Origin of the sequence: Methylophaga sp. OBS4 (assembly GCF_026319305.1) — a bacterium.
Classification (GTDB): domain Bacteria; phylum Pseudomonadota; class Gammaproteobacteria; order Nitrosococcales; family Methylophagaceae; genus Methylophaga.
Window position 1 is genome coordinate 1 of sequence record NZ_JAPDMV010000021.1, and the last position, 55309, is coordinate 55309.

General features: G+C 49.9%; 50 protein-coding genes and 1 tRNA gene. 19 read left to right on the forward strand and 32 right to left on the reverse strand.

Translation table 11 applies throughout. The annotated features are described in order from the left end of the window. Nucleotides 1-99: 99 nt before the first annotated feature. The 3 genes from OMP95_RS07905 to lptF form a co-directional block, all read right to left on the reverse strand. Nucleotides 100-175: transfer RNA gene (locus tag OMP95_RS07905), tRNA-Glu, on the reverse strand. Between the two features lie 170 nt (nt 176-345). Then, a complete protein-coding gene (gene lptG, locus OMP95_RS07910) occupies nt 346-1410 on the reverse strand; it encodes an LPS export ABC transporter permease LptG (RefSeq protein ID WP_266327644.1) in 1065 nt (354 codons plus the stop codon). Then, complete coding sequence (gene lptF, locus OMP95_RS07915; RefSeq protein WP_266327646.1) at nt 1407-2540, reverse strand: LPS export ABC transporter permease LptF; 1134 nt, start codon at nt 2538-2540, stop codon at nt 1407-1409. The genes lptG and lptF overlap by 4 nt, the downstream gene beginning before the upstream one ends. A gap of 153 nt (nt 2541-2693) precedes the next feature. Here lptF and OMP95_RS07920 point away from each other — a divergent pair, with 153 nt between their 5' ends. The 4 genes from OMP95_RS07920 to bfr all read left to right on the forward strand — a co-directional run bounded on the left by OMP95_RS07920 (nt 2694) and on the right by bfr (nt 8014). Beyond that, on the forward strand, nt 2694-4181 hold the full coding sequence (locus OMP95_RS07920; protein ID WP_266327648.1) for a leucyl aminopeptidase: 1488 nt from the start codon (nt 2694-2696) through the stop codon (nt 4179-4181). An 11-nt stretch (nt 4182-4192) separates the two neighbouring features. Then, nucleotides 4193-4618, forward strand: coding sequence for a DNA polymerase III subunit chi (locus tag OMP95_RS07925; RefSeq protein ID WP_266327650.1), 426 nt, complete (start codon nt 4193-4195; stop codon nt 4616-4618). 133 nt (nt 4619-4751) lie between these two features. Beyond that, on the forward strand, nt 4752-7505 hold the full coding sequence (locus OMP95_RS07930; RefSeq protein WP_266327652.1) for a valine--tRNA ligase: 2754 nt from the start codon (nt 4752-4754) through the stop codon (nt 7503-7505). A 29-nt stretch (nt 7506-7534) separates the two neighbouring features. Next, nucleotides 7535-8014: a bacterioferritin gene (gene bfr / locus OMP95_RS07935; protein ID WP_266327654.1), complete on the forward strand. Its 480-nt coding sequence runs from the start codon at nt 7535-7537 to the stop codon at nt 8012-8014. A 119-nt stretch (nt 8015-8133) separates the two neighbouring features. Here bfr and OMP95_RS07940 read toward each other — a convergent pair whose 3' ends face one another. The 5 genes from OMP95_RS07940 to OMP95_RS07960 form a co-directional block, all read right to left on the reverse strand. Further along, entirely contained in the window at nt 8134-8685 is a 552-nt protein-coding gene (locus tag OMP95_RS07940) for a PepSY domain-containing protein (RefSeq protein WP_266327656.1), read from the reverse strand. A gap of 156 nt (nt 8686-8841) precedes the next feature. Continuing rightward, nucleotides 8842-10536, reverse strand: a complete 1695-nt coding sequence (locus OMP95_RS07945; RefSeq protein ID WP_266327658.1) for an NAD-dependent malic enzyme — start codon at nt 10534-10536, stop codon at nt 8842-8844. A gap of 125 nt (nt 10537-10661) precedes the next feature. Next, nucleotides 10662-11099 carry an Hsp20/alpha crystallin family protein gene (locus OMP95_RS07950; RefSeq protein ID WP_266327660.1) on the reverse strand — a complete coding sequence of 146 codons (438 nt, stop codon included), beginning with the start codon at nt 11097-11099 and terminating at the stop codon, nt 10662-10664. A gap of 283 nt (nt 11100-11382) precedes the next feature. After that, entirely contained in the window at nt 11383-12036 is a 654-nt protein-coding gene (locus OMP95_RS07955; RefSeq protein ID WP_266327662.1) for a response regulator, read from the reverse strand. Beyond that, nucleotides 12017-13357, reverse strand: coding sequence for a sensor histidine kinase (locus OMP95_RS07960; protein WP_266327664.1), 1341 nt, complete (start codon nt 13355-13357; stop codon nt 12017-12019). Before OMP95_RS07960 ends, OMP95_RS07955 begins: the two co-directional genes overlap by 20 nt. A 284-nt stretch (nt 13358-13641) precedes the next feature. Here OMP95_RS07960 and OMP95_RS07965 point away from each other — a divergent pair, with 284 nt between their 5' ends. The 13 genes from OMP95_RS07965 to OMP95_RS08025 all read left to right on the forward strand — a co-directional run bounded on the left by OMP95_RS07965 (nt 13642) and on the right by OMP95_RS08025 (nt 28358). Beyond that, nucleotides 13642-13896, forward strand: coding sequence for a hypothetical protein (locus OMP95_RS07965; RefSeq protein WP_266327666.1), 255 nt, complete (start codon nt 13642-13644; stop codon nt 13894-13896). 108 nt (nt 13897-14004) lie between these two features. After that, nucleotides 14005-15051 (forward strand): type II secretion system protein, encoded by a 1047-nt coding sequence (locus OMP95_RS07970; protein ID WP_266327668.1) that lies wholly within the window; start codon nt 14005-14007, stop codon nt 15049-15051. Between the two features lie 161 nt (nt 15052-15212). Continuing rightward, nucleotides 15213-16001 (forward strand): type II secretion system protein, encoded by a 789-nt coding sequence (locus tag OMP95_RS07975; protein WP_266327670.1) that lies wholly within the window; start codon nt 15213-15215, stop codon nt 15999-16001. Nucleotides 16002-16092: 91 nt separating this feature from the next. Further along, the gene (locus OMP95_RS07980; protein ID WP_266327672.1) at nt 16093-17298 is read left to right on the forward strand and encodes a type II secretion system protein; all 1206 of its coding nucleotides are present in this window, start codon (nt 16093-16095) and stop codon (nt 17296-17298) included. Next, complete coding sequence (locus OMP95_RS07985) at nt 17295-19061, forward strand: hypothetical protein (RefSeq protein WP_266327674.1); 1767 nt, start codon at nt 17295-17297, stop codon at nt 19059-19061. The genes OMP95_RS07980 and OMP95_RS07985 overlap by 4 nt, the downstream gene beginning before the upstream one ends. Then, nucleotides 19058-19744 carry a hypothetical protein gene (locus tag OMP95_RS07990; RefSeq protein ID WP_266327676.1) on the forward strand — a complete coding sequence of 229 codons (687 nt, stop codon included), beginning with the start codon at nt 19058-19060 and terminating at the stop codon, nt 19742-19744. Before OMP95_RS07985 ends, OMP95_RS07990 begins: the two co-directional genes overlap by 4 nt. An 18-nt stretch (nt 19745-19762) precedes the next feature. After that, complete coding sequence (locus tag OMP95_RS07995; RefSeq protein ID WP_266327678.1) at nt 19763-21421, forward strand: GspE/PulE family protein; 1659 nt, start codon at nt 19763-19765, stop codon at nt 21419-21421. Continuing rightward, nucleotides 21422-22645 carry a type II secretion system F family protein gene (locus OMP95_RS08000; protein WP_266327680.1) on the forward strand — a complete coding sequence of 408 codons (1224 nt, stop codon included), beginning with the start codon at nt 21422-21424 and terminating at the stop codon, nt 22643-22645. Between the two features lie 9 nt (nt 22646-22654). Further along, a complete protein-coding gene (locus tag OMP95_RS08005) occupies nt 22655-23104 on the forward strand; it encodes a hypothetical protein (protein WP_266327682.1) in 450 nt (149 codons plus the stop codon). Nucleotides 23105-23123: 19 nt separating this feature from the next. Continuing rightward, nucleotides 23124-25226, forward strand: coding sequence for a DUF3438 family protein (locus tag OMP95_RS08010; RefSeq protein ID WP_266327684.1), 2103 nt, complete (start codon nt 23124-23126; stop codon nt 25224-25226). Between the two features lie 16 nt (nt 25227-25242). After that, entirely contained in the window at nt 25243-26637 is a 1395-nt protein-coding gene (locus tag OMP95_RS08015) for a TonB-dependent receptor (RefSeq protein WP_266327686.1), read from the forward strand. Continuing rightward, complete coding sequence (locus OMP95_RS08020; protein WP_266327688.1) at nt 26627-27994, forward strand: O-antigen ligase family protein; 1368 nt, start codon at nt 26627-26629, stop codon at nt 27992-27994. Before OMP95_RS08015 ends, OMP95_RS08020 begins: the two co-directional genes overlap by 11 nt. Before the next feature lies 1 nt (nt 27995). Further along, nucleotides 27996-28358, forward strand: a complete 363-nt coding sequence (locus OMP95_RS08025; RefSeq protein ID WP_266327690.1) for a hypothetical protein — start codon at nt 27996-27998, stop codon at nt 28356-28358. Between the two features lie 226 nt (nt 28359-28584). Here OMP95_RS08025 and OMP95_RS08030 read toward each other — a convergent pair whose 3' ends face one another. From OMP95_RS08030 to OMP95_RS08060, 7 genes are all read right to left on the reverse strand, one after another. Next, nucleotides 28585-28914, reverse strand: a complete 330-nt coding sequence (locus OMP95_RS08030; RefSeq protein ID WP_266327692.1) for an SUF system Fe-S cluster assembly protein — start codon at nt 28912-28914, stop codon at nt 28585-28587. Between the two features lie 7 nt (nt 28915-28921). Next, nucleotides 28922-29368: a Fe-S cluster assembly sulfur transfer protein SufU gene (gene sufU / locus OMP95_RS08035; protein WP_266327694.1), complete on the reverse strand. Its 447-nt coding sequence runs from the start codon at nt 29366-29368 to the stop codon at nt 28922-28924. After that, a complete protein-coding gene (locus tag OMP95_RS08040; RefSeq protein WP_266327696.1) occupies nt 29368-30627 on the reverse strand; it encodes a cysteine desulfurase in 1260 nt (419 codons plus the stop codon). Before OMP95_RS08040 ends, sufU begins: the two co-directional genes overlap by 1 nt. 3 nt (nt 30628-30630) lie before the next feature. Beyond that, the gene (gene sufD, locus OMP95_RS08045; protein WP_266327698.1) at nt 30631-31932 is read right to left on the reverse strand and encodes a Fe-S cluster assembly protein SufD; all 1302 of its coding nucleotides are present in this window, start codon (nt 31930-31932) and stop codon (nt 30631-30633) included. Continuing rightward, complete coding sequence (sufC, locus tag OMP95_RS08050) at nt 31929-32690, reverse strand: Fe-S cluster assembly ATPase SufC (protein ID WP_266327700.1); 762 nt, start codon at nt 32688-32690, stop codon at nt 31929-31931. Before sufC ends, sufD begins: the two co-directional genes overlap by 4 nt. 61 nt (nt 32691-32751) lie before the next feature. After that, a complete protein-coding gene (sufB, locus tag OMP95_RS08055; RefSeq protein WP_266327702.1) occupies nt 32752-34200 on the reverse strand; it encodes a Fe-S cluster assembly protein SufB in 1449 nt (482 codons plus the stop codon). Continuing rightward, on the reverse strand, nt 34193-34687 hold the full coding sequence (locus tag OMP95_RS08060) for an SUF system Fe-S cluster assembly regulator (RefSeq protein ID WP_266327704.1): 495 nt from the start codon (nt 34685-34687) through the stop codon (nt 34193-34195). The genes sufB and OMP95_RS08060 overlap by 8 nt, the downstream gene beginning before the upstream one ends. Nucleotides 34688-34877: 190 nt before the next feature. On the opposite strand from OMP95_RS08060, the gene OMP95_RS08065 reads away from it, so the two are divergent. Next, a complete protein-coding gene (locus OMP95_RS08065; RefSeq protein WP_266327706.1) occupies nt 34878-35558 on the forward strand; it encodes an FKBP-type peptidyl-prolyl cis-trans isomerase in 681 nt (226 codons plus the stop codon). Nucleotides 35559-35626: 68 nt separating this feature from the next. Here OMP95_RS08065 and ampD read toward each other — a convergent pair whose 3' ends face one another. Next, a complete protein-coding gene (gene ampD, locus OMP95_RS08070; RefSeq protein WP_266327708.1) occupies nt 35627-36175 on the reverse strand; it encodes a 1,6-anhydro-N-acetylmuramyl-L-alanine amidase AmpD in 549 nt (182 codons plus the stop codon). A 219-nt stretch (nt 36176-36394) separates the two neighbouring features. Here ampD and nadC point away from each other — a divergent pair, with 219 nt between their 5' ends. Further along, on the forward strand, nt 36395-37237 hold the full coding sequence (gene nadC / locus OMP95_RS08075; protein WP_266327710.1) for a carboxylating nicotinate-nucleotide diphosphorylase: 843 nt from the start codon (nt 36395-36397) through the stop codon (nt 37235-37237). 50 nt (nt 37238-37287) lie between these two features. Here nadC and OMP95_RS08080 read toward each other — a convergent pair whose 3' ends face one another. The 16 genes from OMP95_RS08080 to OMP95_RS08155 all read right to left on the reverse strand — a co-directional run. Beyond that, nucleotides 37288-37791 carry a PepSY domain-containing protein gene (locus tag OMP95_RS08080; protein WP_266327712.1) on the reverse strand — a complete coding sequence of 168 codons (504 nt, stop codon included), beginning with the start codon at nt 37789-37791 and terminating at the stop codon, nt 37288-37290. Between the two features lie 54 nt (nt 37792-37845). Then, nucleotides 37846-40158, reverse strand: a complete 2313-nt coding sequence (locus OMP95_RS08085; protein WP_266327714.1) for a TonB-dependent receptor — start codon at nt 40156-40158, stop codon at nt 37846-37848. 171 nt (nt 40159-40329) lie between these two features. Next, nucleotides 40330-41718: a siroheme synthase CysG gene (gene cysG, locus OMP95_RS08090; RefSeq protein ID WP_266327716.1), complete on the reverse strand. Its 1389-nt coding sequence runs from the start codon at nt 41716-41718 to the stop codon at nt 40330-40332. A gap of 9 nt (nt 41719-41727) precedes the next feature. After that, nucleotides 41728-42510, reverse strand: a complete 783-nt coding sequence (locus tag OMP95_RS08095; RefSeq protein ID WP_266327718.1) for a DUF1223 domain-containing protein — start codon at nt 42508-42510, stop codon at nt 41728-41730. A gap of 3 nt (nt 42511-42513) precedes the next feature. Next, nucleotides 42514-43614, reverse strand: coding sequence for a tRNA pseudouridine(13) synthase TruD (gene truD, locus OMP95_RS08100; RefSeq protein ID WP_266327720.1), 1101 nt, complete (start codon nt 43612-43614; stop codon nt 42514-42516). Between the two features lie 2 nt (nt 43615-43616). Further along, on the reverse strand, nt 43617-44093 hold the full coding sequence (ispF, locus tag OMP95_RS08105) for a 2-C-methyl-D-erythritol 2,4-cyclodiphosphate synthase (protein WP_266327722.1): 477 nt from the start codon (nt 44091-44093) through the stop codon (nt 43617-43619). After that, nucleotides 44093-44803 (reverse strand): 2-C-methyl-D-erythritol 4-phosphate cytidylyltransferase, encoded by a 711-nt coding sequence (gene ispD / locus OMP95_RS08110; protein WP_266327724.1) that lies wholly within the window; start codon nt 44801-44803, stop codon nt 44093-44095. The genes ispF and ispD overlap by 1 nt, the downstream gene beginning before the upstream one ends. Further along, complete coding sequence (gene ftsB, locus OMP95_RS08115; protein ID WP_266327726.1) at nt 44790-45065, reverse strand: cell division protein FtsB; 276 nt, start codon at nt 45063-45065, stop codon at nt 44790-44792. Before ftsB ends, ispD begins: the two co-directional genes overlap by 14 nt. A 28-nt stretch (nt 45066-45093) precedes the next feature. Further along, complete coding sequence (eno, locus tag OMP95_RS08120) at nt 45094-46374, reverse strand: phosphopyruvate hydratase (RefSeq protein ID WP_266327728.1); 1281 nt, start codon at nt 46372-46374, stop codon at nt 45094-45096. Between the two features lie 46 nt (nt 46375-46420). Continuing rightward, nucleotides 46421-47266, reverse strand: a complete 846-nt coding sequence (gene kdsA / locus OMP95_RS08125) for a 3-deoxy-8-phosphooctulonate synthase (RefSeq protein ID WP_266327730.1) — start codon at nt 47264-47266, stop codon at nt 46421-46423. Then, nucleotides 47266-48903, reverse strand: a complete 1638-nt coding sequence (locus OMP95_RS08130; protein WP_266327732.1) for a CTP synthase — start codon at nt 48901-48903, stop codon at nt 47266-47268. Before OMP95_RS08130 ends, kdsA begins: the two co-directional genes overlap by 1 nt. 85 nt (nt 48904-48988) lie before the next feature. Beyond that, the gene (tilS, locus tag OMP95_RS08135; RefSeq protein WP_266327734.1) at nt 48989-50320 is read right to left on the reverse strand and encodes a tRNA lysidine(34) synthetase TilS; all 1332 of its coding nucleotides are present in this window, start codon (nt 50318-50320) and stop codon (nt 48989-48991) included. A 137-nt stretch (nt 50321-50457) separates the two neighbouring features. Then, nucleotides 50458-51414 (reverse strand): acetyl-CoA carboxylase carboxyl transferase subunit alpha, encoded by a 957-nt coding sequence (gene accA, locus OMP95_RS08140; protein WP_266327736.1) that lies wholly within the window; start codon nt 51412-51414, stop codon nt 50458-50460. A gap of 56 nt (nt 51415-51470) precedes the next feature. Next, entirely contained in the window at nt 51471-52571 is a 1101-nt protein-coding gene (locus OMP95_RS08145) for a PilT/PilU family type 4a pilus ATPase (protein ID WP_416234637.1), read from the reverse strand. A gap of 49 nt (nt 52572-52620) precedes the next feature. Continuing rightward, nucleotides 52621-54285: a GspE/PulE family protein gene (locus OMP95_RS08150; RefSeq protein WP_266327740.1), complete on the reverse strand. Its 1665-nt coding sequence runs from the start codon at nt 54283-54285 to the stop codon at nt 52621-52623. A gap of 15 nt (nt 54286-54300) precedes the next feature. After that, nucleotides 54301-55309, reverse strand: a 1009-nt coding sequence (locus OMP95_RS08155; RefSeq protein WP_266327742.1) for an OB-fold nucleic acid binding domain-containing protein, incomplete at its 5' end; no start/stop codon positions are given.

Here is a 55309-nt window from a genome sequence, read left to right on the forward strand (position 1 = left end):
GATCTTTGCCGGCCTGGCCTGGTTGATGAATAGCCGTGTCAGATAGGGCGATAACTCGTCCAGATAGGGAAAAATACTAGAGATATCAAGAGAAAAAGATGGCGTCCCCAGGGGGGTTCGAACCCCCGTTACCGCCGTGAAAGGGCGGTGTCCTAGGCCTCTAGACGATGGGGACCCAGTGACTTATTTACCCCGTTAAGGGTTATTTATTCTTTAAAATAAAAAGGGCCTGTAATACAGGCCCGTTTTATATGGCGTCCCCAGGGGGGTTCGAACCCCCCTGGGGACGCCATCTTTTTCTCTTGATATCTCTAGTATTTTTCCCTATCTGGACGAGTTATCGCCCTATCTGACACGGCTATTCATCAACCAGGCCAGGCCGGCAAAGATCATGGTCGGAAAGGCAGACGCCAGCCACGGTAATAAACCAAACACCAGCCCCATATGCTGGAAGCTCTGGTTGAACAGATGAAAACCAATCCCTATCAATGTGCCCGCCAGAATGCGCCCGCCTATCGGTGCTGAACGCAACGGACCGAAGACAAACGGCACCGCCAGTAATACCATCACAGCAGAACTCAACGGCATCATAATCTTGCTCCAAAATGCCAGTTCGTACTGCTCCACAGCCTGATGATTGTCTTTCAAATAATTGACATACTCCAGCAGGTCCCACACCGGCAAAAACTCCGGCGGCACAACAACAATGTTTACCATGCCTGGATTGAGTTGTGACTTCCAGCGGGCATGCGATACCGAACGAACCTGTACGCCCTGTTCGTTGATGGTACTTTGTACAACGTCCGATAATATCCAGCTATCGTCCTGATACTGTGCGTCATGAGCTTTGGTCAGAATACGCAGACGATGCTGTTCATCAAACTCGTAAATAGCGATATTGGAAAAACTACCGTCAGCCTTGATACGCTCGATATGGTTGAAATGATTACCATCACGAGTCCAGAACCCATGCTCAGAGCGCGTACCCACGGTACCGGTTTGTGCCACTGACTGTAATTCGCGGGCCGATTGTTCGGCAACAGGCCTGAAGACTTCCCCCATTAACACCGCAACCACCATCAATAAGGCCGCAACAAACATAACCGACTTGTTGATATCTTTGATCGATATGCCTGCAGCCCGCATCGCGACCAACTCACTCTGGCTGGCAAGATTACCCAACCCGATAACACTCCCCAGCAGGGCGGCCACCGGCAGTAATTCATAAACACGCTTGGGCATGGTTAAAGCGATATAGCTGAAAATTTCAGTGATCTGGTAGTTACCTTTACCCAAATCATCCAATTCCGCGATGAAGTCCATAAACGTGTACAGACCCAGTAATACCAACAGCACCAGCAGCGTGCTGAAGAGTATGTTTTTAGCGATATAACGTTGCAGAATCTTCATTTGGCTATTGCTTTTTGTCTATAGTGGCTAAACAAACGACGGATTTTCGGGCGGTTCAGTAATATCAGCAGTATCCCCACCATCAATAAATGCACCCAGATAGCGCCCAGCCATGGCGTGATTTCCCCCTTAGACACCCAGGCACGGTTAACACCCAACAGATTACTGTAAATAATATAAATCAATACCGCTGGCAGAAAACCGGCATATCGTCCTTGTCTCGGCCCCGCATTAGCCAGTGATATAGCCATCAGACACAAGATTAAGGTCATCAAAGCTGCTGAAGTCCGCCACTGTACTTCTGCAATATCCCGCGGTTCACCGCGCACCAGTAATTCGCCTGTCGGCACGGATTTATGCCGTTCTCTGACCTGCCCTTCCGCACCTTTTTCAACCAGCAAACTGTGACTGCCAAACTGAGCGATAGTGAAATCCTGGTCACCGGCTTCCCCTTCATAGCGATAACCATTTTCCAACACCAGAAATTTATCACCCGTTTGACTGTCAATTTCAAAATGTCCCGTTTCAGAACGAAAGATCAATGGCTTGGGGTCACGGTGAATTTCAATAAACACATTTTCCATAAACTGTTTATCCGGACTGAGGCTCTGGGAATAGAAAGTCCATTCACCATCACGACTTTCTTTAAAACTACCGGCCACCAGCCCGGTGGTATTGGCGGTAATTTTTGCGCGCTGTTCCAGGTCGTAACGCTGTGACAATACATCGGGCACGATAAGCAATGACAGTACCGCCACCAACAATGCCACTACGCTCGCAAACAGCAACACATTCCGCATAATGCGGGCACTGGAAATACCACAGGCTGCCATCACAGTCAGTTCATTATCAGAACTCATTCTCCCCAGCGAAAGCATCACCGCAAGAAAAGCGCCAATCGGCAACAAAAGCGACATGGCTCCCAGCGAACTGAAGCCCAGTAAACTGAAAATAACATCGGCCGGCATATTACCCACCGCCGCCTCTGCCAGATAACGGGCAAAACGGGTTGAGACGTAAATCAGCCAAAGCACCCCGGTGACGGCTAACAGATTAATCACAAATTCCCGTAGCATGTAGCGGTCAACTACAGTCAGCCAGGAACTCAACAATCGAAGAACGTTGGGCATTATTTATCGGTCTTGGTTAGAATAAGGTGTTTGTTTTTGGCACAATCTGGCCTAGGGCTGTTTATCTTTCATCTCCACCTCTGTTGTGAACTGAAGATGGAAGATAAACAGGCCCTAGCAGTCTAAACCAAATTATCTCTACAGGAGAAATCCATGCAGTATTTTGTCACAACCGATGCCCTGGCAACACAACAGACAGACTGTCTGGTCGTTGCGGTTTATGAAAAAGGCCAATTGAGTCCTTCCGCAGCGCAACTTGATAAAGACACGCAAGGTGCTGTGCAACGCGTTATCGACAGTGGCGATATCAACGGCAAAGCCGGTCAGACGCTGTTTATGCATCATGTGACAGGTATTAAAAGCCCACGTGTGCTGCTGGTCGGTTTCGGTATCCAGGGCAAGACCACCGAAAATGACTTCAACACCGCGACGGCGGCCATGGCAGCCGTACTCAATGAAAGTGGTGCCCGGACAGCTGCCTGTTGCGTAGCGGAAGTCGAACTCGGCGAGCGCAGCCCGGCCTGGAAAGTACGTCAAACCGCCTGTAACACGGAAACTAAGCTCTATCAGTACACACAAACCAAAAGCGAAGCCAAACCGGTTGAAAAACCACTGGATCAGCTCAGTTTCATAACAACCGAAGCTGATGCCGCCGAATTCGGGCAAGCCATGGCTCAAGGTGCTGCTATCGGCCAGGGTATGAACCTGGCGCGTGAGTTAGGCAATCTGCCCGGCAATATTTGTACACCGGCCTATCTGGCCGAACAGGCGATTAAACTGGGTCAGCAATACAACACTATCAAAACCACCGTACTCGAAGAATCGGATATGGAAGTACTGGGCATGGGTTCATTGCTGTCCGTCTCTCGCGGCAGCCGGCAGCCTGCCAAACTGATTACCATGGAATACAACGGAGCCGGTGATGCCCGTCCGGTAGTGCTGGTCGGCAAGGGACTGACTTTTGATGCCGGTGGTATTTCACTGAAGCCTGCGCAAGGCATGGATGAAATGAAATACGATATGTGCGGTTCGGCCAGCGTGTTAGGTACGCTACGTGCCGTAGCGGAGTTAGGCTTGCCTATCAATCTGGTCGGCGTAGTGCCTAGCTCTGAAAACATGCCTGATGGCGATGCCAATAAACCTGGCGATATCGTCACCAGCATGGCGGGTAAAACCATCGAAATTCTCAATACCGATGCCGAAGGCCGTTTGATCCTGTGTGATGCCTTGACCTACAGTGAGCGTTTTGATCCGGAAGTAGTGATTGATATTGCTACTCTTACCGGCGCCATTATTGTTGCTTTGGGCAATATAACCACCGGCCTGATGGCTAATAACCAGCAACTGGCCGACGATCTGCTTAAAGCGGGCAACGACAGTTTCGACCGCGCTTGGCAGTTACCGTTATGGGACGATTATCAAAAACAGCTCGACAGTAATTTTGCCGATATTGCTAATGTCGGCGGCAAAGAAGCTGGTAGCGTCACCGCAGCCTGCTTCCTGGCCCGCTTTACCGAGAAATTCACTTGGGCGCATCTGGATATCGCCGGCACCGCCTGGGTCAGTGGCAAAGAAAAAGGGGCCACCGGCCGGCCGGTGCCGATGCTGGTGCAATATCTGCTGAACCGTCTGCAGGGATAACGTTCGCCCCTATGACCCGAATCAGTTTCTATGTGCTGAAATCCACCAAGCTGCATGAACGGCAGGCCTTTGCCTGCCGTTTAGCTGAAAAAGCCTATCATCAAGGGCATCAGGTTTATATTCACACTGAAAATGTAGCCCACAGTGAACAAGTCGATGCTGCATTGTGGGCGATACGGCCGGACAGCTTTGTGCCTCATCAAATTCTGCACCCCAGCGAAGCAAACGACAGTCCGGTACTGATCGGGCATGAAGCTGAACCGCCGCGTTTGATGGACGTATTAATCAATCTGACTGATGAGCAACCGCTGTTTTTCAGTCAATTTGAGCGCGTTGCCGAGGTTATTGATGATAACGACACAATCAAAAAAGCCGGCCGGCAGCGCTTTCAATTCTACAAACAACGTGGCTACGAGCTGGAAACCTTCCACGTCTGATTACCTTCCGGCTCAGCCAATAACACGTTTTATCAGCTTTTCAGCGCCAATTTCGCATCGCAGCTGAACAGGATAGGTCTCAGCGGGTATAATGCCCATCTTCTTTCGATGACACATAGCCAAAAAGCACAAGATGGAAAAAACATACAGCCCAGACGCGATTGAACAACGTTGGTATCAAAAGTGGGAGCAGGATGGTGAATTCAAACCCTCCGGCTCCGGCACCCCTTATTGCATTATGTTACCGCCGCCGAATGTCACCGGCCGTCTGCATATGGGGCATGCCTTTCAGGACACTCTGATGGATACGCTGATCCGTTATCACCGTATGAAAGGTGATAATACCTTGTGGCAGGCAGGTACCGATCATGCCGGTATTGCGACGCAAATGGTTGTTGAACGTCAGCTCAATGCCGAGGGTAAAACCCGTCATGATCTGGGACGTGATGATTTCACCAAACGTGTCTGGGAGTGGAAGCAGGAATCAGGCGGTGCCATCACCAACCAGCTGCGCCGTATGGGTACCTCCATGGACTGGAGCCGCGAGCGTTTCACCATGGATGACGGTTTGTCGGAAGCGGTCAAACAGGTCTTTGTCCGTTTACACAATGAAGGTCTTATTTACCGCGGCAAACGGCTGGTGAACTGGGATCCGGTATTACATACCGCCGTGTCAGATCTGGAAGTATTATCTGAAGAAGAGTCCGGTCACCTGTGGCATTTTCGTTACCCGCTGACCGATGGCAGTGGTCACCTTGTTGTCGCCACTACCCGTCCCGAAACCATGCTGGGCGATACCGCAGTGGCGGTTCATCCTGAAGATGAACGCTATCAACACTTGATTGGCAAAACCATTACCCTGCCGCTGGTCGGTCGTGAAATCCCGATTATTGCCGACGATTATGTTGATCGGGAATTCGGCACCGGCTGCGTCAAAATCACTCCGGCACATGATTTCAATGATGCGGAAATGGGCCAGCGTCACGATCTGGAACAAATCAACATTCTGACCATTGATGCCGCTATCAACGACAATGCACCGGAAAAATACCGCGGCCTGGATCGGTATGAAGCCCGTGATGTCATAGTCCACGATCTGAAAAAACTGGGTTTGCTGGAAGGCATTCAGGATCACAAACTGATGGTGCCACGTGGTGATCGCAGCGGCGCCGTAATTGAGCCGTTTTTGACTGATCAGTGGTATGTCAAAGCCGATGTGTTGGCGGAACCTGCCGTGAAAGCGGTCAAAGAAGGCAAGGTCAAATTTGTACCCGCCAACTGGGACAAGACGTTCTATAACTGGATGGATGGCATTCAGGACTGGTGTATCTCCCGCCAAATCTGGTGGGGACATCGTATTCCCGCCTGGTACGACAACGATGGCACTGTCTATGTCGGTCACACTGAAACCGAAGTCAGAAAAAAACACAACCTGCCTGCCGATCTGCAACTGACTCAGGATGAAGACGTGCTGGATACCTGGTTTTCATCAGCCTTATGGCCGTTCTCCACTTTGGGCTGGCCGGAAAATAGCGAGGCATTGAAAACCTGGTATCCGACTAGCGTATTGGTCACCGGTTTTGACATTATCTTTTTCTGGGTCGCGCGGATGATGATGATGGGCATCAAATTTATGGACGATGTGCCGTTCAAGGAAATCTACATCCACGGTCTGGTGCGAGATGCCCATGGGCAGAAAATGTCTAAATCCAAGGGTAACGTGCTCGATCCTATCGATATTATCGACGGTATCGATCTGGAAGCGCTGGTCGCCAAACGTACTACCGGCATGATGCAGCCAAAACTGGCCGAAAAAATAGAAAAAGCCACCCGCAAGGAATTTCCGGAAGGTATCCAGGCACACGGTACCGATGCCCTGCGCTTTACTTTTGCCTCGCTGGCCTCTACCGGGCGTGATATCAACTTTGATATGAACCGCATCACCGGTTACCGCAACTTCTGTAACAAGCTGTGGAATGCCGCCCGTTACGTATTGATGAACACCGAAGGCCAGGATACCGGCATTGATAACAGCGACGTCGAACTGAGTCTGGCTGATCGCTGGATCATTTCCCGCCTGCAAATGACCGAACAGGAAGTTGTAAAAGCGATCGACGGTTATCGCTTTGACCATGCCGCTCAGGGTATTTACGAGTTTATCTGGAATAACTACTGTGACTGGTATCTGGAGCTGTCGAAGCCGGTATTGACCAGCGACTCCGCATCTGAAGCCGCCAAACGCGGCACCCGCCGCACGCTGGTGCGTGTGCTGGAAGCCACTTTGCGTCTGGCCCATCCGTTTATGCCGTTTATCACCGAAGAAATCTGGCAAACCATCGCGCCGCTGGCAGGCAAAACGGGCGATACCATTATGCGCCAGGCTTATCCCGTTGTAGATGAAAACAAGATCGACAAAACTGCTGTCAATGAAATGGAATGGGTGATGCAATTTATCACCGGCGTGCGCTCCATCCGCTCGCAAATGAATATCGCACCGAAAACACAATTGCCGGTGTTATTGAAAGACGCAATGGATGCCGATGAAATCCGGCTTGAGAATAACCGTGACTTTATCAGCCGTCTTGCCAACCTGGAATCAATCTCAACGTTGAACGGTGCAGCGCCAGCCGCCGCCACCGCTTTGGTCGGCAAGATGGAAATCCTGATTCCGCTGGAAGGTTTGATTGATAAAGATGCCGAAATCGCCCGACTCGATAAAGAAATTGCCAAGCTGGAAAAAGCCATCAAACAATCTTCAGGCAAACTGAGTAATGAAAACTATGTTGCCAAAGCGCCGGCAGAAGTAGTACAAAAAGAACGTGGCAAACTCACCGAGATGGAGCAAGCTTTATCACAACTACAACAGCAACGTACTTCGTTAGCCTGACGGTCCGAACAACAACATAAGGGAAGAGTATGAAAGGTAGTCAGAAAGTCATTGATTTGCTTAATACATTATTAGCGGGAGAACTCACCGCGATGGACCAGTATTTCATTCATTCCAGAATGTATGAGGACTGGGGCCTGAAGAGACTTTATGCTCGTATTGCTCATGAAATGCAAGATGAAACCGAACATGCTGACCAAATGATCAAGCGCATTTTATTTTTGGAAGGAACGCCAAACCTAAGTCAACGTGAGCCTTTACATGTTGGCCATAATGTTCAAGAAATGTTGCAAAACGATCTGAAACTAGAGCACTCGGTGGTTCAGGCGCTCCGGGAGGGTATCGCTTTGTGTGAAGCAGAAAACGATTTTGGAACCCGTAATATTCTGCTACAGCAACTAAAAGACACAGAGCATGATCATACCTACTGGTTAGAGCAACAGCTTGGTTTGATTGACAAAATGGGATTGAAAAACTACGTTCAAGCCATGACCATGGCTGATGCATGATGATTTATTAGTTCATTTCTCCCACGAAAGAACATGAGAACAAGGTTCTTTAAAAAAACCGCCGGTATTTTCATACCCGCGGCTTTTTTACAAAAGGCTTTAATTGTTTGAATTAAAGCTTATTCTTTTTCCATACCGATTTCATACAATTCGATATTGGCTTCTTCGATTTCACCGGTTGCCGCATCGACATCGACTTTGACTTCATAGCCGTGAATACTTTGAATATCGAACTCGTATGTCACATCACCATCGAAGCCGACTTCCAACTCTGAAGCGACCACCTCTCCGGGATGGAACATCAACGCGATTTCACGCGCTTCTTCCTGTGAAATTTTCGCATATTTTTTGAACACCGGGTCATCGGCAGCTACTTCACGTTCGATTTCAGTAATAAAGCCTTCTTCGGCATTACACTCAACGTTATAAGTCTGGCCGTCGGCTTTTGCTTCAATATCAAACTCGTAAACCGGATCATCCCCTTCCATTTTCATTTCAACTTTACGGGCGTGGCCGGGAATGGTATCCAGCGCAGCATCAAGGCAGGTTTCGATTTTAACGATATCCCAGCTCCGGATATCATCCAGATCATAGTTATCATCAGCGATAGCAACAGAAGTCAGGGAAAAAGCAATGGCTGCGGGCAGTGTTTTTAAAAGTAGAGAAGTCATAAAAAGCTCCTTTTTAAAGTAAAGAAAGATCCAAAAAAGATCACTCTCTACCCACAAGAGCAATGATCAAACTTGCAGAGTGATTATACCAGTCACAATAAGTTATAGGAATTTCTCCTATACCCAAATTTATGGTCTCGTGTTAAGGGAAATATTTCAGATACTGACCCGGCGATAATCACGATAGTGTGGCAACCATGAGTTATCGGCTATATTCTGCGTCAGTGTTGCATCGGAAGTAACAGGCGCCTTGCCCTGCTGCTGGGCCAGTTTGGCCACCTCAAATGCAATCTGTTTACTCAAGCCAATAATTTGATCCAGTTCCGGCAACAAAGCACCTTCTCCGGTATTGGCCAACGGTGAAGCGGCTGCCAGCACTTCACTGGCCACCATCATCATCTCATCGGTGATACGTTCAATGCCGGCGGCAACCACTGCAAGGCCTATGCCCGGAAAAATATAACTGTTATTACACTGGGAAATCGGATAGTCCTTGTTTTTAAACCGCACCGGCTTGAACGGACTGCCAGTGGCAATCAAGGCCTGTCCCTGTGTCCAGTGAACAAGTTGTTCAGGCATTGCTTCAACCTGGCGGGACGGGTTACTGAGCGGAAAAATAATCGGCTGTGGGCAATGCGTATGCATGGTTTTGATCAGCTTTTCAGTAAACAGCCCTGCCTGACCGGATACGCCAATCAGCACCGTAGGATGCACATGTTCGACGACATCAAGCAGCGCAGCATGTTCTGTCTGCAACTGCCAGTCACGAATAGTTGACCGGCTCTGGGCCAGACGTAATTGAAAGTCATACAGGTCCGCCATATCGGTAGTCAGCAAGCCGGGGCGATCGACCATAAAAATACGGGCTCGCGCCTGCTGTTCTGACAGCCCTTCTGCGCACATCTGCGCCACCATTTGCTCGGCAATACCACAACCGGCTGAGCCCGCACCGGCAAAAACAACCGTTTGGTCTGATAATAACGCTTGTTTGCTGCGGCAGGCGGCCAGTAAAGAACCCACCGCTACTGAAGCGGTGCCCTGGATATCATCATTAAAACAGCAGATTTTGTCGCGATATCGCTTCAACAACGGCAAGGCTTTACGCTGCTCAAAATCTTCAAATTGTAATAACGTTTTGGGCCAGCGTTTCTGGATCGCGGCCACAAACAAGGCCATAAATTCATCGTAATCGTCATCACTGATACGCGGATGCTGCCAGCCCATATACATCGGGTTTTTGAGCAATTCGGCATTATCGGTCCCGACATCAAGCATAACCGGCAAGGTATAAGCCGGGCTGATACCGGCACAGGCCGTGTACAAAGCCAGTTTGCCAATCGGAATTCCCATGCCGCCTACGCCCTGATCACCCAGCCCCAGAATTCGGCTGCCATCCGTCACCACAATGACTTTGACATGGCGTTTGGTGGCATTATGCAAAATCTCATCAATGCGATATCGATCCGGATACGAAATAAACAAGCCGCGGGTACGACGGTAGATTTCGGAAAATCTTTCGCAGGCATCACCCACCGTCGGAGTGTAGATAATCGGCATCATTTCCTGCAGGTGCTGTCGCAGCAGAAAATAGAATAACGTCTCATTGGTATCCTGCGTGGCACGCAGATAGATATGCTTGTTAATAGGTTCGTCAAAGCTGCAATATTGCAGATATGCCCTTTTAGCCTGTTGTTCGATTGTTTCAAAACGCTGCGGGATCAAGCCGGTGAGATTGAAATCCCGCCGTTCCTGTTCACTGAAAGCGGTGCCTTTGTTCAACAAAGAAACTGACAGCAAAGTCGGACCGGCATAGGGAATATAGATCGGATCGCGCGGTTTATCAGATGTCATCGGCGTAGCGTTCCTTTTTCGCAACATGAGCGGAGTTAAAGCCAGTATAAACCGCTTACTACCGATGAAATCAACCGTACGAAAAGAAAAAGCCTGACAGCGATAAACTGTCAGGCCTGAGTTTTTTATTCCGCCACTTTTACTTCAATACGTTTTGGTTTGCTTTCTGCTGTTTTGGGAATTGTCAGTTCCAATACCCCATCCCGGGTTTTGGCGGCGATATTTTCCAGATCTGCCCGCTCGGGCAGGGTGAAACGACGCATAAAGCTACCGCTGAAACGTTCAACCCGGCGGTAGTTGTCTTTATTTTCTTCCTTGTGGCTTTCTCGCTGACCCTTGATGGTTAAAACCCCATTCTCGGCCGTAACTTCAATATCATCAGATTTGACCCCGGGCAGATCAGCATGAATGGTGAATTTATCATTATCTTCACTGATATCTACAGCAGGGCTCCATTCTTCAGTACTAAAGCTGCTTTCTACATCTGGGGCATGAAACAATGAACTCATTTCCCGTTGCAATTCATCCAGCAAACTCAATGGTCTGTATCGTTGAATAGCCATAGTCATACACCTCCTAAAAATAACGATTACTACATGAACAGGCAGTGCCTATCCCTGATCTGAATAATGCGTCCCGCCAGTCAGGTTTTCAAGCGTTATTTTAAGAAATGAGAAACAATATTGACCTGGGTCAAAAGTCAGGCAACATATTGAAATATATTGTTTTTTTATTTACCCTTAAACATAGCAGAACAACAGCTTTTCCCTATCAATAAGCGTTGCGAACAAAGCCACTCTCACGGTTGTTTTTTTCTGTAGCAAACCGGCAGATTTTCAACAGAAATCAGGGTTTGATAATGCCCAGTACCACAGCAATATTAGCCAGTTCTGCAGCCGTGTTGACCCTGAGTTTGCTTTTGATTTGGGTGTTGTAATTAGCCACCGTCTTATAGCCCAGACACAAATCAGCCGCCGCTTCATGCGCCGTCATGCCACGCGCCAGCCGACAGAACACATCAAACTCTCGCGGTGACAGCAGATCCAGCACTTGCCGGTATTGCTCAATATCCAGCTGCCTTACATCATCGGCCTCGGGCAACAGTTGCTGCTCGATATACTGCTTACCTTCGGCCACCGTCATCACCGCCTCAGCCAGCACTTCCGCAGCACTGTTTTTACTGACATAGCCTCTGGCGCCAGCCTGCAATGCGCGCTCAACATAAATCGATTCATCATGAATGCTGTAAACCAGTACCACTGCAGCGGGATCCTGTTTACATAAACGACGTATCGTTTCCAAACCGCCGATACCGGGCATGGATAAATCCATCACTACCACATCCGGTTGCAGACGTTCATATTCCTGAGCAACCAGTTCGCCACGATTGACATCCCTGATGTCGCCGATAAACGGCTGCGATGACAGCAGGATTCTGAATCCGGCACGCACCACCTCATGGTCATCGACCAACAGCACACTAATCCTGTTTTGGCTCATCTTGTTGTTTCTCTATAAATGGCATTCTGGCTTTTACACTCACGCCCTGCCCCGACCTCGATTCAAAACTAAATCGCCCGCCCAGATTTTCCACCCGCTCACGCATCGCCCGTACACCAAAGCCCTCACCCTCGGCATGGCCGCCTATACCATTATCTTCAACGGAAATAACGACCTGTGAATTGTCAACAAAACGGCTGCGCCTGACGGTCACTTTCACCTTGTCAGCCTGGGCATGCCGCACCACATTGGTCAGACACTCCTGCACAATCCGGTAAACATGAATCGCCACCTCATGACTGAGCGACTCAAGTTCATTATCATAATCCAGCGTTACTACCAGATCCGCATGACGGCGCCGCCATTCATTGACCAGATCGGTCAGTGTTGCGCCCAGCCCCAAATCGGCAAGGCTCAGCGGATGCAAGGTGCGCATCATCGAACGCACCACACCGGACAAATGATTGCATATCTCGATAATCGAATCGGCAATCACCGGCACATCGGCATTGGCTTGCTTACTGGCCACCGACATCGCTTTAACCGCGGTCAACGACTGCCCCATCTCATCATGCAGTTCGCGTGACATATGTTGCCTTTCATTCTCCTGAATATGCATGGTATGCCGCGCCAAAGCCTGGTTATTCTGCCGGGCCAGATTTAACGCTTCTGACAGATTGTTGATTTCGGAAGCAATCGCATCAAACTCGCTGATTTTAAAAGCGGGCAGCTTGCCGCCGTATTCACCCGACTCGACTTGACGCAAGCCTGACAAAATAGTGCCGACCGCACGCAGCATCGAGTGGAACACCACGTTGATCGCCACAAAAATCACTACCATCATCAGCACGATCGACCAGAAATAGGCCTGCGATTCATTCCACGCCTCCAATATTTCATCCATCGGATCGGCGCTGATGCGAATCCGTTTCACGGAGCCATCCGTCATATCAACCGAATAGTCCACCTGTAGATAATCGGTCATCACCGCCGCAATAAACCAGGCGGGCGGTGTGCGTTCCTCTTCATGTTCTGAAGCAGTCAGTATTTCAGTCACTTCGCCACGATTATCGATCAACGAAATCTGTAAATGCCGGGAATGCCGTAATGCCTTGATTGACTGTAACCAGTCATCGCTGTTCTGGCTCATATCTGCTTGATTGACTTCAGACTTGACCATCTGCAAAGCCAGGTTAAAAGAGGCCTGAAGTTCTCTCTCGACTGACTGGCGCGCCTGCCAGATTGCCATTACACCGCCCAATATCAGAATCAGCAACACCGACAAGGCAATGCGTAAATTAATCAGGTTTCTTAAACTCATTTTCCGCCTTTAAACCCCCGTAGCCTTTCCCGCCACCAGATTAGTTAATTGTGTCTTGAGCCAGGAAAAGTCACCAACTTCAGCAGCCAGAACAAAAATCCCGGCTCGCATGAATAGAAAAGCACTATAACAGCAAGGAAAAAATAATAGTCATAACACACATCAAATAAACCAGTTACTTACAAGCCACTTTTTAAGTCAAATATAACTAACTTACTGATTTCCTGACTGTCCACCCTCACAAAAATGTGGAATACATCACAAAAAAAAGGAATTTTTCCTATATGGGAAATCACCCTCAGCTGCCTATGATTCCGCCCAACGAAGTTCACCAAAACGACAAGACAATGACAATAAAACCCGACCAGACAAACGATAGCGTAAAAACCAAACTCATCGAACTGTTTGACGATGTTTTGCAACATGACGGTTTTGGTGAAATTCGTGTCGAGATGAAAATTCTCAAACGGCAACAGAAAGAGGTGATTCTACACTGCGGCAAACAATACCGTTTTGTCGTCGACAATCCCTCCCAGTAAAGGAATCAACAGAGTGCGAAGCGGGTTCGCATCTGATAAACATTTTGAACCCCATGACCAAAAGACTGCGCGGGGCAGCTGCGGCATAAATAACGAGAGAAATAGCAAATGAATATCAAACAAATGAAAACTGCAATCAGCAAGTTCCGCGCTGCTGATATCTCCGCCATTAAAGACGACAAACTGCGTACCAAAGCGAAAAAACTGCAAGGCAAGCAAGGTGGTTTCACGTTGCTGGAACTGCTGGTTGTTATTACCCTGCTGGCTACTTTGGCTACTGCTGCTCTGGTTGCTTATGAAGGCATTGGCGAAAACGCCCAGGACACTGCGGCTGCAACCAATATCACCATTGCCGAGAGTTCAATCCGCAATTTCCGTGCGGTAGAAAATGCCTATCCCAACCAATGGGACAACCTGGCAAACCTGGGTGGTGAACTGACTGGCGGTGCGTTTGACCTGCTGGCTGACAATACTAAAGACTACTTTGGACAATGGGTTGTTGACGCTTCCGGTGCCGGCGCGGTATGGAGTGCAGCTGCGACCGCCCTGAATGCGGTTGGCATCAGCGAACTGCAAACACTGCAAACTACAAGTACATTCAATGCTGATGTGGTACCCAACTTGGCATTTAACGAAAGCTCGCCACACAACACAGCTGATCCGGCCGATGAACTGGAGTTTGAAGACGGTACGGTCGAATATGATGGCGCTGCAATAACCAACTTTGCCATTTCTATTGTTCCTTCCAGTACTGATACTGTCTGTACAGCCAATGGCGTTAGTCTCACCGGCACCCTGTCCGGTAATACCGTGACTGACAGTACTGCCCTGAATCTGATCAACGATGCGTTGGATGATGATGGTTGTCATCTGGTATTGGCATTAGGTTTCGGTAAGGACGTGCCCGGCACCACGATAGACAGCCGTGTTGCCATTGCTCAAGTCCCGACCGCCGGTTCAACCAATGTTAATCCGGCCAATAACTATGCTCGTTTCATCGCTTTATATCATTTAGGCAGTGCCGATGAAGATGGCTCTACACCAACTGATATTACTGCAGCTGACATTTTCTCCAAAGCGCGCTTGATCGGTATTGTTGATCCTGAGGGCCGCAACCTTGACCAAGTGATTGCCGGTGCAAATACAGGTGCTTAATAAGCCGGATTAAAGTTGGTTTAAATCACAAAAGCGGGACGGGGCGAAAGTCTCGTCCCGCTTACTTTATCAACCCTGGAATAACGGACATTCGGAATACGTTTATTGCGGTAAGCAACGTGCCAACCACGGGTTTTACCCCAATATTCGGAAACAAGTAAATGAGGTGTTTATTGTTTAACCGAAAAAAAGCGGACTTGAAGCAAAACCCTGTTTTAGCAACACGTCACCTAAATTCAGAACTGGATTGCTTAGTTGCCGCTCGCAATGACGGCGCTCAGTCTGGTTTCACATTGCTGGAACTGCTGGTAGTAATCGCCCTGCTTATTATCGTATCCGGTGTTGCTCTGATGGCTTATGAAGGCGTTCAGGATCAAGGCCGCTACGATACCGCCAAATTCGAAATGGTCGAAATCCGCAAGGCCCTGCTTCAATTCCGCCGTGACAGCGGCACTAATGATTTCCTCGGACAGGGGATATATGCCTGTGAAGATCCTGACAGCCCCGGCAACCTCAACCCTAACCTGGACAAGATTCCGGTAAGCGATCTGGATTGGTGCGAGCACCCCGCCAATTTCTGGATGTTATTCAAACAACCTGGCACAAGTTTCGACTGGAATCCCGATACCAAGCGCGGCTGGAAAGGGCCTTATCTGCAGCGAATAGATAATGTCTCCGATGTGGATGCAGACATACTTAATACAGGGGCGGTGGCATCTGAATCAGGCACTGAAATACTGGATTTGTGGACTATTCTGGACCCTGCCGGTTCTCCCTATTTTATTTTCGATCTTGATAATGCAGACGAAGTCCCCCCAGAAGACCACCCTGCCAGGCTCGTCGGCTTAAGTCAGAATGCACTCTATGATGGTGACACCACTTCGGATTGTACTGAAACCACCGGCAGCGATGGTTTCCCCGTTGATTTGATTTTGTGTTTGGTGAGATGAGTTTATGTGGATGAAAAGCTCGCCTGGTTTCAGTGGAAAATTTGGTCTGGCTCCCTTACCCCCCCATCCTGACCTTTGTTGGCGAACATCCATGTCCGCCACCCTGCAGGCAGCTACCGCTGACCAAATTCGCATCCCGGCGAATTTGTCCCCATCAAGGGGGAAGGGACGATTGTTTCCAGGATCGAGATATCATTCCCAGGCTTTCAGGTCGGGGGCATCCCCTCTCCCCTGGCGGGAGAGGGTTAGGGGGAACCAGTTTGCAACCTCATCGAGATACCTCGGCGTTGCTCGGCATGACAGATCCAGACAAATCGGCTTCACCCTGCTGGAAATGGTGCTGGTATTGTTTTTGATCGGCCTGATGGCTTCAGCCGCGCTGATGCTGACCGAAAATGTCGAAGACCAGACGAAATACGACGAAACCAAACGCCGTATGGACATCATGCGCAAAGCCATCGTCGGCGACCCGACCCGCACCGTCAACGGCAGCCCGGAAATCAGCGGTTTTGCTGCCGATATGGGCAGATTGCCAAATTGTATAGCTGAGTTATTAACTGCTGGCGATGCCAGCGATGCCGCCGCCCCCATTACCTACAAGTCCCCTTGTGACAATAGTGAAATTACCGAGTGGCATATCAATGGCGATACAAAAGTCGGTTCAGGCTGGCGTGGTCCCTATATTCAGGTCGTTCCTGAACGGGATGGTGATCCACACTTCCGTGATGGTTATGGCAATGCCGGTACTACCGAAGCAGAAGATAACAAAAATTCAGGCTGGTTCTATGATGTTTCCGGAGCAACGCTCGGATTAACCAGCAGCGGCTACGATGCGTCGGCCACCAGTGATGATGTTGGTACGGATGAACTGATCGTCAGTTCCGACTGGCAACTTGACGATATTACTGTCAATTTCATCAACCGGAATGCCAGCGAAGCCTTACCTGCTTCAGATGTTAAGCTTAATCTGAGAATCTACCCATCCTCGCTCACCGACTATAAAACAGGCGATGATGGCTCAACAGACTGGCTGACTGTTGCCAGCGGCACAATTACCGCCAATATCCCAGAAAGCTATACCTTCCGCTTTGATGCCTCCAATGCTGTGCCTATCGGACATCACGGCTATGTCATAGTTTGCTATGAGGTGCCATCCGGATCACCTGAGGGTTATGTGATTTTCGATGGTGATTGTAGTAATGACGCCTCTAGCGCGACACCATCATCGGACAATATACGGCTGTTCAAAGCGGCCCCACGCCAAAATATCACTATAGATTGGATCATTCCCCAATGAACCTGAACAACCTGCTGCCTTTTGCCAAGCCTTCCCAACTGCTGGTCTGCGAGACAAACGGTTTTTCGCTGCGCGGTACGGTGCTGGCGCGGACAGGTGATGACGTGACGGTGATGCATAACGTAACCTCACAACAGGCGGATATGGCAGCGGCGGTAACCGAGCTGATATCGCAACTCAAGGCTGAAGGCTGGCGCGGCGGTCAGGCGATCCTGTTATCACCGGCGGTGTTGTCGACTTTAGTGGAGTTACCGGTCGATCCGAAAAAGCCCCGCCCGGTCAATCAGATGCAGGAGCTGGTGCGCTGGGAGGTAGAACCTCTGCTGATGCAACATACTACGCAATGGACGGTAGGCCATATGCTGGTCGGTAAGGGCTATATGACCGAGGAACAAGCCAAGCTGGTGATGGACACCCAACAGGGACGCGCCAACCCGACCGGCGAGCTGGATCTGGCCGAGAATTTTTCCATGCGCCGTTTCGGCGATCTGGCCATTCAACTCGGTTATATCGACAAATCCCAACTTGATACTTGCCTGGCCGGCCAGGAATGGCTGAAATCTGATGACGAGGTCATCGAATGCGGCTGGTCGCCGCAGGCCGAAATCGCGGACTCCCCGGGCGTATTCAACTGGCTGGTGTCCTGTGTCAACCAGTCCCTGCTGCAACGCTGGGTTGCGGCATTCCAGTCTCAGAATGTGACATTAAAAGCGATGTATCCGCTGACCGGCTGCAGTGGCGCCTTGCTGACGGACGATAATGCCTCACAAGTTATGCTGGAGTCGCATGCCGATATGGCTTTCGTGATGCAGGTCAGCAACGGCCACATAACCGCACAGCATCAATATATCAACCCCACCAAACAGGCCATTCAATCGTGTCTGGAAAGTTATCACGCGCTGAACCCGCCGGCATCCGATCCGGTCTGGCTGGCAAGCTGGCATGAAGACAGCGAGCTGCTGGCCGACGAGTTGTTGCATGTATTGCACGTTGACTTGAAGCTGTTGAACCCGCCTCCCGTCGACAAGCAACTCAGCCCGGGCATGCTGGGCGCCGCCTGGCAGGCTTTCGGCATCAGCGATGCGGATCGGCGCTGTGCCCAGGTTCGGGTCGGCGGTCCGTTGCCGCCGCCGCTGCAGCGGCTGGAAGTGCGTGCCGCCGTATTGGCTGCGGCCTTGCTGCTGGTCATAGCCGGCACGGAAACGGTCATGATGATTCAAAAACACAGCGCCGAATCTTATAAAGCAAAAATCGATGCCCAGTGGAAATCGATTGATGAAGCGGTCAAGCAGGTCAATGCCGTCAAGGAACAAATCGAAAAGCGCGAAACGCAGTTGAAGCAGCAAAAAGCCGACCAGGCACGGCTGGAGGCACGGCTAAACTTTTTCGGAAACGAAATCCCGGAACGGGCCGCGTTGATTCAGACGGTATTGGGCGTTCTGCAAAGCACGGTAAGCGGAGAAATCATCGTTAACCGTATCGACGAACTCGGTAAAAGGGTGCCGATCATGCCCGCCGCACCCAATAAACAGTCCGACACACGCGTTGAGGTGGAAAACTTCAACCTGGAAGCCTGGGCACTCAGTGAGACAGCAGCGCAAGCGTTTATTCAGCAGATGAAAGAAGCGCTTGTACCGTGGAATATGGAGGTGCGCGACAGTCAGGTGATGTCCCGCCCCGGCCCGTTGAACCTGGACGGTTTTGCCGTCGCCATGCGTCTGGTCAAGCTGGCCTCCATAGAAGCCACAGGAGAAAAGAAATGAAGCTGGCGGCCATGAGTAACCGTGAACAGGCGTTGGCGGCCGCGGTGATTGTTGTGCTGCTCTTGGGGATCTACGGCTTTCTGCGCTTTATGCCGGCCACCAAAGCCATTGTAGATCTTCAGCACAAAGCCGAAGCCACCCAAAAGAAAGTGATTTCCACCCGCATTCCGGAAGCGCCGGAATACGATATGGATGAGTTATTGGAACAACTCGACGATCAGGAACAGGCCCTGGCCTTGCTGCGCAGCAGCGCGGAAACGGTAGAGCAAAAACTGGCGCCGTTTGAATCGCAGGAGTTGAAAGTGCGTATTTCCGAACTGGCGCGAAGCAGCGATGTGCGGATTCGTATTAACGAACGGCTCGCCGTTGTCGCACAAAATACGCCCCAACCGGTAAAACAATCCAAAAAACGCAAAGCAAAAGAACAGGTGCCGACCGGTGATCTTGTTCTACCTGCCACCATGAACTGGCTCGCCCGCATGTCGCCGGGCACTATGTTTCACCGCCCGATGCAAAGGCTGGAAATCGACGGTAACTATGAATCGCTACGCCGCTTTATTCATGGCCTGAACGCACTGCCGTGGCAGGTAACGGTTGTGCGATTGAAGCTGGAGAAAATGCCGACTTCGCCGCCGCACGGCTATGCGCAGATTTTAAATGCCGAACTGGTTTTGGCCTTATGACAAGTAGAGCAAGTTGATATGGCGCTGACAGACGAACAACTTATCGATGCCGGTACCCGCACAGGGCTTATCGAACCAGCCGTGGTCGAAAAGCTGCGCTCTGAGGCCCGGCGTCAGCGCGCACCCTTGTTGGGCAAAGTGCTTGCGCATTACCGCTTTCCCGTATCTGCTTTGTATCGTGCAGTGGCCGAGTTGCGTGGGATTAATTTTGTCGACTTATCAGGCTCCCTCCCCCATAAAGACTTATTGAAAAAAATCCCGGCCAGCCTGATCAGACGAAAATTGTTGCTGCCCGTGGCCATTGATGTCAATGCGGCCATACTGGTCGTCTCCGATCCGGGTGACCGGGCCAGCATTGACTCTGTTCAGCGCCTGCTCGGCAAACCGTTACCGCTGGCAATGACCGACATTCAGGCTTTACGCCTGTATATAGACCGTACATTGGCAGGCAGCGGCACAGCCGTTTCCGAGTCCATTTCAGCAGACGACGAAACCGATATGATCGCCCTGCTGGATACGATATTGCGCGAAGCCTATCTCAGCCGTGCATCGGATGTACACATGGTCATCGAAGAGGAAGGGCTGCGCGTCCGGCTCAGAATTGACGGGCGTCTGCGCGATTATCCCATTGCGGCCAGCCACAGCATCGCGGCCGGGCTTGTTTCACGCGTCAAGGTGTTGGCCAGCCTGGATATTGCCGAACAAAGGCAACCTCAGGATGGCGGTTTTTCCTATCATCTGGCTGCCCCCATCGATCAGGAGTTTAATATCCGCGTCGCTACGGCACCTACGCGTCTGGGCGAACGTATCACGATGCGGTTGCTCGGGCAGGAGTCCGGCGGTCTGACTTTGACAAGTTTGGGCATGTTGTCTGCCGATCTGATGCATTTCAAACAGGCGATACGCAAGCCTTACGGCATGATTCTGCTCACCGGCCCGACCGGTAGCGGTAAATCGACCACGCTGTTTGCTGCCCTGCAGGAGATCAATAATCCCGACATCAATATCATGACGGTGGAAAACCCGATTGAATATGTGATGGATGGTGTCTCACAAATCCAGACCGGCCATAAAATCAGCTTCGCCGAGGCGTTACGTTCCTTGTTACGTCATGATCCGGATGTATTGATGGTCGGTGAGATCCGCGACCATGAAACCGCCGACGTCGCGGTCAAGGCAGCCATGACCGGCCACCTGGTATTTTCCACCCTGCATACCAATAACGCGGTCAGTGCCGTAACCCGTCTGGTAGATATCGGCTGCGAACCTTTTTTGATCGGTTCAACAATGACTGCCGTGATCGCACAACGCCTGGTCAGGCGTTTGTGTCCTCAATGCCGCAAATCCCGCCCTGCCACTGCAGGTGAACTCGCTGTTTTAGCCGTCAAGGACGAGACCATCGATATTTATGATCCCGTAGGTTGTGCAGCTTGTCAGGGTACCGGTTTCCGTGGGCGGCTCGGATTATTCGAAACATTGTGGTTCGACGAAAAATTAAGCCGCATGGTTGCGCGCGGTGCTGATGAAGAAACGTTGGAAATGGCCGCGGGTGACAAGTTGAAATTCATGTGGGAAGACGGTTGCCAGAAAGTCCGGGCCGGGCTGACAACGCTGGACGAAATACGTGAAGTGGCCGTTCATAAGACCCGCGCACTGTTAGAAGCGGAGGCTGAATAGATGCCGAACTTCGCCTACACCGCCTTGACTTCGACCGGTACTGAACTTTCAGGAAATGTACAGGCAGCCGATATTAACGCCGCCGCTGTCGATTTGCGGCAGCGCGGTTTGCGGGTGCTGCAAATCAAGCCCGGCAAGTCGAAAAGCGGCTTTATGGGGCAAGAAAACTTCTCCGACTGGCTGGCATCACAACGCTCCGTCAGTCCGTCTGCACTGATCTTTTTCTTCCGGCAAATGGCATTCATGCTGCGCGCCGGGCTGCCGGTGATGCAGGCCCTGGAACTGGGCCACAAGCAGGTATCAAACAGCCGATTAAAACTGACAATACGCTTGATGCTGAAGGATATCGAAGCAGGTCAGGCCTTGTCACTAGCCATGTCCAGACATAAAGATGTCTTTCCGGGCATGGCTATCAATCTGATAGTGGCCGGTGAAAACACCGGTGATCTGGACACCATTATGGAGCGACTGGCACTGCATTTGGAGAAAAAATCCGCGCTGAAAGCTCAGATGATCAACGCGATGATTTACCCGGTAATCGTCGTTTTGGCAGCTATCGGCGTGGCGATATTTATGGTGGTGAAGATCATTCCCAAGTTCGCCACCTTCTTGCTGGCCCAAGGCCGTGCCTTGCCGCCTTCTACACAGATGTTGATCGATATATCCGAATATGTACGAAGCAATGGCCTGACTATTATTGGCGTCGTGATTGCGTTTATCGTTTTGATATTGCTGGTTTTCCAGACCCAGCGCGGCCGGTTAATGATTGACAGCTTGCTGCTCAGAGTGCCGGTAACAGGCTCCATGCTCACCACAGGCTCCATGGCGCAAATGACCTGGGCCCTGTCCATTCTGCTACGCAGCGGCGTCACCGTTTTTGAGGCACTCAAGGTCACTGCCAATCTGCTCGGCAACCGCGTCTATTCCGACAAGCTGAAAATGGCATCGGGCATGATTCTGGGTGGCCGCGATATGGCCAGCAGCATCAATCATCCGCAAATGCCGCCGCTGGTATTGCAGATGATTGCTGTCGGCGAACGCACCGGTAGCCTCGATGAAGTCTTGCAGGAACTCGGTGTGTATTACGAAAAGCTGCTGGAGCTGGCGATAAAACGGCTGTCTGCGATGATCGAACCGGCCATGATCCTGGTGATTGGAGCTATGGTCGGCTTTGTTTATTACGCTTTCTTTCAGGCTTTGTTTTCATTGGTTTCAGGCGGTTAGGAGACGGCTATGCAACGATATCTATATAAGATTCTCCCAGGTTTATTGTTGTACCTGCCGCTGCTACAGGCAGCAGAAACACTTCAACAAAACTACCCGGTGCAACAGAGCTTCCCCGCCCCGCAAGCGATCCGCGATCCGTTCACACCCAGCCCCCTGATGTACGAGATGGTCGGAGTACAAGCCGGCATGTCCGGCAGCGGCGCATACGGCTTCATGCCTTCAGCGGACGCTATGCGCGTTCCAAAAATGCGTTTGCGCGGTTTTGTCAATCAGGATGAAGAAAAGCCGTTGGCCCTGCTGGAAATTGATGGTTCCAGAACTTATCTGGTACGCGAGGGCGATGAAATCAATATTGATCCATCGCAACCGCGCAATGCGATTCGCATCACTCAAATTACCCGGCTGAGCATCACAGTAGAAACCGGTACGCTCGGCTCCATCCGTATTCAAAGATAAATAAGCGATCAACGATAATATGAAAAAAACCACGCTTCTAACCGGTTTACTGGCTTTTACACTACTGTTTTCTCCTGCTCGGGCTGACATCAGGATCAATGAACTCGAATTCAGTGAAACGGACTTTATCGATGTTATCCGCACTCTGTCGGAGTTTTCCGACAGCAATATCATTGCTACCCCGGAAGCCACCCAGACCAAAGTCACGATACATCTGAAAAACACCACGGTGGTCGATGCTATCAAATCCATCGCCCGGATCAGCGATCTCTGGTATCGCTATGATGAAGACACCGATACCTACCGCATTATGAGCCGCGAGGAATACGGTAAAGATCTGATCGTCCGCGAGAGCGAACATATCGAAGTTTTCAAACTGCTTAATGCCAATGTGCAAATCATCGCACAAGCGATAGAAGACCTCTACGGCAACCGCGTGATTCTGTCTTTGGGAACCGAGCCCGGGCAGAACAACTTGAACGGCAGTTCTTCAAACAGCAACCGAAGCGGGGTACGTAACTCTCGCTCCACAACGGGAAGCCGCAGCAATACGAACCGGAACAGCGCAAGCCGCGGTGGGGTCTCCGGCAGTAATAACCTGGCAGTCTCAGGCAACCAGGTTGAGACAGAACAACTTTCCATCGATCAGATAGAACGCCTGGCTAACCTGATGAATACTCAAGGCAGCAGCAGTATCGACACTGAAACACTGCAACAGATCACAGTCCAGGCTCAGCCTATATATATCACGGTCAACAACGAGCACAATATGATCATCGTGCGCACCGATGATCGTAAGGTGATTCAGTCCATCCAGAAACTCATCGACCAAATGGATATTCCAGTACCTCAGGTAATGCTGGAAATGAAAATTCTCAGTGTGATTCTGGGTGAGGATTTCAATTCCATATTCAACTTTGAACTGCAGCCCAGCGGCAGTAATCAGTCGCAGCAGCCGATTCTGCTCGGCAACAATGCCCTGCTCAATACCGGTTCGTTTATTTATGAATTTTTAAACAGCCGCCTGCGGGCCAATCTTGAATTTCTGGAACAAAACAGACGCGTCAAAGTGCTTTCCAACCCGATGGTATTGGCCTCCAATCATAGAGAGGCAGAACTGTTTATCGGTGAAGAAAGTATTCTGACTCGCGGCTTTACTTTCAATCCGGCTACGGTAACGGCTACCGGCACCATTGTGCCTTCCTTTGTCGAAACGGAAACCGAGCTGGAGGAAATTGGCATCACGCTCAGAATCACGCCCCGCATCAACTCCGATGATACAGTGACGCTGGAGCTGGAGCAGGAGAGTTCCACCATTAACCCCGGAGGTGGAACCATACCTGTCGCAGATGGCGAAGGCAATGTTTTGAACCTGTCAGTCGATACCGTCAACACCGCCCGTCTGACAGGGACAGTGCTGGCCAAAGATGGCTTGACCGTTGCAGTAGGTGGCCTGATTCGCAGCAGTAAATCCAACAGCGAGAAAAAAGTGCCGGTCCTGAGTGAAATTCCAGTTATTGGCCGTGTTTTCAGAAACAATATTGAAACAGAGGAAGATACTGAAACCGTGTTGCTGATCACGCCCCGTATCCTGAATACACCTGAAGACAGCGAAAAAATACGGCAACGCGATAACCGTTTTTATCAGGATCATAACCGCGGTTATCCGGATCTGGAACCGTTCCCGAACAAATTCATCAACAAGGATAAGCCCGTCACTGCTAGTGCAGATACCAACCAAAATCGGCAACAAACCTATATGGAAATGAGTCAGTTCGCGGCCGATACCATCCGTGTTCCCGAGATCGAAAGGCTGCGCAACGATCTTTACCAACCGGTCAGCGTCAATCGCCAACCATTAACCCATTTGTTCAATGACAAGCGGGTTCAAGCCACACCACAGGCCAGTTGGAACCGTGGCGGTCTGCATGTCACCGCTGTTGAGGTCACCAACCGCTCCGGTGAAGCCATGCCGGTGGACTTCCAGCAGGTCAACGGCAAGTGGCTCGCTTCCTTGGTCGAAAGCTCGGTACTCGCAGCACAAGGCAATACGGATGATCGAACTTATCTCTATCTAATTTCGGCATTGCCGTTTAACGAAGTGGTTGCTGGCATCAACTGAGTCAATGGATCTGATTATGCTGCAACTTGATGCTTTTCTGGCATCTTACCGACTGGATTCCCGCCTGCATGGGAATGGCGGGGTATTGTCATTGCGAGCGATAGCGAAACAATCCAGTCCTGATTTCGAACAAGATCCGGATTGTCACGGCCTGCAACCTCGTAATCACGATGTGTTGTCATTCCTGCATAAGCGGGAATCTAGAATTGCTCAAAACAATGGACTATTCAGGGTTCCCATGCAGAAGCGTGGGAAACAGCGTAAATATAATGCTCCTGCATTTTCGGCATACAGGCCATCCTTGGCCATAAAGCCGCTTCCGCAAATTATATTGTGTGGCATTATCAATCTTTATACCGTCGCCATATCCGCTGCACCGCAGTTGCAGATGCATGTCTTCGATCAGCCTGCCGAAACAACAACATCTGCGTCACCATCGACAGCACCCAAACTGCATATGCATATTTTTCAGCCAAAGGAGCATCAAAACCGGCAGCCAATAGCAGCAACCAGTCCGGTGCTCAGCCATAACATCCCACGCACCCGCAAACAGACTTTGTCTTATACCCGGGCAGATATCTATTTCAAAACAGGTTATCGCCGGGATGAACTGGACTGGAACATAGCGGGCCCGAACGGTACGCCCAATATCCTTTCCGAACTAAGCTGGGATGACCTTGAAATTGCCACTATCAACGCCGGCGCGACATTGTATACCGGCAATAATTGGCTGTTTAACCTCGATCTGGTTTATGGCCGGATTTACAACGGCGACAATCAGGATTCCGATTATCTGGGCGACAACCGGACTTTTGAGTTTTCTCGCTCCAATAACGGTGCCGATGAAGGCGATGTATATGATATTTCGGTTTATGCCGGTTATCGCTGGCAATGGCTTCAGAATAATATCGCGCGAGGGGAGGTCCGCCCCCTGCTCGGTCTCAGCTATCATGCCCAGAACCTGAAAATCGTCAATGGTTTTCAGACCCTTCCTGCATTTGGGCCATTTTCCGGGCTGGACTCCAGCTACGATGCCACCTGGTTCGGGCCATGGCTGGGGCTGGATACCCTGTTGTCATTCACTGACAAGTTTAATTTAACGGTTGGTGTCGAATACCATTACGCCTTTTACGATGCCACGGCTAACTGGAACCTCAGAACCGATTTTGCCCACCCGGAGAGTTTTACCCATGAGGCCGAAGGTTACGGTCTGATCAGTCGCGTCGAGGCACGATATCAACTTGATCCCCGTCTGACGCTGGATATGTCCTTGAATTATCAGCACTGGCAGGCGGATCGCAATGGCAAGGACAAGACATTTTTTGCCGATGGCACTAGCGCTGAAATAGAACTCAATGAAGTCAACTGGCGCTCCTTCGGCGCCAATCTCGGAATCACCTATGCTTTCTAACCCATTAAAACGCCTGCTGCCGGTTGAATGGGCGCTGGCTACACTATTTCTCGCGGCTTCCATTTACTTCCATGCCAACCCCGGCGGCAGCGGCTTTCGCATTCCTGCCAATATCGTGGTCTGGCTGATCGCCAACCTGATCGGTTTTTATAGTTTGTACCGACTCACGAAAAAGCCTTATTTTTACCTGCCGCGGTATTATCTTTATATCCTCGCTTTTCCGGCTTTGGCTTTTATCAGCGGTATTTTTGCCGGTGTCGAAATTCCCAACCAATGGCTGATGCGAATGCTTTATATCTGGGGCGGTGCACTGTTTCTGTTTGCCCTGTTTCAATATCCGCTGAAACAAGCCCGTATCGATCGGGTGTTGTTTATTGTGGTGATAGCCGGTTTGCTGCATGCTGCTGTCGGCATCGCACAAATCTTTTTTCTAACCGATATGCCCGGCTGGCTGCCGGTCAACAGCTCAGGCATACCAACCGGGCTGTTCCAGCAAATCAACAACCAGGCCAGTTTTCAGGTTACGGTACTGCTTATAGCTTTCTGGCTGATTACCCGCCCGGCCGTTCGTTACGGCCACTGCTCGCGTTTCATTGTGCTCGCCATTGCGATTGCCTGCAGTGCTTTCGTAATCAGTTATTCCGGTTCACGGGTGGGTGCATTGGGCTTTATCCTGGCCGCACCGTTATTTTTAGTCAGCCGCTGGCGCTTTATCAGGCAAGACTACTGGCTCTGGCTCACTGTCTTGTGCATCATGTTGCTGGCGGCTATCAGCGCCAATAGTTTCGAAAACCAGCGTGGTCTGGCTAGCGTTGCCGAAAAAACCGCCGCTATCAATGCCGGTTACTCCAGTACGGCGCGCCTGGGTATCTATTCCATCACCTTGGAGTTGATCAAGGAGGAGCCGGTTTTCGGGCATGGCATCGGCAGTTTTGTCCGGGTCTGGCAGCATAAAAAACCGGTTTTTTATGCCGAATACCCTGATGCCACACTGCCCAAAGAACGCGTCTCGCACCCACATAACGAAACTATTTTCTGGCTGGTCGAGGGTGGCATATTGGCAGGACTCGGATTGCTACTGGTATTTATCGGGGTGTTGAAAAACCTGAAATCGTTGCCGCACAGTCGCCGTTATGCCTATGCCGCGTTGTTGATACCGATAGCCCTGCATACCCAGGTGGAACTGCCATTTTATATTTCCGCAGTTCACTGGTTTTTGTTTCTGTTACTGCTTTTTGTTGTCATGCAGCCAGGCAGACAGCGTTTCCGCGTCGGTTTGTCACTTGCCGCCAGTAAGCTGGTGAAATACATCGCAATAATAACTTACCGTACTTTCTACTGCTTTTATCGGCCATAGCATGGCCGCCAGTATCGAATTCAGGGACTTTATGCTTGAAAAGAACCAAGATCAGGAAGGTCCTTTTGTTATTGCGATGCAAAACCCCTATTTTAGGCCATTCGCCACCCATCTGATGATGGGGCTGCTTTATACCAAAAGTCTGCGTTACGGCATACGCAGCAATATCGAGCTTTTTGCTGACTGGGTGACTGTTGAACTTAAACGCAACCCGCACATAGCCTATTATCAGCTAGCAGTTAATGCTCAGCAGGCTTTGGCTGATAGCAAAAAAGCCTGTGACATCGCAAAAGAAGCACAGGCTATTTATCCTCTGGACAAGGCGATCAACAAAGCTTTGTCCAAATGCAACGAGCAACAGTGACGAAGGTTTTTCCCGCTGCTGGTTCCCGCGAAGGAGCGCGGGAACCTAAAAATATTAGCTAATAAATTCGCATCTACGGCCGCCATGGGAATCCGGTGCCATCATTCGCTTTGAAATACATCATTATCTGGAGAGAACATACAAGGAGCGGCTTTACGGCTTTAGCCGCGAATATTTCCAGGATTAAGGCGTGACATGCCTGCAAAGGCCCTTTTTCAAGTGCTAATCAAAACATACCCAGCTGTAACTGGGCCGCTTCACTCATCATGTCTTTAGTCCACTGCGGATCCCAAACCAGTTCTACATGGGCACTTTTAACCCCTTCCACAGACATAACACGGGATTCAACATCGCCCGGAAAAGATTGTGCTACAGGGCAGCCTGGCGCGGTCAGCGTCATATCAATGCTGACGTTGCCTGAGTTACTCACATCAATGTTATAAATCAAACCCAGTTCGTAAATATTAACCGGAATTTCAGGATCGTAAATGGTTTTCAGCACTTCAATCACGTCTTGTTTCAGTTGTTCCGGACTGGTTTTCAATTGATCGTTCATTTCTGCCCTACTCTGTTGTTACTGAAATATCATGGTCACTATCAACGGCAGCATGGACTGTATGCCATGACAGCGTGGCGCATTTAACACGTGCCGGGAACTCCTTTACGCCACGTAACACTTCCAGCTTGCCGGAAAGTTGCCCATCTTCGGCTTCCCCCGTTAAGGCTTTGTGTACCTGCTCATAGAGAAGCTCGGCTTCTTCCATGGTTTTCCCCTTTAATATTTCCGTCATCAATGATGCCGATGCCACTGAAATCGCACAGCCGCTGCCCTGAAAACTAACATCTTCGATGACATCATCATTCAGTTTTACATACACCACCAAAGCGTCGCCGCAAAGCGGGTTGTTGCCATGCGCCATATGATTGGCATCGGTAATTTCACGGAAATTACGCGGATTTTTTTTATGATCCATAATCACTTCTTGATACAGATCTCTCAACTCATTCATCAGGCAAACAACTCCTGTGTTTTCTTGATGGCATTCACCAAGGCATCTACTTCCTGCTCTGTGTTATAGAACGCAAACGACGCTCTGGCAGTAGCAGGAATGCCATAAAACTGCATCACCGGTTGTGCGCAGTGATGACCGGCACGGATAGCAACGCCTAACTGGTCGAAGATGGTGCCGATATCATGTGGGTGCACATCTTCGATCATAAATGACAAAACACTGGCTTTTTGCTTGGCTGTACCGATAATGCGGACACCGTCGATCGCTTCCAGTTTGGCGGTAGCGGATTCAAGCAGGCTGTGTTCGTAAGCGGCCAGATTATCAATGCCTACTCCCTGCATATAATCAATCGCGGCACCCAAACCAATTGCACCGGCAATATGGGGGGTACCGGCTTCAAATTTATACGGCAAGGTGTTGTACTGCGTATGCTCAAAACTCACCGACAGAATCATGTCGCCCCCACCCTGCCAGGGCGGCATGACTTCCAGCAAAGCCTGTTTACCGTACAAGGCACCGATACCGGTGGGTGCAAACATTTTATGACCGGAAAAGACATAAAAATCACAAGCCAGATCCTGCACATCTACTTTTAGATGCGGTACAGCCTGTGCACCATCGACCAACACCGGGATGGATTTGGTATGAGCTTTGGCGATTATATCTTTCACTGGGTTAATGGTACCCAGCGCATTGGAAACATGACCGATTGCCAGAATTTTAGTGCGTTCGGTGAGCAAATCATCCAGACCGGATAAATCCAGTTCCCCTGATTCGGTCATCGGAATCACTTTCAAGCTGGCACCAGTCTGGTCACAGACCATCTGCCACGGCACGATATTAGCGTGATGTTCAATATGACTGATCAACACCTCATCGCCGGGGTGTAACTGCGGACGAACAAAACTCTGTGCAACAAGGTTAATAGCTTCAGTCGCACCGCGGACAAAGATAATTTCTTTATCAGAAGAGGCGTTCACAAAAGCACGTACTTTATTGCGTGCGGCTTCATAGGCATCAGTCGCCCGTTGACTCAGCCGATGCACACCGCGATGTACATTGGCATTGTCATAACGATAATAGTCGCTCACCGCTTCAATCACCTGAACCGGCTTCTGGCTGCTCGCGGCATTATCCAGATAAGCCAGCGGATGACCGTTGACCTCCTGATTCAAAATCGGAAAATCACGGCGAATCGCTTCTATATTGAAAGGGGACAGCGTTTCAGCCAACGCTTGTCTTTCTGGTTGAGTCATAGATTAAACACCTCTCGGCAATCGCTGTTCTATCACGTTAGACATTGCCTGACGGATAGGTTCTGACGGAATACGTTGCAACACTTCTACAGCAAAGGCATAGGTCAGCAAACTACGAGCACTGACCTCATCCAGACCACGGGCACGCAGGAAAAACAGTTGTTGCTCATCAATCTGTCCCACCGTGCTGCCGTGACCGCATTTCACGTCATCAGCATAAATTTCCATTTCCGGTTTACTGTCAATTTCGCAGCTGCGTGATAACAGCAGATTCCGGTTGCTCTGGTTGGCATCTGTTTTCTGTGCATCTTGGTGCACAATAACTTTGCCGTTAAACACCGCATGGCTGTTGCCATCCAGCACACCTTTGTAAACTTCTTCACTGGTGGTATGCGGAACGGCATGATCAATACGCGTGTGGTTATCAATATGTTGATCACCATCAACCAGATACATGCCATCCATCGTCACATGAGCCTGTTCCCCCAGAAGCTGGCTGTGAATATCATTACGAGCCAGCTTGCCCCCCAGGGAAATATTATTGGTGTTCCATACACTGCCGGCAGCCTGTTTCGCTGCCAAGGTAGCAATATGGTACTGAAGCAAAGACTCCTGCTGCAGCTTGAAATGGTGCAATGTGGCCTGCTCTGCCAGTTTGACTTCAGTAACCACATCGGTGAAGCCAATCGTGTCTGTCAGCCCCACATAATGTTCAATGACCGTCGCTTCACTGTCTGCATCCATTTGAACGACATGGCGCAAATGGGTTGCCAGCTTGTCTGTGCCGCCACTGTTTATCACCAGAATTTCAACCGGCTTAACAATCCGGCTGTTCGCCGCAACATGCACATAAGCCCCTTCCTGCATCAACATGGTGTTAAGTGCATTCAGTCCGGGTTTATCAATATCAATCTGCTGTCCCAGCACATTTTGCAGTTCCGGCAATGTTTGTGACAGTGGCGCGATGGCCAGGCCGGCTTCCAGATCAGTTAACTCGGATAATTCGGCATTGAACCGACCATCCACAATCACGATACGGTAAGCATGTTCCAGTAAGGCAAACTGGGCACAGCGGGCAGTATCGATAGCAGCAGCCTTAGCCTCGTGGGTGAACCCTTCCTGAGTGAGTTGCCACAGAGAAGTGTATTTCCAGTCTTCTTGTTTCTTGGCAGGCAGGCCGTGACGTTCAAACTGACCACGCGCCTGTTCACGCAACTGTGTTAACCAGTTGAGTTCATGGCCCGGCAAGGTGCTGCTGACAGCTACCTCACTGAACGGCGTTGTGATTTCAGTTAATTGTTTCATGCTGTCTGACCTTCCGGCGCTTCGTGTATCCAGCTGTAACCGGATTTTTCCAGTTCTTTCGCTAATTCTTTATCACCGGATTTAACGATACGGCCTTCCGACAAGACATGTACATAATCGGGCACGATATGATCCAGCAAACGCTGATAGTGGGTAATCATCACTATCGAACGGTCGGCAGCACGCAGGCCGTTGACACCGTCGGCAACCACGCGCAACGCATCAATATCCAGACCCGAATCGGTTTCATCCATAATCGCCAAAGCCGGTTCCAGAATGGCCATTTGTAAAATCTCGTTGCGTTTTTTCTCGCCACCAGAGAAACCTTCGTTGACGTTACGTTGCAGAAACTGTTCGTCCATTTTGACCAGTTTCATTTTGTCGCGAACCAGCGTCAGAAAGTCGATAGCATCCACTTCTTCCAGCCCCTGATATTTACGCACCGCGTTCAGCGCCGCTTTTAACAGATAGATATTGCTGACGCCGGGAATTTCAACCGGATACTGGAAAGCCAGAAATACGCCACGTTGTGCACGTTCTTCCGGTTCCAGTTCCAGCAGATTCTCACCTTTGTAGAACACTTCCCCCTGAGTGACTTCATAACCGTCACGACCAGCCAGCACGTTGGACAAAGTACTTTTTCCAGCGCCGTTAGGACCCATAATCGCGTGGACTTCTCCGGGATTAACCGTCATGTTGATACCGCGAAGAATTTCTTTGCCATCAACACTGGCATGTAGGTTTTTAATTTCTAACATCTTCACTCTCTAAATTTCTGAATAATCTTTAAATACGCTCGAGTAAACAGGCGACCAGGGCTTAACCCACAGAACCTTCGAGCGATAAACCAAGTAGATTTTGTGCTTCAACGGCAAATTCCATCGGCAGCTCACGAATAACCTGCTTACAGAAACCGTTGACGATCATTGATACCGCATCCTCGGCATCCAGACCGCGTTGTTTACAATAAAACAACTGGTCTTCACTGATCTTGGAGGTTGAGGCCTCATGTTCGACTTTGGCTGTCGGGTTTTTCACTTCAATGTACGGGAAGGTATGCGCACCACAGGTGTCCCCCATCAACAGAGAGTCACATTCTGTGTAGTTACGCGCATTCTCAGCCGTCGGTGCAATCCGTACCAGGCCACGGTAGGCATTTTGTGAATATCCGGCTGAAATACCTTTGGAAATAATGGTGGAACTGGTGTTTTTACCCAGATGAATCATCTTAGTACCGGTATCAGCCTGTTGCCTGTTATTGGTTACCGCGACTGAGTAAAACTCACCTGTTGAGTTATCTCCCTGTAACACCACACTCGGATATTTCCAAGTGATGGCTGAGCCGGTTTCAACCTGGGTCCAGGATACTTTCGAGCTTTCCCCCCGGCAGGCGGCACGTTTGGTCACAAAGTTATAAATACCACCTTTACCGTTTTCATCACCGGGATACCAGTTCTGCACGGTAGAGTATTTAATTTCGGCCCTATCCATCGCAACCAGCTCAACAACCGCCGCGTGCAACTGATTTTCATCACGCATCGGCGCCGTACAGCCTTCCAGGTAGCTGACGTAGGAATCATCATCGGCAATAATCAGGGTTCTTTCAAACTGACCTGTGTTAGCGGCATTGATCCGGAAATAGGTCGATAATTCCATCGGACAACGCACGCCTTTGGGGATGTATATAAAGGAGCCGTCACTGAACACCGCAGAGTTCAATGTCGCGTAAAAGTTATCTTTATAAGGCACCACACTACCCAGATATTTTTTCACCAATTCCGGGTGTTCTTGTACCGCTTGCGAAATCGGCATGAAGATAATGCCTTCTTCAGCCAGTTTATTCTGGAAGGTGCTCGCTACCGAAACACTGTCGAACACCGCATCTACGGCCACACCGGCAAGACGCGCGCGCTCATCCAGTGGCACACCCAATTTTTCATAGGTACGCAACAATTCCGGATCAACTTCATCCAGGCTTTTAGGTCCACCCTCTTTTTTCTTAGGGGCAGAGTAATAACTGATGTCCTGATAGTTGATTGCCGGATAATACACATGAGCCCACTCCGGCGTTTCCATGGTCAGCCAGTGACGGAATGCTTTCAAACGCCATTCCAGCATGAACTCAGGCTCACCTTTTATACGGGATATCTCGCGTACCGTATCTTCGGTAAGGCCAGGCGGCAGGCTATCGGACTCAATATCAGTAATAAAGCCGGCTTTATATTCTTTCTGCGTAATTGATTCAAGTTGTTGACTTTGATCAGTCATGGAACTCACCATCCTGTATTGTTGCTACACTCATCTTGCTTGCCGATGAGTAAAATTGAATTGGGCTCAAGCCCGATGTATTTTGTGGCGCCAGCAGCATATTGGATAATTTCACTTCATCCAGCGCGTGAAAAACGGCATCGTTAATACGTGTCCAGTTGGTCTGCACCGCACAATGCGTCTCCTGATCACAGTGACTTTCATCACTGACACACTCAGTGAGCGAAATAGGGCCTTCAATGGCCGTAATGATTTCCGCCACTGAAATCTGTTCAGGTGGGCGATTCAGGCTGTAACCGCCGGTCACGCCCCTCTCAGAATCCAGCAAGCCACTGTGTGACAGCGATTTCAGTACCTTACGCACCGTCGGCAACGGCACTTTAACGGCTTCTGCAATCGCATGAGCACTATGCTGCATCTCACGATGAGTTGCTAAATAGCTCATTAGCACAATGCCATAGTCTGTTAATTTTCCCATGCGAAGCATAGCTGGATCCTCCTAATTGGTACTATTATAGTATCAATTAAACCAATAACCAAGTGTTTCGCTCAGTTATTGTGAATAGAGCGCGTGAAAACTGCTGCGATTTCGCGTATGGTGGAGAACTTTAAAACTGACAATTCTACTAAATTTAGCGAAACATCTTACGTATTTAATCAACTTTGAGAGCACATTAATGAAATTAAACACACTCGCTTTTTTACCCTTGTTATTTGGAGCAACCGTAATGGCTGATGATCACGCCGCCCAACTGGAAACAGATAAACAGAAAATCAGTTACATCTTCGGCATTCAAGTCGGACAAAACATGCTGCAGGAAGGCGTAGATTTAGATCTCGAAGCCTTTAAAGCAGGTGTTGCTGACATGTTTGCAGGCAGACAACCCCAACTGGATCAAGCAACTGCTGAAAAAGTCATCGGCGATTTCCAAGCTAAAAAAGCGCAGGAAATGGCTGAACTGATGAACAAAAAACAGGCAGAAGCCAAAGCTTATATGGCTGAAAATGCCAAGAAAGATGGCGTTGTCACCACTGACAGCGGCCTCCAGTACCAAATCATCAAAGAAGGTGACGGCGCCACACCAACGGAAAAAGACAAAGTCATCGCACACTACCGCGGCACCTTGCTTGACGGCACCGTGTTTGACAGTTCTTATGATCGCGGTGAACCCGCGACCTTCCCCGTCACCGGTGTGATTCAGGGTTGGCAGGAAACCCTGCAAATGATGAAAGAAGGTGGCAAATGGCGCATCGTCGTTCCGGCTAATCTGGCTTATGGCCCTCGTGGTGCCGGTCAGCTGATCGGTCCTAACGAAACACTTATTTTTGATATTGAACTGATTGCGATTACTCAGTAAAACTTTCGCAAAAGATCAAAAAGCCGCCTGCGGGCGGCTTTTTTGTTTATACCGAAACACAACATCGTTCAAGCCAGTAAAGCTCTCAGATAACCCCAGTCGAAACAAGGCCCCGGATCAGTTTTTCGCCCCGGCGCGATATGTTCATGACCGGTAATACGTTCATAATTAAGCGCCGGATAGGCATCACAAAGGCTTTTAATCAGTTGCACGAGAGACTGATACTGCGCCTCACCAAAAGCTTTATCGTCACAGCCTTCCAGCTCAATACCGATAGTGAAATCATTGCAACGTTCACGCCCTTGCCAGGTTGATACACCGGCATGCCAGGCGCGTTTATGGAAAGGTACAAACTGTGTCACCCCGCCGTCACGACGAATCAATATATGTGAAGAAACCTGCAAATCTTTTAATCCAGCAAAATACGGATGGGCGGAACAATCAAGCCGATTCAGAAACAAATCATCGATCCAGGAGCCCCCAAACTGCCCGGGAGGCAGACTGATATTATGCAGAACGATACCGCTGATATCAGTGGCATCCGGACGGTCATCATGGTTGGGAGAAAGCAAAATTTTTGCATCCTGCAACAGACCGGTCTGAGTATCAATCTTCATTAGTGCTCCTTCAAAACGATATTGTCGAATCCAACGCTAATCCAATATTCCAGGCACCATTCGCGGGGGATGTAGGTACATTTCCGGAAACGGTAACACAGCGGGGAGCCTCCGGGTCAGCCTGGAAGCTGCACCAAGTGTTTTCTCTATGCGCTTAAAATGGATTAATGCTTTGACACGCGTTACCCTATTGGGCTTTCATCGAAACTAGAATTTAATATGGCTATAACTAATCCGCTTCCGGCAGCGTTTATTGAATCTCAGGTCAAGCTTGCCCTGCTTGAGGATATCGGTCAACAAGATCTCACTGCTGAATTGATTCCAGCCGACGCCGAGGCCCACGCAACCCTGATAACCCGTCAGCAGGCCACCTTGTGCGGACGCGACTGGTTTAACAGTGTGTTTGCCCAGTTGCACCCGCAAATTCAAGTTAACTGGCTGGTTGCAGATGGTGACAGACTGGAAGCAGACCAGGTTATTTGTGAATTGAACGGCCCGGCCCGCGCAATATTGACCGGTGAACGCACCGCAATGAACTTTTTGCAGACTTTGTCCGCAACCGCAACGGTGGCGCAGCAATATGCCGATGCGGTGGCCGGACTGCCGGTGAAAGTGCTGGATACCCGCAAAACGTTACCGGGTTGGCGTATGGCTCAGAAATACGCTGTTCGCTGTGGTGGTTGTTTTAATCATCGTTTTGGCCTGTTTGACGGTATTTTAATCAAAGAAAATCATATCAACGCTGCAGGCTCCATCGCCCAGGCAGTTACACAGGCCAGGCAGTTACATCCGGACGTTGCTGTCGAAGTGGAAGTGGAAAACCTGGATGAACTGCAACAGGCACTGTTTGCCCATGCCGATATCGTGCTGTTGGATAATTTTGATATTGATTTGCTGCGGCAGGCTGTGGCCATAAATCAAGGCCGGGCCCAACTGGAAGCCTCTGGCGGCATTTTGCTCGACAATATTCGTCAGATTGCTGAAACAGGGGTCGATCGCATTTCTGTGGGTGCCCTGACCAAAGATATACAGGCTGTCGATTTGTCGCTGCGTTTCCAATAGGCAAAAAAAACCGCGGTGCGCCTATGGCGGCACTACGGCTGAGAGTAAACTTATTCCAGGCCGATTTGCCAGAGTTCGCGGCTGATTTCAACAATCTCTCCGGATGTCGCATCGACCTCAATTTTCATTTCATCACCGGTTTCAGTGTCAATATCGAACTCATACGAAGCTTGGCCATTAGCTTCAATTTCATACTCAACTTCGATAATTTCGCCCGGATATAAATCAAGGGCGATCTGGCGTGCTTGCTGCTCGCTAATGTTGACTTTTGACTTGAACAACGGATGGTTGGCCTGATCGACCTCTCTTTCCATTTCCACAATCACACCACGCTGCGCATGACACTCGACATCCCAGTCCCAACCATCCAGACCGCGAATATCGAACTCATAAACAGCTTGGTCTTCTTCTATTTTTGATTCGACTTTGACAATCTGACCGGGGCGTTCCTTAAGCGCAGCTTCAAGGCACGTTTCAAACTGTTGTGGATTGTCTGCGGCCTGCAAAGCGACGGGCAGCGATAATGCTGTGACGATGAAAAACAGATATTTCATTTATTTGCCTCAATAAAAATGGGCTGCCGAAGCAGCCCATTTGAAGTAGTCTCCTTAAAGGGTGATCTTGAAGCCAATCCAGCCGGCTCTTGGTGCGCCGGCTCCGACAAAGCGAGGATCTTCAAAATCAAATCCCGGCGCTTCATCCGGCTCACCATAGAGACCAAAGGTTTCATATTCACTGTCGAACAAGTTGTCGACCTTGGCAAAGAATTGCAGGTTTTTAGTCGCTTTATAACGGCCGTGCAGATTCACAACCTTGTAGTGACCGATTTTCTTATCAACATTGGCTTCGTCACCCCGGAAGTATTGGCTGGAGTGATAAGAAGCAGTGAAGCCCATTGACAGCTTTTGTGTGAAGCCATAGTCGGCACCAATCTTGATATTGTGGGCCGGAATGCCTGGCAGACGGTCACCGTCTTTGACAGTGAATGTTTCGAGCTCGTCATCGACTTCACGCGCATACTGGAACTCATCTTCGAATGTCGCGCGAACATAAGAGTAGTTAGCAAACCAGTCCAGTTTATCAACGTTACCGAAAGCACCCAGTTCCAGACCTGCACGGGCGGTTTTATCGATATTATCGAAAATACCGACATTCAGACGAGGATCCTCAGGATCTTCTTCTGTAGCGGGGAAAAAGAACAGATCATCTTTCAGCTCGGTGTAAAACACACCGGCATTCCAGTTGACGCTGCCGTTTTGACCACGTAGACCGGCTTCAATGGTTCTGGCGACAATATCATCCAACGGTGGATCAGCCAGGAATGAATTCGGCAATGAGCAGGGGTTATCCGCATCAGCGCAAGTCAGCTCGGACGGGGTCGGTGCACGATTCGACTCGCTGTAGTTGGCGTAAGTGCTCAGATTATCTCTAATCGCATAAGTCATACCCAGAGAGGGGTTGAAACGAGCAAATACATGGTTATTACCGCTTTCGTTCAGATCCTGTTCCCCACCTTCACTGGTACCGGAGATATCGATTTCGATGTGGTTATAACGACCAGCCACAGTCAAAGCCAGACGCTCAGTCAGAGAATAGGTATTAGTAAAGTAAAGGCTATAGGTTTCCGTTTCGATGTCTCCGTCCACAACGGTTTCATCAATAATGAACCCTGTACCATCTGTGCCACGAGAGGAAGTAAATTGTGCAATTTCAGACTGTGAACTGTGGTCAACATCAGATTTATCATAACTGGCACCAACAATCAGCTGGTTTTGGCGGCCAAACAGATCGTCCAGGAAAGTTGTCTGCAGACCAAAACCATAGCTGTCCTGTTCGGTTTTACTGGTATTGTTAAGTGCGACATCATCATCATCGGCGAAGCCTAATGCCGCGGCATCATCACTTACTACCTCATCAAGCACATCATCATCATCTTCATCTTCACCAATTTCACCGCCTATCACTGAAAGCTCAGAACCATCACCGTTGAAAGTGCTGCGATCACTACGACGGTAATATGTATTTGCGGATAACATCGTGGTCTCATTCAACCAGTGCGAACCATTCAGCGTGAACATACGCAGTTCGTTCTGGGTATTGTCTGGATGGGTGAATACCGCTTCACGGTCCTGGGCCACCAGTTCAACCGGAGAGGCACCGTTGCCGTTCAGATCACTGTCAACGGCTGTAATACCCAGATCCAGTGTTGTATCTTCATTGGCATAACTCAGATTAGAGAAAAACTGCTCGACACGTGATGGTGATTCGTCGCGCCAGCCATCCTCTTTGGTGATGGAACCGGTCACAAAATAAGCAAAATTACCATCACTGCCACCACTTTCAATGGTGCCGGAATCACGACCGAATGAACCGGTATAAGCTTCCAGGCTATGGCCCTGATGAGTAAAACCATTTTTGGTTTGAATCGATAACGCGCCACCGAGTGTATTCAAACCAAATACCGGATTCGACCCCGGAATCAGGTTCATACTGGCGATCGCAGATTCAGGGATTAATTCAAAGTTAACTGCGTCCCCAAATGGTTCATTGATGCGAATGCCATCCATGTAAACCGACAGGCCCTGAGAGTTACCGACCAGTGGTGAGGCGGTAAAACCGCGGAATTTTAGGTCAGGCTGGAATGGATTGTTTTGAGCCTGATTGAGACTCACACTGCCCAGCGTTTTATTCATAAAATCCGACAGGTCGAGAGCCTGAACACGCTCGATGTCTTCAGCGTTCGCCGACTGAATATTGGCAGGAATTTCATCAGCCGGTAGACCGACACCGTGCATCGGCGTGGTACCGATGACTTCAATATCGGTCAGCTCGACTTGATCTTCAGCTGCTAATGCCGCGCCGGAAAACAGCGCTGAGGCAAGCATCAAGCTTATCGCTTTCTTTTTGTGTGGAACTCGCATTACTTATTACTCTCCCGAAGTTCTTTTATAGTAGTTATGGTTGTCAAACTCGATATACAAAGCACATATAGTGCCAAGCTATAAAAACAATTATTTACAACCACTTACTTCCAAGTCGGTTCGGTGACTAAGCACAATGCGGTTATTTACAACCAACAAAAATGGTTGATATCAGCCAGATCTGAACCAGGCAAGATTATTATGTAATTTAGTGACTTCACCAATAATCACCAAGGTTGGCGCAACCGGCTGTTCACGCTCGGCCAATGCCGGCAATTGAGCAATCGTACTCAACCAGACTTTCTGATTCTCCGTCGTCCCCTGCTGCACCAGCGCAGCGGGCATATCGGCAGCCATACCGTGGGCCTGCAACTGCCGGCTTAATTGCGGCAGACCGGCCAGGCCCATATAAACAACCACCGTTTGCCTGGGTTGAACCAGGCTGGGCCAGTTCAATTCCAGCTCTCCGTCCTTAAGCTGCCCGGTCACAAAAACACAGCTTTGTGCATAGTCCCTGTGTGTGAGCGGAATACCCGCATAACTGGCACAACCTGATGCGGCGGTAATACCCGGGACCACTTGAAACGGAATTTTTTCATCGGCGAGGGTCTCGATCTCTTCACCGCCACGGCCAAAGATAAACGGATCACCGCCTTTGAGACGTAACACCCGCTTACCCTGTTTGGCATGCTCCAGTAATAGTTTGTTGATTTCTTCCTGACGAACCGCATGCCAGGCACGCTGTTTACCGACATAAACCAGCTCGGCTTCTTTGCGTACCAGCGCCAGAACTTCTTTGCTGACCAGCCGATCATAAAAGACCACATCCGCCTGCTGCATCAACCTGAGCGCTTTGAAAGTCAGCAGTTCCGGGTCACCGGGACCGGCCCCCACCAGATAGACTTCTCCCTGGCTTAAGGCGTCACTGTCCGGATCAGCCAGTTTTTCCAGCAAGGTTTTCTCGGCCAGTTCTTCTCTGCCTGCCAGCATATGATCGGCCACCGGTCCTTCCAGTACCGACTCCCAGAAACGCCGACGCTGGCTGAGTTTGGAAAATTTGTTTTTAACCGCCTCCCGATAACGGCCTACCAACTGACCCAATTGACTATAGCCCGGCGGAATCAGGGTTTCCAGTCGCGCCCGCAGATTTCTCGCCAGTATCGGCGAATCACCGCCGCTGGAGACCGCAATCACGATAGGAGATCGATCCAGAATAGAAGCCAGAATGAAATCACATAAACCAGGACTGTCAGCCACGTTGACCAGAATATTTCTGGCCTTGGCGGCAGCATGCACCTGCTCGTTTACGCTTTCATCGTCAGTTGCCGCGATCACCAGACGTTGCGCAACCAGTTGCTCAGGAACGAAACGTGCATTGAGCCATTCAATCTCACCGTTATCGACCATTTTTTGTGTGGTTGAAGCCAGCTTCGGAGCCACGATGGTGACTTTTGCCTGGGCTTTCAGTAACAAACCTGCTTTGCGTGCGGCAATATCACCGCCGCCGACAACAAGACAATCCTGTTGTTTTAAATCAATAAATATCGGTAGGTATTCCATGCTTTCTATTCAATTGGAAAGAGGCAAAGACAGCCCCTGAAGGACGTAACCATCGTAGAGATTCTGTACCACGGCTACCAGTTTAAGATTGTTCAGATCCCAGTCTTGATCCAATGCGATTTGAGTGTTCAGTTCCGTCTCACCGTCTTTATCCAGATCAAAAGGTCCCAGCCAGGCACGAACCAGGTTCTGGTGATTAAAAATCGCGCCTATATTATCACCACCATGGATTTCGCTGACGATATTATCTTCGGTAATGGCTAGATAGAGTTTTGAATAATCCCGATTCTCATCACCGCTAACACTGATTTTACTGCTGACATGAAGTTGTGATGCCTGTTTTTCGACATTCAACTTGATATGAGCTATCGGCGCAAAGCTGTTGACGAACTCGATCACGTCAATGCCGTGTTTTTGCCAGTTATGCACCACTTCACCACTGATAAAAATTTCCGGGGTAAACACGGTCTGATACAGGTTCAACCTCGCCAGTTGCCGCTGACGCTCGGAAAACAACGGTTTGGCGAAACGATCTATCCAGCCTTTCGCATCGTTCAGATAATCGATATGAAACCCCAAAACGATCAACTGCTCTTCCGTAATACCTTGCTGCGGCAGTCGCTGCACCCAACGATCCGCCGCCGGACATAATCCGCAGCCCTCGGAGGTAAACAACTCCATCACCGCCAGTTGTTTGTCAGTGCTTTGGGCTTGCCATTCCTCTGCTACAGCTATCGGTGGCAAGAACAAAGCCAATAGCCCCAACAGCAGATATTGCTTGATTTTCAGCATGATTCAGTCCTCTCTCAAAGCCCCTACTACTGAGAAAGGTGGTGCAGAAACAGAGTTCCGCTGGCTGGCATCGGTGATCTGTGCCAGCTCTCGTAATACCGCGGTTGCATAACTGCCGGCTGGCAGATAAAACGCCAACTCCAGAGTGGTGTCTGTGAACTGCCATGTTAACTGCTCCGGATACAGGCGTAATGCACGACGTTCCTGTTTCAGACCTGCTTTTTCCAATCCCTGCTGCCAGCTTGACCATGCTTCCAGAACTTGTTGCTCCAGTTTCAGGCTGCTGAGTTTGGTCAGAGCCTCACCCCGTCCCCAGAGGGGGCCTGTCGGATGAATATCAAATGTTTGCAGTCGCTCAACTAAATCTTCGTCCTGTTCATCTGCAACAAAAAAGCTGCTGTGTGTGCCGGCAAGCTGCATCACGTCACCGCTGATAATCTGATTCCAATTGCCTTTTTCAATCCGCTTCGACAGCACCAGATTGAACAACCAGGAACGCGCCGCAGACAGATAGATACTGCGCTGTTGCCTTTTTTTCGGTGCCTTCGCCCCCTGAAACCAGGCATCAGCACGCTCGAGATTGGCATGATTATGACCAAAACGCTGCTCGGCAAAATAATTGGGCACACCTTGTTGTTGAATGCGCTGCAGATTCTGTTGCCATTGCTGCTGCTCACCCTGCAGGTCGGCAAGCGTAATTTTAAAGTGATTTCCTGACAGCACACCGCGTTTAAGTTTTTTATTGTGTCTGGTCAGTTGTTTAATCTGCCAGTTTTCACTATCAAACTGGTACCAGTCCGGTTCTTCCATTCCTTCCATGTTGACAGTGAACCATTGTGTGGTCACGGCATGGCGATCCTTCATGCCGGCAAAACCCACAGCCACTTCGGCCACGTTGGCAAAGCAGGCCAGCTGTTTTGCCAGCCAGTCAGTATTGGTATGTGTTTTCTGGATCCGCAACATCACGTGGCCACCCTGCCCCTCAGGCTCAAATGGCAATTGTTCATCAACCTGAAAATGTTCGGTTTGGTTCCGGATAGAGGCGTTACAGTTTAAAACTGCCGGATTGGCACGCGCCAAAACAGAAAAATCAAATTGACTCAAGTTCAACCAGCCTTTTTCAGCAAAGTGACGGCATGGGCGGCGATACCCTCTTTGCGACCGGCAAAGCCCAGCTTCTCTGTAGTCGTAGCTTTGATATTGATAGCAGATATCTCGATGTTCAAATCCTGAGCCAGCAGCTGACGCATATCCGGGATATAAGGTGCCAGTTTGGGTGCCTGCGCGATAATAGTGGCATCAATGTTGTTGATAACCCAGCCTAGCTGGCTTAAATCTTTCACTACCCGCCGCAGCAGAATACGGCTGTCGATATCCTTGAAAGCCTCATCATCATCCGGAAAGTGATGACCGATATCCCACAAACCAGCAGCACCAAGCAAAGCATCACAAACCGCGTGAATCAGTACATCACCATCAGAATGCGCTTCTAGACCATGGCTGTATGGAATGGTCACACCGCCGATAACCAAAGGATGGTTTGCGATAAAACGATGTACATCATAACCATGGCCGATTCGCATTATTTTTCTCCACGCTGCTGTTGCAGGAATAAATGCGCCAGCGCCAGGTCCTGCGGCACGGTGATTTTAATATTATCACTGTGCCCTTCCACCATCATCGGCTGCCAGCCAGCCAACTCGATTGCCCCGGCTTCGTCAGTCACTGTCTCGCCCTGCTCAGCAGCCATCTGCAAAGCCGTTTTGAGCAGGTTAAGACGAAACATCTGCGGTGTCGCCGCACGCCACAGGCCTTTGCGATCCACCGTTTCTTCAATGGTATTATCAGCAGTGACCCGTTTAACCGTATCAGTCACCGGAATCCCCAGAATACCGCCGACCTCATGCATGCGCAGTGTTGCAAGCATACGATCGATATCAACATGGCGCAGGCAGGGTCTTGCCGCATCATGCACCATCACCCAGGGGTCATCAGCATCATATTGCTGCAAAAGCGCTAAGGCATTCAGCACCGAATCCGCACGTTCCTCGCCGCCTTCAGCGATTAACAAGGGACAATCCAGGGACAAGTTTAACTGTGGCCACCAGGGATCCTGCTCGGCCAAGGCCAACACAATACCTTCAATCTCGGGGTGACTGGCCAGTCTCTCCAGCGTGTGGGCCAAAACGGCTTTATCTTCAAGTTGCAGATATTGTTTTGGCTTGTCTGCCTGCATTCTGCTGCCGATGCCGGCGGCCGGCACCACAGCCCAGACGCGATCAGTTTTGCTCATCACTGTCTTCTATGACATGGAAAAAGGTTTCACCGGGCTTGACCATACCGAGTTCACTGCGGGCACGTTCTTCCAGCGCATCAAGCCCACTTTTCAAATCCTGCACCTCTGCTGTCAGCACTTGATTGCGCTCTTCCAATATCGCATTATCCACGCGCTGTTTTTCAACGGCATGATGAAGTCTCAGCAAAGAAGGCAGGCCGTCATGACTGAACCACAGGCGATACTGCAACAGTATTAACAACACTGTAAGTAAAATCATGACAGGTTTAATCATAACAGCCAGCAGGTCAATTGAGCTTGAAAGCCTCTAAGCCACGGTAACGGGCGGCAGTGCCCAGCTCTGCTTCAATTCGAAGAAGTTGATTATATTTTGCTACGCGATCCGAACGTGACAGCGAGCCGGTTTTAATCTGACCCGCATTGGTAGCCACAGCCAGATCAGCAATAGTGGTATCTTCAGTTTCACCACTGCGATGAGAGATCACCGCAGTATAACCCGCCTGCTTCGCGAGTGTAATCGCATCCAGAGTCTCGGTCAGGGTGCCAATCTGATTGACTTTGATCAGAATCGAATTAGCGACTCCTTGCTCTATGCCTTGCTGCAAAATAGCTTTATTGGTGACAAACAAGTCATCGCCCACCAATTGCACTTTGTCGCCGATCTTATCGGTGAGCAGTTTCCAGCCCGTCCAATCATTCTCATCCATACCATCTTCGATACTGATAATCGGATATTGTTCCACCCAGGCAGCGAGCAAATCGGCAAATTCTGCTGAGCTCAACGAGCGGTTTTCAGAAGCCAGCACATATTGCCCGTCGTGATAAAACTCAGAACTCGCCGCATCAATCGCCAGCATAATGTCCTTGCCTGCCTGATAGCCGGCTTGCTTAATCGCTTCCAGAATCACTTCAATAGCCGCTTCGTTGGACGGCAAATCAGGGGCAAAACCACCTTCGTCCCCCACGGCGGTATTAAGACCGCGCTGGTTCAGCACTTTTTTCAGCGCATGAAACACTTCAGCGCCGTAACGGACGGCTTCAGCAAGACTGCCGGCTCCGACCGGCACAATCATGAATTCCTGCAAATCGACGCTGTTATCGGCATGTGAGCCGCCGTTGATAATATTCATCATCGGTACCGGCATAACAGTGGCAGGTTCGGTAGCAAGAAATTGATACAGCGGCTTACCTGAATCAACTGCGGCCGCGCGGGCAGTCGCTAATGAGACAGCCAGTAATGCATTCGCACCGAGACGGTTTTTATTAGGCGTACCGTCAGTAGCAATAAGCTTGTCGTCCAACAGACGTTGTTGGCCGGCATCCATGCCCATTACGGCATCCCGTAATTCACCGTTGACGGCAGCGACAGCTTTCAGCACACCTTTGCCAAGATAACGGCGGTTATCGCCATCACGCAGTTCGACCGCTTCCCGTTCGCCGGTAGAGGCGCCTGAGGGCACAGCAGCTCGCCCCATGGCGCCGCTTTCAAGAATGACATCGGCTTCTACTGTCGGGTTGCCTCTGGAATCAAGAATTTCCCGTGCACGTACATCAATGATTTTGCTCATTGCTTTGCTCCAGGTTATTTCAGTATAAAAGCCTTTACCGCTAGACTTATCTGCCAGCGAGTAATTCGTCTTCAATATAGTCCTGCTGTTTCACTATACTGTCGATTGCTTTTAATGTTTCCAGTAATGCCGCCATTTTGTGTAATGGCCATGAATTCGGGCCATCACTCAGCGCTTTTTCCGGCTCGGGGTGGGTTTCCATAAATACGCCTGCCACACCGGTAGCCACCGCCGCGCGTGCCAGTACCGGCACAAACTCACGCTGACCACCAGACATGCCGCCCTGGCCACCGGGCTGTTGTACCGAGTGAGTCGCATCAAACACTACTGGACAATCCATGGCACGCATCTGCGGCAGCGCGCGCATGTCCGAGATCAAAGTGTTATAGCCAAAAGAAGTGCCGCGTTCACACAGCATGATCTGTTGATTACCGGTGGATTTGGCTTTTTCGGCCACATGCTGCATATCCCACGGCGCCAGAAACTGGCCTTTCTTGATATTGACCGGCAACCCCTGACTGGCGACATTGATGATGAAATTAGTCTGGCGACACAAAAATGCCGGTGTCTGCAATACATCCACCACGCTGGCGACTTCGGCCAGCGGCGTGTCTTCATGCACATCGGTCAGTACAGGTACACCAAATTCTTTTTTTACCTTTTCCAGAATAGCAAGTCCCGCATCCAGTCCCGGGCCACGATAACTCTTGGTGGAGGTGCGGTTGGCTTTATCAAAAGAAGATTTATAAATAAACGGAATACCTAGTTGATCGGTAATTTCCTTGAGCTGACCGGCGACATCGAGAGTCATCTGTTCACTTTCGATAACGCAGGTGCCGGCGATCAGAAAAAGAGGTTGTTTGCCGCCGACTTCATAACCACATAACTGCATTACTGCTTTCCTCGCTGAACTCTGTTTGTTTTCGCCGCGTTGATGAAACCTTCAAATAAAGGATGGCCGTGGCGGGGGGTTGAGGTGAATTCCGGATGGAACTGACAGGCTACAAACCATTGATGTCCCGGAATTTCGATCATTTCCACCAGACTTTCGTCTTTGGACATGCCTGAGAACACCAGACCGGCCTTTTCCAGTTTTTCTTTGTAATTATTGTTGAATTCGTAACGATGGCGGTGACGTTCCACAATCTCATCGGCGGCATAGGTTTGTTGTGCCAGACTGCCCGGCTTCAGCATACAGGGATAACCGCCCAGTCGCATGGTACCACCCAGATCAGAATCATGATCGCGTTGTTCAACACTACCATCTTCTTTCTGCCATTCAGTGATCAGGCCGATAACCGGATCCGGGGTATTAAGATTGAACTCGGTACTGTAGGCTTGCGGCATTCCTGCTTTGTGGCGGGCATATTCTATAACGGCCACCTGCATACCCAGGCAAATACCCAGGTACGGAATATTATTTTCACGGGCATACTGAGCAGTAAGGATCATGCCTTCAACGCCGCGTTCACCAAAACCGCCCGGCACCAGAATTGCATCCATATCGGCAATGCAATCTGTACCATGCTGTTCTATTTGCTCCGAGTCAACATAGTGCACGTTGACTTTGGTGCGCGTATGGATTCCCGCATGTATCAAGGATTCTGACAGAGATTTATAGGCCTCAGTCAGGTCCATATACTTGCCGACCATCGCAATATCGACTTCGCCCAGCGGATTGCTCAGGTTTTCGTAAACCTGCTGCCACTGGCTCAGATCGGCCGGTTTTGCTTCCAGCCCCAGCTGTTTTACCACAATATCGTCCAGGCCCTGACGGTGCAGTTCCATCGGAATCTTGTAAATACTGTCAACATCAACGGCAGAGATAACCGCCTTTTCAGGCACATTGGTAAACAACGCGATCTTGCGTCTTTCCGACTCAGGTAAAGGACGGTCAATACGGCAAACCAGCACATCCGGTTGAATACCGATGGTGCGCAGCTCTTTTACTGAGTGCTGGGTCGGTTTGGTTTTGATCTCACCGGCTGAGGCAATATATGGCACCAAAGTCAAATGCAGGAACAAAGCGCGATCACGCCCCAGTTCAACCGCCATCTGCCGAATGGTTTCCAGAAATGGCAATGATTCAATATCGCCGACCGTGCCGCCTATTTCAATCAGGGCTACATCGGCATCATCCGCGCCTTCGAAAATACAACGTTTGATTTCATCAGTGATATGCGGAATAACCTGAACAGTATTCCCTAGATATTCACCGCGGCGCTCTTTACGAATCACATTTTCATAAATCTGACCGGTTGTGTGGTTGTTGCGGCTGGTCATATCCGCATCAATGAAGCGTTCGTAGTGGCCCAGATCCAGGTCGGTTTCAGCGCCATCCTCGGTCACAAACACCTCACCATGTTGCAGAGGACTCATCGTGCCGGGGTCGACATTGATGTACGGGTCAAGTTTGACCAGAGTGACTTTTAAACCACGCGCTTCAAGAATAGCTGCCAGTGACGCCGCGGTGATCCCCTTACCTAGAGACGACACAACACCACCGGTGACAAAAATAAATTTAGTCATATATTGGAGAGTTCAATAAAAAACGACGCGGCCAGAATAGCTACGCTCAAAATAGCGTATAAATTATCAGAATTGCCGATATCGCTCAATGAAAATCTGGTTGAACCAGATAAGGTAGCCAGCCTTTTTCACCAATATCGGCCGCGTAGTGTTCTGCATAACCATAGCCGACAACCCCGACCAGTTCATGATCGACGAAAAGCAGCGGAATCTGCTGGCGTTGCCAGGGAGGCACCGACCACTCCTGAAACAATTGTTTGAGTGATTTGTGTTGCGAGTGTCCCTGCAAGCGGATGCGCTCACCACCTTCGCGAAATTTCAACGTCAAACGGCCATTGACGACATTTTCTTTCAGCCCCTGACCTGACATCAATCGCCACTTCAATACACGATTATCAGCCAGCCTGACATCGCCGGTGCCTTGCAGCTTGATTTCATCCAGGTCCAATGCTTCAGTTTGGGCAAACTCGATATGCAGGCTGTCCCGGTAACGTCTGACTTCAGCCCCAGGCCAGGTCACCAGCGGTGTTTTGTCTTCACCCGCCTTGCACACCTCATCAATAATGCGCTGCAATACGGCGGTGGAAGGCAGGCTCAGTCTGTTTTGCTCAATCACGTAGCGCAACAGATTACGCTGCCTGGGTTCCGGCAAACTCATCAAGGCTTTGACAGATAACCTGTCAAAGCCTTCATTACATACCGTTCCAGCGTCCAGTTCAGCCAGTGCCTGCATCAACGCCACTGTCTCGCGGCAATGGGCGGCTGAACGACTCAGAGTTTGCGTTACAGACGGCCAGCGTTTCTCCAGCAAGGGCCAGAGTTCATGGCGCAAATAATTGCGGTTGAGCGTACTGTCGCTGTTGCTGGGGTCCTCGATCCAATCCAGTTGATGCAATTGCGCATAGTCGAGAATGTCAGCTTTGCTGACGGAAAGCAGAGGACGAATAATGGTCAGGCCATCCAGATCCGATTCCGGCCACATTGCCGACAAACCGGTAGGCCCCGCACCTCTCAGTAATTGCAACAGCAGGGTTTCAGCCTGATCCTGTTGATGCTGGGCGGTGAGTAACACTTCACCTTCAGCCAGATCAAAACGAAAAGCGTGATAACGTGACTGGCGGGCGGCGGCTTCCAGGCCCAATTCATTGATATTGTCTACCGTGACTTTGATCGATTCGAAGGCCATCCCCAACGCTTGCGCTTTATCGGCACAATGCCGGGCCCATTTTTCTGAATCGGGATGGAGACCATGATCGATATGAAGAGCACGGAGCTCGGGTAGTTGGGGATGATGAATAGTGGCCAGCAAATGCAGCAAGACATGCGAATCAACGCCACCACTGTAAGCAATACAAGCCGGGCGGCCCGCAACCAGTTTAATCAGGTCAACAATCAGTTGCTGAGGGTTGAACGCCACTTTAGAAAACCGTCCAAAAACAGACTGATCTACTGTGAACAAGGCTTTTTGGCCCAATCTCCCGATAATTTTCTGTTAAAGAGGACCCACTATTCGCCAGAAATAATCGAACAATTGAACTCAACATCTCCAGGGGCTTACCCCTCAAACTCGCCGTAACTGAGCAGACGTTGTTGGCGGCGTTTGACCAGATTGTCACTGGATAGAGATTCCAGTTCCTTGATTTTTGCTTCAATGGCGTTTTTGACACGCGCCGCCGTTTCTTCAACATTGCGATGGGCGCCACCCAGAGGTTCCGGCACAATTTCATCAACCAGTTTCAGTTCTTTCAAACGAGTGGATGTCACCCCCAGAGTGGCGGCGGCATCAGGGGCTTTTTCTGCGCTTTTCCATAAAATGGAGGCACAACCTTCGGGTGAAATAACCGAATAAATGCTGTATTCAAGCATCATCAGATGGTCGGCCACGCCCACGGCCAGGGCGCCACCGGAACCGCCTTCACCAATCACCGTGCTGATAATTGGCGTTTTCAACTGCGCCATTTCAAACAGGTTGCGGGCAATCGCTTCACTCTGCCCGCGTTCTTCTGCGCCGATACCGGGATAAGCACCCGGCGTATCAATAAAGGTAATGACCGGCAAACCGAAACGTTCCGCCATTTTCATAATGCGTAAAGCCTTGCGGTAACCTTCCGGCCGCGGCATGCCGAAGTTTCTGGCGACTTTCTCTTTAGTATCACGTCCTTTCTGATGACCAATCACTGCAACAGGCCGACCATTAAGACGACCCAGCCCGGTAACCAAGGCCGCATCATCACCATAAGTGCGATCACCATGCAGTTCTTCGAAATCTGTAATGATGTGATTAATGTAATCCAGTGTGTAAGGGCGCTGAGGATGACGGGCCATTTGTGTCACCTGCCATGGCGTCAGTGATGCAAAAATGGATTTGGTCAGCGATTCACTCTTTTCCTTTAACTTCTGAATTTCTTCAGTGATATTCAAATCACTGTCGTTACTCATATAGCGCAACTCATCAATTTTTGCTTCCAGTTCAGCGATGGGTTGCTCATAGTCAAGGAAATGTAACTGCATCAGGTTTACCTTAGGTTCAAATTTGTCGAATTATACACGTTGCAGACAGCGGGAACTCAGCTCAGGATCAGTTCATCTTCCGTGTCGCTGTCATCGGCTCCTGCGCCCAGTCGAATAGCCAGGCTTAGGTCGTTACGTGAGTCGGCATTGCGCAGCGCTTCCTGTTCGGTAATTTTGCCGGCTTTGTACAAGCTCATCAGCGCCTGATCGAAGGTGATCGTGCCGATTTCATTACTGTCACGCATCGCTTCTTTGATACCGCTGATATCACCTTTATTGATTAATTCTGCAATGTAGGGCGAGTTCAGCATCACCTCTACGGCCGGCACGCGAACGCCTTCCTGTGTCGGTAACAGACGCTGAGAAATGATGGCTCTGAGATTAAGTGACAGATCCATCAACAATTGCCGATGCAGTGTTTCAGGGAAGAAGTTGATAATGCGGTCCAGAGCCTGATTTGCATTGTTGGAGTGTAATGTCGCCAGACACAAATGCCCTGTTTCAGCATAGTTTATGGCATGTTTCATCGTTTCCATATCACGCACCTCACCGATCAGAATGACGTCCGGGGCTTCCCTTAACGCATTTTTCAGCGCGTTTGCATAGGAGAGTGTATCTATGCCTACTTCACGTTGCTGAACAATAGAGCGTTCGTGATGATGGACAAATTCCAGCGGATCTTCAATGGTCAGGATATGCGAGCTGGAATTACGGTTGCGGTGGCCAATCATCGCCGCCAGTGTTGTAGATTTACCTGAACCTGTCGACCCTACGACCAGGACCAAACCACGTTTTTCCATCACCACATCGCCCAAAATTGTGGGCAGGTTGATGTCGTCAAATGACGGGATTTTGGTTTTGATATAGCGAATAACGATTGAACATTCGCCTCGTTGACGGAAAATATTGACCCGGAAACGCCCGACCCCTTTGAGGGGCACGGCAAAATTCATTTCCAGCGTATTTTCAAATTCTTTGGCCTGTTCTTCATTCATTAAAGAATAGGCCATTTCCTTCACATCACCCGGTGCCAGCCGCTGGGTACCCACTGGTCGAATCACCCCCTCTATCTTGATATGGGGTTCGGTGCCGGTACAGAAGAACATATCCGAGGCTTCTTTATCGGCCATCAGTCTCAAATACGGTGTCATATCCACGCTGGAATCCTCTTGTCCATCAGATCAAAATTATTAGGGTCCGTAAACACTAGTCTAATCGTACACGATACACTTCGGCCAACGAAATTTGTTTCGCCCTGGCACGTACCATTGCATTGTCGGTCAGTGGCACCATACCGGCTTTAACCGCTTCGTCATGAATATCAACTGAAGAGGTCTCAGCATGTATATGTTTCCGAATGGTGTCGCTCACCTGCAATAATTCATACACGGCAATCCGTCCCACAACACCGGTATCATTGCAGTGGTCACAGCCAGTACTGCGATAAAACATTTCCTTGTCAGACACCTCCAATATTTTTCTGATCAAGGGGTCAACCGGTTCCAGTTGCAGACAGTGAGGACAGTTCTCCTTCACCAGCCGTTGTGCCAGCACTCCGAGCAAACTGCCATTAAGCAAATAGGGTTCGATCCCCATTTCCAGCAAACGCGTCACCGCGCCTGCCGCGTCATTGGTATGTAACGTGCTGAGCACAAGGTGACCGGTCAAAGCACTTTCCACTGCAATTTTGCCGGTTTCTTCATCGCGTATTTCCCCGACCAGAATCACATCTGGGTCATGACGCAAAATATTACGTAAAGCTCGCGCAAAGGTGTAACCGGTGGCATGATTGATCTGTATCTGCTGAATGCCATCCATATGGTATTCAACCGGATCTTCAACCGTAAGAATGTTTACATTCTGCTTCTGAACTTCTGCCAACGCAGCATAAAGCGTGGTCGACTTGCCGGAGCCGGTAGGGCCAGTAACCAGGAATATGCCGTTACTTTTGCCCAGCAACTCCCGGAATACATCCTCATCGTGAGAGGTAAAGCCAAGCTCTGAAACGGACTTAAGCCCCACCTGCGAGTTCAGCAGGCGAATCACCACGCTCTCACCCTCAACCGTAGGCATGATGGATATACGTAAATCAACCGGGTTGCTTTTATGTTTGACACAACAGCGGCCATCCTGCGGCACACGCCTTTCGGCAATGTTCATTCCACCAATGATTTTGATACGACTGACCACCGCGGGGAGCAGGGTTTTACTGAAAAAACGGATATTGGTCAGGACACCGTCCATCCGATAAATCAGTTCGACATTTTTATCCCGCGGTTTGATATGAATATCAGAAGCACGGCGCTCTATCGCATCGACAAGAATGTTGCTGACCAGGCGAACGATAGGACGCTCACTACTCAGGCGTTCCAGTTCCTGTGTGCCTTCATGATCGATGTGGCCGTTGTTAAGTGATTCCAGTGCCAGCTCATCATCCTGTGCACCATAGAATTTTCTGACTGCCCATCTGATATCTTCCTCAAGGGAAACCGTGACATCAATAAACAAACCGGTGACAAATTTCAGTGACTGATACAGATCCTGATCCACCGGGCTGGCCACCGCAACCAGCAGATGCGTTTTATTCACCCGTAGCGGAATCACATCATTTTTTCTGGCAAAGTCAGCAGGGATCATACCCAGCACTTTTTCATCAAATTCATAGTTGTGCAGCCGTACAAAAGGCAAGCCGAGTCTGTTTGCCAGGCTGCGCTGGTTGCGTTCTTCTTTTGTGAGGGTTCCCGATTCGTCCGCTTTTTGAATCTTCACGGGAATAGGTTTGGTGACTAGCATGGCTGCATCAAGTGCATCAGATAAGTCGTCAGTCGGCAACGGTGCCGTTACCGTCTGTTTGTCTTCACTTGCGGACATACGGCGCTCCTTATGCTAGGACTTGTATCTCATTGTAACAGCAAGACTTCCCGGAAGTGTGCTCAGTTGATTGAGCAGCGTATCACTGGGCGTCACCTGCCAGTCTTCGCCAAAGTTGATCAACGCTTTGGCATCCCGGTTCTGGTACATTAATTCCAGTGCCATATTGCCTCCACGAAACGGACTTAGCGTTGTTTTAAGCGGCTCTATCCAGTGCTGCCCACCGTCACTGTTTTCGATGTTGATCTGCAGAGCCTGGCCAAAAACTTCGCGGGCACCAGTCATATCATAGACTTTCTCTGCCGTGGCTGCGAGGCCACCAGTAAAGTTATCCTGACCAATTTTTCCTTGTATTACTACTAGTTTATCAGGCTGAATCAACGGCTGGTACTGATCATATACATCGGCAAATATCCGTACTTCCAGACGTCCGCTTTGATCATCCAGGGTAAGGAAAGCCATGCGGCCGCCGTTTTTGGACTTCATGGTGCGAATAGCCACAATCAGGCCGGCAGTTAACACCGGTTTCTCATTACGCTGATAACCTTTGGATTCCGGCGCATCCAGCTCATTTATTTTCTTGGGGACAAAGTTAGCCAGTTCGGCTTCATAGCGATCAATCGGGTGACCACTCAGATATAAACCCAGGGTTTCTTTTTCTGCCAGCAGCAGTTGTTCTTCCGTCCACTCTGCGGCTGGTTCCAGCGGTTCTTCCTGCTCACTGCCATTATCGGGCGCTAGGCCGAACAAATCATTTTGACCACTGTCCTGATCACGGCGATGCTGCTCAGCAATCTGCATGGCCCGGGTCAAACTCGCTTGTAGACTGGCACGGTGGCCACCGAGTGAATCCATAGCACCGGCTTTGACTAATGCTTCCATCACCCTGCGATTAATCTTGCGCATATCCACCCGTCGGCAGAAATCATACAGTGAGGTAAAAGCCTTGCCTTGCTCACGTTCTGCCACAATTCCGGCCAGCGCCGATTCGCCCACCCCTTTAATCGCCCCCAGCCCATAACGG

Coding starts and splice junctions, on each gene's coding strand:
- OMP95_RS08030 (WP_266327692.1), bottom strand. CDS start 28,914: ATGAACGATCAATTGAAAACCAGTCCGGAACAACTGAAACAAGACGTG.
- OMP95_RS08095 (WP_266327718.1), bottom strand. CDS start 42,510: ATGCTGAAAATCAAGCAATATCTGCTGTTGGGGCTATTGGCTTTGTTC.
- ispF (WP_266327722.1), bottom strand. CDS start 44,093: ATGCGAATCGGCCATGGTTATGATGTACATCGTTTTATCGCAAACCAT.
- OMP95_RS07925 (WP_266327650.1), top strand. CDS start 4,193: ATGACCCGAATCAGTTTCTATGTGCTGAAATCCACCAAGCTGCATGAA.
- OMP95_RS08080 (WP_266327712.1), bottom strand. CDS start 37,791: ATGAAATATCTGTTTTTCATCGTCACAGCATTATCGCTGCCCGTCGCT.
- OMP95_RS08040 (WP_266327696.1), bottom strand. CDS start 30,627: ATGACTCAACCAGAAAGACAAGCGTTGGCTGAAACGCTGTCCCCTTTC.
- nadC (WP_266327710.1), top strand. CDS start 36,395: ATGGCTATAACTAATCCGCTTCCGGCAGCGTTTATTGAATCTCAGGTC.
- OMP95_RS08010 (WP_266327684.1), top strand. CDS start 23,124: ATGAAAAAAACCACGCTTCTAACCGGTTTACTGGCTTTTACACTACTG.
- OMP95_RS08060 (WP_266327704.1), bottom strand. CDS start 34,687: ATGCTTCGCATGGGAAAATTAACAGACTATGGCATTGTGCTAATGAGC.
- OMP95_RS07990 (WP_266327676.1), top strand. CDS start 19,058: ATGAAGCTGGCGGCCATGAGTAACCGTGAACAGGCGTTGGCGGCCGCG.
- OMP95_RS07985 (WP_266327674.1), top strand. CDS start 17,295: ATGAACCTGAACAACCTGCTGCCTTTTGCCAAGCCTTCCCAACTGCTG.
- OMP95_RS08085 (WP_266327714.1), bottom strand. CDS start 40,158: ATGCGAGTTCCACACAAAAAGAAAGCGATAAGCTTGATGCTTGCCTCA.
- lptG (WP_266327644.1), bottom strand. CDS start 1,410: ATGAAGATTCTGCAACGTTATATCGCTAAAAACATACTCTTCAGCACG.
- OMP95_RS08000 (WP_266327680.1), top strand. CDS start 21,422: ATGCCGAACTTCGCCTACACCGCCTTGACTTCGACCGGTACTGAACTT.
- OMP95_RS08005 (WP_266327682.1), top strand. CDS start 22,655: ATGCAACGATATCTATATAAGATTCTCCCAGGTTTATTGTTGTACCTG.
- OMP95_RS07960 (WP_266327664.1), bottom strand. CDS start 13,357: ATGAGTTTAAGAAACCTGATTAATTTACGCATTGCCTTGTCGGTGTTG.
- OMP95_RS08130 (WP_266327732.1), bottom strand. CDS start 48,903: ATGACTAAATTTATTTTTGTCACCGGTGGTGTTGTGTCGTCTCTAGGT.
- ftsB (WP_266327726.1), bottom strand. CDS start 45,065: ATGATTTTACTTACAGTGTTGTTAATACTGTTGCAGTATCGCCTGTGG.
- kdsA (WP_266327730.1), bottom strand. CDS start 47,266: ATGCAGTTATGTGGTTATGAAGTCGGCGGCAAACAACCTCTTTTTCTG.
- sufC (WP_266327700.1), bottom strand. CDS start 32,690: ATGTTAGAAATTAAAAACCTACATGCCAGTGTTGATGGCAAAGAAATT.
- OMP95_RS07930 (WP_266327652.1), top strand. CDS start 4,752: ATGGAAAAAACATACAGCCCAGACGCGATTGAACAACGTTGGTATCAA.
- cysG (WP_266327716.1), bottom strand. CDS start 41,718: ATGGAATACCTACCGATATTTATTGATTTAAAACAACAGGATTGTCTT.
- ampD (WP_266327708.1), bottom strand. CDS start 36,175: ATGAAGATTGATACTCAGACCGGTCTGTTGCAGGATGCAAAAATTTTG.
- OMP95_RS08065 (WP_266327706.1), top strand. CDS start 34,878: ATGAAATTAAACACACTCGCTTTTTTACCCTTGTTATTTGGAGCAACC.
- OMP95_RS07965 (WP_266327666.1), top strand. CDS start 13,642: ATGGGAAATCACCCTCAGCTGCCTATGATTCCGCCCAACGAAGTTCAC.
- OMP95_RS07970 (WP_266327668.1), top strand. CDS start 14,005: ATGAATATCAAACAAATGAAAACTGCAATCAGCAAGTTCCGCGCTGCT.
- OMP95_RS07920 (WP_266327648.1), top strand. CDS start 2,694: ATGCAGTATTTTGTCACAACCGATGCCCTGGCAACACAACAGACAGAC.
- OMP95_RS07950 (WP_266327660.1), bottom strand. CDS start 11,099: ATGGCTATTCAACGATACAGACCATTGAGTTTGCTGGATGAATTGCAA.
- sufU (WP_266327694.1), bottom strand. CDS start 29,368: ATGAATGAGTTGAGAGATCTGTATCAAGAAGTGATTATGGATCATAAA.
- accA (WP_266327736.1), bottom strand. CDS start 51,414: ATGCAGTTACATTTCCTTGACTATGAGCAACCCATCGCTGAACTGGAA.
- OMP95_RS08025 (WP_266327690.1), top strand. CDS start 27,996: ATGGCCGCCAGTATCGAATTCAGGGACTTTATGCTTGAAAAGAACCAA.
- sufD (WP_266327698.1), bottom strand. CDS start 31,932: ATGAAACAATTAACTGAAATCACAACGCCGTTCAGTGAGGTAGCTGTC.
- bfr (WP_266327654.1), top strand. CDS start 7,535: ATGAAAGGTAGTCAGAAAGTCATTGATTTGCTTAATACATTATTAGCG.
- sufB (WP_266327702.1), bottom strand. CDS start 34,200: ATGACTGATCAAAGTCAACAACTTGAATCAATTACGCAGAAAGAATAT.
- OMP95_RS07980 (WP_266327672.1), top strand. CDS start 16,093: ATGTCCGCCACCCTGCAGGCAGCTACCGCTGACCAAATTCGCATCCCG.
- OMP95_RS07940 (WP_266327656.1), bottom strand. CDS start 8,685: ATGACTTCTCTACTTTTAAAAACACTGCCCGCAGCCATTGCTTTTTCC.
- OMP95_RS08150 (WP_266327740.1), bottom strand. CDS start 54,285: ATGTCCGCAAGTGAAGACAAACAGACGGTAACGGCACCGTTGCCGACT.
- eno (WP_266327728.1), bottom strand. CDS start 46,374: ATGAGCAAAATCATTGATGTACGTGCACGGGAAATTCTTGATTCCAGA.
- OMP95_RS07995 (WP_266327678.1), top strand. CDS start 19,763: ATGGCGCTGACAGACGAACAACTTATCGATGCCGGTACCCGCACAGGG.
- lptF (WP_266327646.1), bottom strand. CDS start 2,540: ATGCCCAACGTTCTTCGATTGTTGAGTTCCTGGCTGACTGTAGTTGAC.
- OMP95_RS07975 (WP_266327670.1), top strand. CDS start 15,213: ATGAGGTGTTTATTGTTTAACCGAAAAAAAGCGGACTTGAAGCAAAAC.
- OMP95_RS08015 (WP_266327686.1), top strand. CDS start 25,243: ATGCTGCAACTTGATGCTTTTCTGGCATCTTACCGACTGGATTCCCGC.
- OMP95_RS07955 (WP_266327662.1), bottom strand. CDS start 12,036: ATGAGCCAAAACAGGATTAGTGTGCTGTTGGTCGATGACCATGAGGTG.
- OMP95_RS08020 (WP_266327688.1), top strand. CDS start 26,627: ATGCTTTCTAACCCATTAAAACGCCTGCTGCCGGTTGAATGGGCGCTG.
- ispD (WP_266327724.1), bottom strand. CDS start 44,803: ATGAGCAAAACTGATCGCGTCTGGGCTGTGGTGCCGGCCGCCGGCATC.
- OMP95_RS07945 (WP_266327658.1), bottom strand. CDS start 10,536: ATGACATCTGATAAACCGCGCGATCCGATCTATATTCCCTATGCCGGT.